Origin of the sequence: Alkalihalobacillus sp. NPDC127517 (genome assembly GCF_050276055.1) — a bacterium.
In the GTDB taxonomy this organism is placed as follows: domain Bacteria; phylum Bacillota; class Bacilli; order Bacillales; family Bacillaceae_D; genus Alkalicoccobacillus.
The window spans coordinates 1-57,671 of the sequence record NZ_JBNNQX010000017.1 but is presented as its reverse complement, the minus strand read 5'-3'; the positions used below and the strand labels follow the sequence as shown (position 1 = coordinate 57,671).

Sequence of the window (57,671 nt, the reverse complement as noted above, 5' to 3'; positions counted from 1 at the left end):
ACCAGGTTGTCTATGAAAACCCATCTCCAGGTAACAAAGAGGGTGGAATTACGACACTTGAAGAAAAGTCACTGGGCTGTGTTCAAAAAGGTGGATTCGCACCAGTTGTGGACGTTCTTCCTTATGGTGGACGCTTAAAGAAAAATGGTCTTAGTCTACTACAAGGACCAGGAAACGACCTTGTCTCTGTGACAGCATTAGCTGCATCAGGTGCACATATTGTTCTTTTTACAACAGGTAGAGGAACACCGTTTGGCGGGCCTGTTCCAACAGTGAAGATGTCAACAAACACACCACTCTTTGAAAGAAAGAAAAACTGGATTGACTTTAACGCAGGTGAATTGGTTCAAGGAAAGAAAATGGATGATCTATCTGAGGAGTTATTGGATTACGTTTTAGATCTAGCATCTGGTGATGTCAGAACCCACAATGAAAAGCACGGATTTAAAGAAATTGCCTTATTTAAAGATGGCGTCATTTTATAAAAGGGAAGGGTGAGAGGTTTGGAGTGGAAGAAACTATCAAGTGAACAGATCAATCAACCAGTAGGGCAAGGAAAAGAAACCATCGTACAAGTAGGGGAAGGGAATTTTCTCCGTGGCTTTGTTGATTGGATGATTCATCAGCTTAATGAAAAAGGGTTGTACGATGGGAAAGTGGTTGCCATTCAACCGACGCCCCATGGAAAGGTCGTACCAAAGCTAAATGCACAGGACGGACTCTATACCTCTGTATTAAGAGGGGTGGAAAACGGAGAAACCGTTAACCGTGCAGAGCTCATTCAATCGATCTCAAGAGGCATTGATCCCTATAACAACTGGTCAGAGGTACTTGAGCTAGCCAGATCACCTCACATTGAATTTATGTTCTCTAACACTACCGAGGCTGGCTTAACGTATCACAAAGAGGCATTCGATGAGAGTAGCTCTCCACTATCTTTTCCAGGAAAAGTGGTTGCCTTTTTATATGAACGCTATAAAGCGTTTGAGGGAGATACGAACAAAGGGATTACGCTTGTTCCATGTGAACTCGTTGAAGGTAACGGAGATCTATTAAAGGAGATCGTCTTAAAGCTTATTAAAGACTGGAATCTATCAGATGACTTTAGACAATGGGTAGAAGAAGCAAATCTCTTCTGTAATACACTTGTGGATCGGATTGTCACAGGGTTCCCTCGTGGGGAGGAAGAAGATTTTAGAGAACGCCTTGGATATGATGATATCCTTTTAACGGTCGGTGAGCCATATCATTTGTTCGTTATCGATGCACCAGAGCATGTGGCCAAAAAGCTACCATTCGATCAAGCAGGATTAAATGTAAAGTGGGGAGACACCACTCCTTACCGTGAGCTAAAGGTACGATTGTTAAATGGAGCACATACGATGATGTTTGCAGCCTGCTACTTATCAGGAGTAGATACCGTCTATCAATCGATGACAAATGAAAAACTAGCAGCCTTCGTGAAAGATGGACTATTTAACGAAATCCTTCCAACCGTTGATGCAGATGATGAAGAGAAAGAAGCATTCGCCACATCTGTCCTAGAACGTTTCAGCAATCCGTTTCTTGAGCACCAGCTAACGGATATCGGCATGAACCCTCTTTACAAGTTTAAAACAAGAGTTGTGCCAAGCTTACTCGCTTACGTAAACAAGTTTGTCGAACTGCCTGAGAAGCTTTCGTTCAGTCTAGCAGCGCTCCTTGCATACACGAAGCCTGTCGGCAAAGAAGGAGCCTTCCTGGCAGGAGACAGAGATGGCACAAGTTACGTCATTCGTGATAACGAAGAAACGTTAAACTTCCTAACAGACGTGTGGGCAGCCTATGACGCCAAAGAAGCGACACTTGAAGAAACCGTCTATAAACTATTAGCAAACGAAGCCATTTGGGGCGAAAACCTCACTCAAGTAGAAGGGCTCACAAAGAAAGTCGCCTCAGATCTTGAAAAAGGGATTCATTCCCTTGTGTAAAACGGAAAGAACCAGCTGAGGCTGGTTCTTTTTCGTTTCGTTTGAGGAAGGAGGTGAGTGCTAAGAAGCTTTACCAAGAAGAATGCCAAAAGAGCAAGAACTCTAACCCCGAGTCCAAGAACAATCGCCACCGCACCAAGCCCACAGCATGTCCAACCAAGAGCGACCCGTCAATACCAAGACCAACCTCCAAAGCATCAAGAAAGAAGCTTCTTGAACCAAGAAGCTTCCCATTTAATTAATTCAAATTCCCATCATGTGTCGTTAATACGCGGTACAGGTCTGGGCGACGATCGCGGAACAATCCCCATTCAACACGCTGCGCTTCAAGCTGTGCTAAATCAAAGTCTGCATACAGGATTTCTTCTTGATCACGACTTGCCTCTTTGATGACGGATCCAGTTGGGCCGGCAATGAAGGACGAACCGTAGAACGTAATGCTTGAATCCTCATCTGTCTCCACACCAATGCGGTTCGAAGCAATCACTGGAACTAGATTGGTCGCAGCATGGCCAAGCATACATGTTTGCCAATGCTGCTTGCTATCAACACTTGAATCCTCAGGCTCAGATCCAATCGCTGTTGGGTATAAAAGAATTTCTGCTCCTTGAAGAGCCATTGCGCGTGCGGCTTCTGGGAACCACTGATCCCAGCAAATCCCTACTCCAACTTTTCCAACACGTGTGTTCCATACTTTGAATCCAGTGTCACCAGGAGTGAAGTAATATTTTTCTTCGTATCCGGGTCCATCTGGAATATGACTTTTACGATAGGTCCCAAGTATCGTTCCATCTGCATCAATCATTGCGACCGAATTGTAGCGCGCAGTGTTTTTCTTTTCATAAAAGCTAATTGGTAACACAACACTTAATTCTTTAGCAAGCTTTTGAAAATGCTGAATTGCTGGGTTTTCTTCTAAAGTTGTTGCGTACGCGTAGTAAGCTGGCTTTTCCTTTTGACAAAAGTAAGGTGTTTCAAAGAGTTCTTGAAGTAAAATTAAGTTGGCTCCGTTTGCAGCGGCTTCTCTCACAAGCTTGTCCGCCCGTGCAATATTTGTTTGAACATCTGCATCACAGCTCATCTGTGTTGCAGCTACTTTCAATGTACTCATTTGGAACTCCCCCCTGAAGGAACTTGTTGGGTTGTGCAATGCACATTTCCACCCTCTGCAATGATAGCCATGCCATCAATTGTACGAATGGTACGATCAGGAAAGGCTTGTTGTAAAATAGCTTCTGCTTTTTTATCATACTCGCTTGCATTGCCACCAAAAACAGGCAGGATTAAGCCATCGTTCACTAAATAAAAATTAATATAACTTAACGTAAGACGCTCTCCGTTAAGTTCACGATAGGGAGGCTGCTCAATCTGAATGACTTCAAATGAACGACCAGCTGCGTCTTTCTCTTTCGAAAGGATGCTGAGATGTTCTTGACTACGCTCATAGTTTGGGTCATTTGGATCGTTACATACCTGTAATAAGACTTTACCTGGTGCTGCAAAACAAGCGACATTGTCCACATGCCCATTCGTTTCATCGCCCTCTAGTCCAAGAGGCAGCCAAACAATCTTACTGACACCAAGTAGCTGCTGCAATTGTTCTTCCACATCGGCCTTGCTTAATTCAGGGTTACGGTTAGGGTTAAGCAAACACTCCTCTGTTGTAAGCAATGTTCCTTCGCCGTCTACATGAATACTACCACCTTCAAGAATAAGCGGAGCATCTATAGCGGGAACCTTCATAAAAGAAAGAAGAGCAGGAGCAACTTCATCATCCAGGTCCCACGGTTCATATTTCTCGCCCCATGCATTAAAACCCCAGTTGATACCTATCAATTGATTGTCGCCATCGCGGACAAATGTGGGTCCGTTATCTCTAAGCCACGCATCATTATGTGGCAGAGAAATAAGTTCAACAGGAGCATGTGTGAAGCGAGAAGCAACAGACTCCTCATCTTCAGGATTCACCACAACAAGGACTAGCTCAAACTCACTAATGGCAGTAATTAATTGTTCATACCCGTCACAAACATCTGCATATTGATCAGGATAGACCATCGAATCTTTAACTGGCCAAGCGATCATCGTTCTAGCGTGATGTGCCCATTCGGCGGGCATGGTATAGCGTTTATCTATCATGTTATTCACTCAATTTCATTAGGTATTTTTTTCTCGTTCTATCATACTCTAATTCAATTAATAAAGAAATATTGGGATCCACTCATTCATGTCTATTTCAAAAACGTTCTGTTAATCATCTGACAAGGAACCTATAAGTCCATGGCAATAATGCTATACTTAAACCAGAATAAAGAAGGCAGGAGTGTTGTGTACATGATTGATCTTCGAAGTGATACGGTAACAAAGCTGACAGACCGGATGAGGCAGGAAATGTATAAAGCAGAGGTTGGGGATGATGTTTATCGCGATGACCCGACAGTGAAAAAGCTTGAAGAGTTAGCTGCTGACTTGCTTGGGAAGGAAGAAGCTTTATTTGTCACGAGTGGCACACAGGGAAATCAGATTGCGGTACTTGTACATTGTTCACTTGGTCAGGAAATCATTCTAGAGGAAGGGTCTCACATCTTCAGATACGAGGGAGGTGCCACTTCTGCTTTTGCTGGTATCCAGCCTTTTCCGATTAAAGGAGAAAGGGGCATAATGAGTGCGGTTGATGTAGAAGCAGCGATTCGGGGAACAGATATACATGAAGCAGAAACCGGATTAATCTGTTTGGAGAATACTCACAACCGAGCAGGCGGAACGGTTATGTCTCCTGAGAAGATGAAGGAAATCTTTGAGGTGGCTGCGCGTCATAACCTCCCTATCCATCTGGATGGAGCTAGACTGATGAATGCTGCTGTTGCCTTAAAACGGCCAATGACTGATTTTACGCAATATGTGACGACCGTTCAAATCTGTTTATCAAAAGGACTTGGGGCGCCGGTAGGGTCAATCATTGCAGGAAGCTCTGAATTTATTGCCAAAGCTAGAAAATGGAGAAAACGACTGGGTGGAGGATTGCGCCAAGCGGGCATCTTAGCGGCTCCTGGTATAGTTGGTCTTACAGAAATGGTTGACCGGTTAGAAGAGGACCATGAGCACGCTGCATGGTTAGCGAAACAAATCGATTCGATCCCAGGCTTGAATGTAGCCTCCAAAGTAGAGACAAACATCTTAATGATGGATGTATCGGAAACGGGTTTAACTTCTACGCAATTTGTAGAAAAGTTGAAGGAACAAGGCGTTCTCGCAAATCCATTTGCACCAACTATAGTAAGATTGGTTACGCACTATGATGTCTCGAAGGATGACATCCAGCAAACCACAGAAATACTTGAGAACATTGTCACAAGTAACGTAAGTTCATAAACAAAAAGCAGAAGCCTCTTCTATAGGGACTTCTGCTTTTCTCATCAATCTTATTTTTCTGCGCCTTCATCCACTTGCTTAGCGACAACATCTAAAGTTGCTGAATAAGCCAATCCTTGATACTCATTTCCAGCATTCTCATCAAGTTTCACACCAAAGTTTAGGTCAATGTACTGCGATTCGTCTAACTGCCAGAATTCATTTGTTGAACCTGTTAGTGCGCCGTCACCAATTAAGAATCCACCACTACTTACAGCGCCTTCACTAAATGCTCTGAATTCAGGAGCTTCTACCATGCCGCTTACAACCTCAGCACCTTCTGCAATCTCAGCAATTGCTGCTTGCGTTTCCACTTCATTTGTTACACCATCAAATAACTCCTGAAGCTTTATTTGACTAGCTTCAAGCACATCACGACTTGGCTGAGATGTGTATTTGATTGCTATGTAACCCACTTTAAATGAAGAGATATCAACGTTTTTATCTAGTTCATGAGAGAACTCAACTTCAAGATTGGTATCCATGCTTCCTGTGTTCTCAAGTGTTAGCCAGTCACCGAACACAAGATTTGATGGGGCAAACCCGCTATAGTTCACAATGTTTTCTTCAATATCCTGACCATTATTAATTTCAAGTGTACCTGTCTGTAGTTGTCCTGTTGCTTGGATTTCTGATGTGAACCAAGAGTAAGATCCAAACCCTGCACCTAGTACTAATGCACCTGCTACAGCTGTTCCAAGTAATGCTTTTTTTGTTTTTTTCATCTTAAATGGCCTCCTCGTTTTTGTTTGGTTTTGATAGTCGTTCATATACAGTGATTCCGACATAAGCTACAAGTGGAAGAACAATGATAAGTACAAATCCAATCGGCTCCGAAAGGAATCTAGCTAAGAAGCCAAGCTTTGGGATAGAAAAAAGAACTTTTCCTATAACTTGTCCTTCTTGCACCGGCTCAGCATCAATCACATTATTGTTATCTCCTTTTGTTGTGAAGGCGATCTGATTTTCATGGTTGTTTGTTTCAGTAATTCTATGTGTGACTCGATTCCCTTCAGGTGTTCCGAACGTAATAATGTCGTTCTGCTTTAAATCACTTGCCTGTGTTTGCTTAATGAAAATGACGTCACCCTCACTAAACTCAGGCTGCATACTATTTGAGAGGATCGTTAGTGCTGAAAAGCCAAAGATATTAGGAGTACTCTCATTTTGCTGTTGACTTTGAATGAAAACAAACAGTATTCCTAAGCAAAGGAGTCCAACAAAGGACTTAATAACGAACGAAAGGGTTCGTTTTAACATAAAAGGACCTCCTGTCAGTAAGAGCAACAGCTACAGAAGAATGGGGAGAGTGCTTGTGTACAAGCACTTCCCATCCTCACATTAATGCAAATTAGTTAGTAATACCTGCAGCAAATGGAATGCGGTAGCTTTCCTCAGCATCTGCTTGATTTGTTACGTTAATATAGCCTTCATACGTCCCTACTTCAGCCGTTTTAGGACTGACAAAGAAGAAGTTTTTAGAAACCGTTGTACCAGCAGGAACCACAACTTTCTGTGGTGCTTGTACCGTTACACCATTTAGTGCAGCATCTTTAGAACCACGGAATCCAACGTGGTGGTCAAAGTCTACGGTAAATGTTTTCTTTTCTGAGCTTGTATTCTTAAACGTAACGGATTGAATCTCACGGACATTTTTGCCATTTGTAGCAAGAGCACCGTAGTTTAGAGCCCCTGTTAAGTCTCTAATTTTTGTGACTTCATTGTTCTCGTTTAATGTTTCTGCTTCGCCCTTTACTTGAATGAGCAATTCAGACTCAATGGCAGCTACTGGATCAATTTGACCTGCACCGATTTCAAATACACTATAGTCAAGACTCATTGGGTTCGCCGTATTCATAAGTGTTGTTTTTAGATCAGCTGGTGTCAGATCAGGTTTTACTTCAAGAAGTAGAGCAGCTGTACCAGCAACGTGTGGAGCTGACATCGATGTACCTGATTTACGACCATACGCAAATTCGTATTCTCCAATATAGTCAGGTCCGTTCATATAAGTAGGAACAGGTGATAATGTACTAACCCCTGGCGCACTTACTTCTGGTTTAATAGCGAATGAACCATTCACTGGTCCACGCGAGCTGAAATCTGCCAAAACGCCACCGGCCGTTTGAGATTCAGAACGATCTCCAAATGTGAATGTGCTATCTTCTGTGATCGCATCACGAAGCGCAATCCCATCTTCATACGTTAATGAGAAACCAGCGACAAAGTTTACGCCTTCCCCAAAGTAGTTAGGGATGTGACCGGCACCTGGGAGGTTGTTATAAATGATAATCGCTTCAGCACCAGCGGCTTTGGCGTTTGCAATCTTATCAACAAAAGCAAGATCTCCGCGGGCAACAAGAGCAACCTTTCCTTCAGCGTCTACTTGATTAAAGTCATTAACAGAACCTAGATTCGCATAGACAATTTCATATTCCCCGGCTTCTAAAGCATCAAAGTCTGTCTCAAAGCCACTTGAAATATTTACAAGTCCTGCAGAGAAATCATCATTTAAATAGCCTGTAAAGTCAGTAAACACAAGCGGAACATCATTCGCTCCAACAGTGATTGCCAGTGGAGATGTACCAGGTGATCCTAGTGTGTACATCCCAGATCCGCTGTTTCCGGCAGAAACAACAGCTGTTACTCCGCTCAGTACAGCGTTATTCACTGCAACGCTTGTTGGGTAAAGGGGATCGTTGACACCTGCACCTAGAGAAAGGTTTATGACATCCATTCCATCTTCAACCGATTTTTCAATTCCTCCAAGAACATCCGCTGTATAACCTGAACCGTAAGGACCTAGAACGCGGTAAGAGTAAAGATCAGCGTCTGGTGCAATACCAGTTGTTGCATAATCAGACTCGTTTTCGCCTTGACCAGCAATGGTCCCAGCTACGTGAGTACCGTGAGATGTATAATATGAGTTTCCGTTAGAATTAAACTCTGGCATTCCAGAAGCTAACCAATCATCATAGGTTGTTTCTTGTGCATCATCGTCATTGTCTACGAAATCATAGCCACCTTTGTAAGCTGCAGCAAGATCCGGGTGAGTATAATCAACCCCGGTATCAATAACACCGACCTTTACGCCTTCGCCAGTAATTCCGTCAACATGTAATCTATCAACACCTAAGTATGGAACACTATCAGCCATGTAAGGCTCAATCGCTTCTTCTAATACAGTTTCATCAAGTACTGGGTCTATTAATTGAACTTCATCATTCTCCCAAACTACTTTTACCCCTTCTACCTCGCTAAGTGCTTCTAATTGATTTGCAGGTAATTCGATGGTAAAACCATTAAAAACCGTTTGGTACGTATGGGTAATTGAATAAGAAGGCTCAAGTGCTGATAAATCCTCCTCGAATGTATCCTGAGAAGCTTCTACTTGAGCTTTTGCACTCGCTAGTGATAGAGTCTCTCCTTGTTCCTCAGCTTCTGCTATGGCTAGTTGTTCAGGAAGCTCTTCAAGTTCAACGATCACTGAGACTTTTTCGTCACTATTCAGGTTAATCTCATCTGATAGTTTTAACGATGCCGCTTCCTCCTCAGCTGTAGCAAGTTGTGGAGTATAAAGTCCTCCAAATACAAGAGTTGTTGATAACGCGGATAAGACCATGACATTCCACGGCTTACTTTTCTTTAGATTTGTACTCAATCGCAAAGCTCCTCTCAAAACATAGTTTTTTGTTATGAAGAGAAGTATAGCGAAATAATAGAGTGGATGAGGGCATTTCATTGATTAACACAAATTGTGGTGGGTTCTAATAGGATGAATCGGGACAAAAGATAGATTCGGTTAGGCATTAACGCGCGAAAATGTAGAAGGGTTAGGATTTTTACTAATATGAACTTTCAGATATTTGTGAGAATATTAGAAAAATCACGTAGAATTTTGGTATAATTAAGAATAATAGAAGGGAAAAAAGAGAAATAATGAAAAAGTCCTTATCCGCTTTGTAACAAAAGTCATGTTTAACTAGGCGTCAAGACGGGTAAGTCCCGGTTTTTAAAAACTGGAATGAGAAGGGTAGGTTATGTTCAGTGCATGAAGGTCTCATCATTAAATATTATCGTGAAAAACAGAATTTCACGCAGCAACAGCTTTGTAAGGGGATTTGTTCTGTCGCACATATGAGCAGGATTGAACGGGGGACAGCTCATTATTCGACAGAAATCACGCAACTTTTAAGTGAACGACTTAGTGTTAATATCGGTCAAGAAGTGCTGAAGTTTGATGAATTAAAAGAAATGCTAAAACAATGGCATGATACGATGATTATGCAAGATAGAGAGAAAGCAGAATCATATAAGCAAACGCTCGAGCACAATGAGCTACTTGAACGCTCAGATCTGGCCTTTCATTATCAATTATTACAAGTACGCTATCTATTAACAAAGAGGGAATTAAAAGAGGCGCGACGACTACTTACACAAGTTGAGACAAAGAAGCATGTACTCGGGGAACGAGAGGCCCAACTCTTTTTACATATGAGCGGGGCGTACAACCTATTCATAGGCGATTATTCAAAAGCCTTAGGCTATTTTAAACAAATTGAACCTGATTTGTATCGTAACAATGAATTCTACTATCATCTTGCTATTACTTGCTATCGTTTTGGTCATTATGTAAAAGCGTATGAATACGCGAGAACCAGCTTGAACTTCTTTAAACAAGCCAATCACTTTCGCAAAATTATAGACGCAGAAACCTTAATCCTGTTAACGCAGGGTGGGCAAATTGTTCAAGAAGATATTGAAGAGATGAAGAAAAAATATATGAATCTGATGCGAAGCTGTGATTTATTCGGGGAGATTGAAAAGAAGGCCATTCTTATGGGGAATTTGGGTCAAGAGTATTTTCTTCGATCAAAGAACCGGGAAGCAAATACCTATTACAGTTCGGCCATTGATCTGTTTAAGCAATGTCCTAATCCAACCTATTTGACCGCACTTTTTGGTTACATACAAACAAGCTATTTAATTACGAATGGGAGGAATTATCAGCAATTAAATGAGTTAGTGAAAGAGGGCACACAGCTAGCTGCTGAGGTTGGTAACGATGGGGATACAATGAAATTTAAGCTTTTATCGTACTTGCTCAAAAATCAAATGGATCGATACTACTCTTATTTACATGAAAGGTTTATTCCTTACTTACGCAAAAGTGGAAATATCACACTTGCTACTTATTACGAAAAGCTGCTATTTAAGCATTATCTTGCTGTAAATGAAGGAGAGAAAGCATCAGAAGTTGCCTTTTCTTATATACAGGGAAGTTAAAGTCGTGTAGGGTGAAATCAACATTTCTCCCTACATTTTTTAGATTCGCAAGATGGTAACGCTTTAATAAAAATGGAAGCTCAAAAATGATTTACAACGTTGTTACCTGGTGCTATGATAACTGAATAAACAGACAAATAAAGCGGTATGAACTGTTCTTGTTCGCTCGGAACGGTTAATTTTCATCTCGATCCTTTATTGATTTAAACCGTTTTAGTAGAAAAGAGAAAAGCTTTAAGGATAGGTTGGGGAGTGTAGTCGTGAAGGAATATGTGATTGATCGTATGTATAAGGCGTCTGCTGGAGTAGCGAATGCTGTTCTTGTAACGCTTGCGATAGGGTTGTTATTTGAAACGTTTGGTAACTTTTTAGGATGGGGTGCTTTTCTGACGATAGGGGGAATTGCTAAAGTCTTACTTGCACCAGCTATAGGAGCAGGAGTTGCTTACCAACTTGGAGGAAACACGCTTGTTATCTACAGTGCATTAATCTGTAGTACGGTTGGCGGAGGGGCGATGCAGTTAACTGAATCGGGTATGGTTATGGTGACAGGTCAGCCAGTGAGTGCGTTGATCGCTGCACTCGTTGCAACTTACGTTGGAAAAAGAGTAACAGGTAAAACAAAGCTTGATCTAATGGCCATTCCTCTTGCTGCAACACTTGCAGGTGGTATTACGGGTGTGGCGGCTGCAGCGGTTGCTACACCTCTACTTACAGCGATGAGTGCTGAAATTACTAGTTCCGTGCAAGGGTCGCCCGTTCTCGCTTCAATGGTCATCGCTCTAGCTTGGAGCGTGTTACTTATGACTCCTGCTTCATCAGCAGCTCTGGCTATCGCACTACAGATGGATCCCGTATCCAGTGCAGCAGCACTGATCGGTTGTACCGCTCAATTTGCCGGGTTTACGGCGATGTCGCTTAGACAAAACGACTTAGGAGGATTTTTGGCGCAGTCTTTGGTCACACCAAAGGTTCAATTTCCTAACTTAGTAAAAAATCCGAGATTGGTGATTCCGACATTTGTATCATCGATCATTTGCGCGCCAATCGCAACCATTTTGTTTCAGTTTGAAGCATCATATGAACTCGCAGGCTTAGGAATGAATTCACTCATTGCGCCATTAAGCTTATTATCTACTCAAGGCTGGACTGGACTTTCCATCTTCTTATTGATGGGCGTTGTTGTACCAATTTGTATCTCGCTTACGCTATATACGTTTATTAAACGTTTAGGCTGGGTTAAACCAAATGCTTTGCATGTAGAGGTTCAATAATCAAAGACAACACATATGCGAAACGCATATGTGTTGTCTTTTGTTTGGGTAAAAGCTAATTTATAATCCCGTGATAGATAATCTCTACATCAACATTCGCTTTCATCTCAATGGTCGGATACACATCTTTCCATTTATAATTCTGCCAATCTGAATAATAAAAAGCGTTAACTTTGCGACCAATTGCTAAATAATCGCAATTGGCTTCCTTTATTTTCGTCAGGACAATGTTCGCTTCCTTAGTTAATTCCTCTGACAACTGTGTATTCAATCTTTTAATGACATGGCGCTTGTACAAATCATCTCCAGGGTATTCGTTTGCGTTCATTTTTAAAACGAGGTCAATTTGTACTTCGAAATCTCCAAGCTCATTCTTTGATACACGTAAATTCCGCTTCATGTTTTCTACGTCAACCGTTACATAATCATACAAAGGATCCACTTCATCTGTTTGAACCTTACGTGTCATTCGGTGGGCACCTTTTTTATTGTTTGACAATAAAAGTAGTAGGATCGACTCCTCAGAATTCAGCTCACCAGTCATTTGACGATCACTGAACAGAGCCGTTCCGACAATTTTAGCCCCTGCTTTTTGTTCAACTGTTTTTAATCGTGGCATGACAATATCCTGTCCATCATCATAAAGGGTTGTTAATGTGTTCTGAAGATTAACAGAAGGAATAGCGCCGGTGTCCTCTGCACTAATTAAGAGATCTCTTAAATAGTCGCTAATTAATGGCTTGTTCTCTGTTTCTGCGTGCAGAATCGACTCAGCTTCTCCTTCTATGACTGCTAACCGAGCGGTTAGAGCACTTAAGGGAGAGCGGTAATTACCATCTAACGCTGCATAGATATCCTTTTCTGCAAGTTCTCGACTAAACATGGTTACTTGGTTCTTTGATGCAAATAATTCACTGCCAACCTTTTTATCTAATTCTGTTCGACTGTCCCGTATCGATTTACCTTCCGCCGATACAATGGTCGTATTTGTGGGGACTTTTTCGTTTGAATTCCCACTTACGAGGGCAATGGTTAGCTTGACAGTATCGTTTTCCGAGTTATAGTCGATGGCCTGACTATTAATGAGCGCAACGTCTTTAAGTAATTGCTCATCCCAGCATCCTGATAAAAAAAAGAGAGAAAGAATGATAATGACTATAGAGCGCTGTTGAATCATGTGGTTTCTCTCCTTTTAAACAATACAGCAAACAGAAGTAACAGAATTGGGATAACAACAACAAAGGCCACACCTATATGATCAATGTAGGCGAGTAATCTTCGAAGGGTTAGAAGATTCTGCGGGATTAACGCAAAGGCTGTAATAATTACACATGACAGGATATCAAACCATAGGCGATTAGATCGTTGAAAGACCGTTGCCATTCCCGTTGATATAATATATAAATAAGCAACCATCGTACATAATACGATTACCGACCAGAATGCCAAGAAGATTAAATCAATTCGTTCAATTAATACAAGTGAGATCGTTTTAACCATGTATAACAGTGGCTCTGGTAAAATGAGAAACTGTCCGGGACTAAAGTATATAAAGGAAGCTATGATTGTAAACACATAAATGGCCGTTACCATGATATTCGCATAAGTGGCTACTAACAATTTTTCTTTGTCAGTCCCCTCGATATATGGATATAGAATACTGAGAATTAAAAATCCCTGCATGGCGAGAGAGCCCGTCAGTATACCTTGAGCAATATCAATAAAACTAGCACTGAAAATAGGGAGCAAATATAGAGGCTCGGAATCAGAAAAAGCATAGCAGGCAAGAAAGGGAACAAGTAAAACTAAAGGTCCAACAATCGTTAGAAATCTAGCTATAATTCGTAAATCACTATGCAGTAAATAAAAGCATCCAAATACAAACAGAGGTATTTTTACAATGTCAGGAGTTTGATTTAAAACCCAGACTGAGATGAGAAAGTTAAAAAAGATTAGAATGATGGTGGTTAATGATAAGAAGTAAACAATGTATAGAATGGATAGACTTTTTCCTAAGACCTTTCCGAGTAGAGCTTCAAGTAATTCAAAAAATGTCTTAGACGGATACCGCTTCCCCAGAAACCAAATCACAAATATGAGTAGCTGTGTAACCACTCCTGCTAAAAGCATAGAGATCCAACCGTCTGTTTTTGCCACTTTATAGATACTATATGGAAGGATTAATACACTGATGGCAATTTGAATTTGAATAAAAAACCAGAAAAACTGGACGAGGGTAATACTATTATTTTTTTTCACGTTTCCACCACCATGAATAGCCTTGTTGTTTTAGTTCCTTTGGTTTTACTGCTAGCGGTCTAGTATTAAGTAGCCATACAGGCATACGTATGAATGTATCTTTTAAATCCTTTAAGCGAAAAGGAGCGACAGGAGACAAATAGGGACTTCCAAAAGATGTTAATTTACAAAGGTGGATCATAAGCAGCATCGATGCTAGTGACACACCCAAAATACCAAACATAGCAGCCAGAAACATAAAAGGAAATCTAAGTACCCGTACCACGGAATTCATTTCCGGAGAAGGAATCACGAATGATGCAATGGCTGTGAGAGCGACCACTATGATAACCATATTCGATACAAGTCCAGCATTTACAATCGCTTCCCCAATAACTAAACCGCCAACAATCCCAATCGTCTGTCCAATAGGTGATGGAAGACGAACCCCTGCTTCTCGAATAAGCTCAATGGTAAATTCCATGATCAAAGCCTCAAACAACGGGGGATACGGTATATTTGCCAAAGAGTTTTTGATCGGCAAAATTAATGGATTTGGAAGGATTTCATAGTTAAAGGCAACCACAGATATATAAAGAGCAGGAAAAGTAACGGCAATGGCCAAACTAAGAAAACGAATTAATCGGTAGAACGAGCCCAAGATAAAATGAACATTGTAATCATCAGGTGATTGAAAGAAGGCAAAGATAGAAATGGGAGCAATTAACGCAGAAGGACTCCCATCCGTTAAAATAACGACCCGACCCTCAAGTAAATGAGAGATAATTCGATCTGTTCTTTCAGTGAATAATACTTGTGGAAACGGGGTGATTGCATCATCTTGAATGTACTCAGCAATAAAACCAGGTGACAGAACGAGATCTGACGAGATATCATTAATCCGTTGTGTAACAAGATCTACCGTTTCAGGATTAGCAAGATCATTCATATAGACAATCGCCGTGTCACGTTTTAATTTATTTCCTACCGTCGTTTTTTTTACTGTGAATTCTGGTGTTTGTGCTCTTCGGCGTATTAAATTTAAGTTGATAAACAGATTCTCGACTAACCCTTCGTGAGAACCTCGAACAATCTTTTCGTTACTTGGCTCTTCCACGCTCCGGTCAAAGTATAGCCCTGTCTCCACAAAGATTATTTCTATATCCCCTTCTAAGAGAATGGCAGCATACCCTTTTGTTAATAGACGTGCCTGCTCCGTAATTTCACTACTTACAACTTTTTTTGGAGCTGTAATCATATCCGCTAAAGAGTACCGATCGTCATATCTTTCTTCAGAGAGAGAAGTGAAAAAGGATTCTTCCAAAAGATTGTTATCAATTAATGATTCAAAATAAATAACTAATCCTTTTTTCTTATGGAAGACAAATTCTCGAGTAGCAAGGTCTCCAGGGTGATGAAAAACGCGTTTAAACGATTCAAGATCAGTGTCGAGGTTGCCAGTTGCTCTAAGCGGTACGGGGTCACGTTCCTGACTAGATGTTGGTTTAAGTTTTCTTGGATGTTTGCGCATCGGTTTGTCACTCCTCTCTGCATGATTTTCTTATAGTAAATTGCCCCAATAAGAGGAAATCATTCATGCTGAGTAGGAGGAGTAATAAAAAAAGCTGCTTCCTCTTGTGTGAGGAAACAGCTAGCTGTCTTACAAATTTTCTTTAATCTGTTCTTTCTTTTCTTCCACTTCTTCTGTGCTTTTTTCCTTTGAAAGGAACCACCCAGCAAGAACAATGATCACAAGTACGCTATAGAAGAATACTTTCCATCCTGTAGAATGAGGGAAGTGTGAGTCAATGATTGCAAGCTCTGGGTGAGCAAGTACAGTCACGACAAGCTTCACGCCTACCCAACCTACAATGATAAAGGCTGCACTCTCAAGACCAGGCCGTTTTTCTAGGAGAACAACAAACTTTGTTGCTGCAAATCTCATGATTAATAATCCAACAAGACCACCAATAAAGACAACTGCGAATTGACCAACATCTAAGCTTCCGACATTCCCAAGACCAGTTGGGGTAAGTGCCATAGCAAGAGCAACAGCAGCTAAGATCGAATCAACAGCAAAGGCAATATCAGCAAGCTCAACCTTAATAACGGTAGACCAGAAACCACCTTTTTTACGTTCCTTCTTCGCTTTCTGATCAGCTCCGCCATGTTTATTCACCACATGTTTACGGAATAGGTGGTTCAGTGCGATGAACAATAAGTAAAGGGCACCGATTGCTTGGATCTGCCAAACATCCACAAGGAATGAAATCAGGAATAAGGAAGCGAAGCGGAAAACAAACGCACCTGCTAATCCATAAAGTAAGGCTTTTTTTCGTTCTTCCTCTGGTAAATGTTTTACCATAATCGCAAGAACTAACGCATTATCGGCTGATAAAACACCTTCTAACGCAATTAAAACAAGTAATACCCAACTGTATTCCAATAGTAAAGCTACATCCATTTTTCTTTTCTCCTCTCTGATGTGCTTCTACCGAGCCATTACACAACAGAGGGGATTGAATAGAAAAAAGACCTCTGCCATGTAATTGGCAAAGGTCTTGCTAAGCATTATGTATCTATGCCAACAAAGCCGGCGGACGTTAGCCCACGAAATGACGACTTTGTTTCAAGTTTAAGGTAAACTTGACGCTACTCCCCTTTGGAAGAAACCGTATGAAGTTATATAAATCATATCCCGCAACAGAAGAACTGTCAACTGTTTCTTTATCATAATCAATTTAGTGGCATTTAGCCTAAAAGAAGCGATACACTAGAGAAGGTTATACATGGTACTGATAAAGGAGTAATGATCGATGTCTGAACAAAAAGAGATCCTGATTATGACAAGTGTTCAAGCAGAGAAAGACGCTTTAGAGCGAGGGCTGAATGGATCCAATTATTTTAAGGTAGCACTCACCGGAGTGGGCCCTGCAAGAGCGGCCGCACGTACAGCAACTGAACTTGCCGAACATTCTTATCGTTGTGTCATTAATGCGGGCATTGCTGGTGGTTTTAAAGAGAAAGCACCCGTTTCCTCTATTGTTGTCGCAAGCGAAATAGTGGCAGCTGATCTTGGTTCAGAATCAGATGAGGGCTTTTTACCAATAGACGAATTAGGCTTTGGACAAGCATCTATTCAAACGGCTCAGCCTTTTTCGTCTGATCTTGAAGGAAAGCTTAGGGAAAAAGAAGAAACGGTCACTTTGGCGCCCATTTTAACACTAGCGACCGTAACTGGTACAAGCGAAACAACAAACGCATTACAGCATCGCTTTCCACATGCAGCTGCAGAGGCAATGGAAGGTCACGGTGTGGCAACGGCAGCTGAGCTAGCCGGAATTCCAGTGCTAGAGATTCGTGCCATCTCAAATGAAATTGGCCCAAGAAACCGTGAAGCCTGGAAAATAAAAGAAGCACTACAAGCACTTGAACGTGTGGGACGTGCATTAACGGAGGTCTTTTCATGAATATAGCTTTTTCCCCTTGTCCAAATGATACATTTGTTTTCCATGCGTTAGCCCATGGGATCATTCCTGGCGCACCTGAATTAAATGTAACATTTGCTGATATTGATATTACAAATACATTGGCTGCAGATCGTACCGGTCCTGAGGTCATGAAGATTTCATTTGCAGCACTACCCTGGGTGTTGGACGATTATGAATTAATTCCATGCGGAGGGGCACTTGGAAGAGGCTGTGGTCCACTTGTGTTAACTAAGGGCGATCAAAACCCAACTTCTCTATCTGGAAAACGCGTAGCAGTTCCAAGTGAACGCTCAACTGCATACTTGTTGTTCCGATTATGGGCAGCGAATAAAGTTCCTGGTGGGGTGGGCGAGATTGTTGTCATGCCTTTTGATGAAATTATGCCAGCTGTACAAGCAGGAACCATTGATGCAGGACTTGTAATCCACGAAGCACGATTCACGTATCAAAACTATGGCTTAAGTGTAGTAGCCGACATGGGTGAATGGTGGGAAGAAGATACAGGACTACCGATTCCACTTGGAGCAATTATTGCAAGACGCGGACAAGACACGGAGCAGCTAACGAAATGGATTCGTGCGTCAGTAGAGTATGCGTTTGATAACCCGAAGGCATCAAAAGACTACGTGATGGCTCATGCGCAAGAAATGAGTGAGGATGTGGCGAATCAGCACATCAATCTATACGTAAATGAATTCTCGCAGGACCTAGGTGAAGATGGCTATCATGCCATCGAAGCTTTGTTAACACGAGCTGCTAATAAAGGACTCGTACCTAAGATTGATCGGGACTTATTATTTTCTCTAAAAGGAAAGTAAGAACGTTTTAGCGAATGATTGAAAGGGAAGGTCAAAGAGTATTGGACAAGCCTGTGAGAGGAGAGAGCCGGATTGAGTGAAACTGAATTGGAATTTCAACTGGTTAAGACAAACGGGATTACGCTACATGCGGTCACAGCTGGACCGAGAAATGGTCCACTCGTCGTGTTGTTACATGGATTTCCTGAGTTCTGGTATGGATGGAGAAATCAAATTAAACCATTGGCAGAAGCGGGTTACCGCGTGCTGGTACCAGATCAACGCGGCTTTAACAAAAGCCAAAAACCTGAAGGTATCGAACATTACACGCTCGACACATTAAGAGACGATGTGATCGGACTCATTAAGCTGTACAACCGTGAGAAGGCACATGTGATTGGACACGACTGGGGTGGAGCAGTTGCCTGGCATCTAGCGTCAACACGTCCAGAGTATGTTGAAACACTCATTCCAATCAATATTCCACACCCGGCCATTATGCCAAAAGCGATGCTTACCATTCCATTACAATGGTTACGTAGCTCGTACATGGCCTTTTTTCAACTACCTGAATGGCCGGAGAAGGTACTTTCTGCAGATCACTATGAAGGTATGGCTAAAGGAATCAAGTTTTCTGCAAGCAAGGGTGACGCGTTTACCAGAGATGATCTTGAAACGTACAAAGAAGCCTGGGCACAGCTTGGTGCAATGACAGCCATGTTGAACTGGTATCGCGCCATTCGGGCAGGATTGCCAGAGGGTTTTGCTCATCCTGAAAAAGTGACGGTTCCAACACGGATGATCTGGGGAGTAAATGATCCCTTTTTATCAAAAAAGCTTGCTAAAAAGAGCATTGAACATTGCGAGGATGGGACCCTTACGTTTGTCGGAGAAGCGACACACTGGGTGAGTCATGAGCAACCGGAAATCGTCAATCAACTAATCGCAAAGTACTTAAGCAACCAAGTGGTCGTCGGCTGATGACCACTTGGTTTTTTTGTGTTGGTTCTTGGTAAAAGGTTGCTGGTTCTTGCTAAAGGTTGAGTTGTTCTTGGTATAGAGGGGTGTTTCTTGGTATGAGGTGCAGCGTCCTTGATACGTCCTGCTTTTTTCTTGCTAACAGCTGCTCAATCTTACTAAGACGTCCAAGTTTCATGGTAAGACTTCATTTTCCCTTGCTATAAGGTCTTCTCTCTTGCTAAAACTCACAGCTTTCTTATTAAACGGCAGGAGGAACTAATGTGACAGTTTGCGTGTGATGAGATAATGCCTCCAGTGGTAGATCTTGATCCGCTTTTGCCCAAGTATCAATAGGTAACTCATACACAGAAAAGGTGAGAGTCAGTGAATCTTTAAACGGAAATGGATCTAATGTGATTTCGCTCTCATTCTTCCACTCAGCTTGGATTCCCTTTGGAGCAAATGAAAATGATTGAGCGAACCCATTTTTAAACCACGATACTTCCTCAGATTTTGGGATGCCTGGTGGGTTCATGCAAACATAAAGAGAGAGATCATCACAGAATTGAAGCAAGCTAAAGTCCTGTGAGCGTTCATTTATACTGGGACAAATTTCAAGAGCCTCCAAAATCGATTGTTGCCTTTTCTCCTCATGTGCTAAAAAGTCAGCTACACCCGGTTCTGACGTAATGGAACCTGAGAAAAAGGAACAATAATGTTTACTACAAAGGAAAGCCGAATATGGAGAATGAACTTCGACTTCATCTACGCCTCTTGTATAAGCCTCAAGCTTCCATTCAATTGGGAAGGAAATAAAGTCATATGGCATCTGTTGATCCGTTGCGACGCGGACCTTCTCATCAAGAGGGATCCAAGCACGATCATGCTCATAGATGCCTGTCAGTGCAGACTTTGACACAGGTTCGATCCAGTGTTTTGCGATTTCGCCTGAAATATAGGCGTGGTCATGCTGGCGGATACAGTCAAATCTCTTATCTTGCTTTCTAATAATCATCGGTTCTTTTACCTCCTACGCGATTGTTACTGTTTATTTTACCACCGATACAAAAAAACGAAGCAGGCGAACCTACTTCGTTTCAGAGATTAATCAAACTGGACGGGCACACCAAGGTCCTTTAACAGCTCAAAATAAGTCGGACATGTTTTAGAAACACAACCAGGATCATTAATCGTAATTCCTGGAACCTTTAGTCCGATTAAAGAGAGGGACATCGCTACCCGGTGATCATCGTATGAGTCGAGAACAGCGGCTTTAGGTGTTCCTGGATAAATGGTCAGTCCATCGGTAAATTCTTCAACCTTAATGCCAAGCTTCGTTAACTCCGCACAAATAGCTGAGATGCGGTCAGACTCATGATGACGGATGTGCTCAACATCTCTTAACGTAATCGGACCTGTTGCGAATGGAGCAAGAGCAGCAATTGTTAATGTCTGATCCGACATTTCCTTCATGCTAATGTCCAAATTACCTTGAAGCTGGTCTGTTCCTTGTACTTCAATAAAGTCTTCACCACGAGTTACTGTACAACCCATTTTTTCATATAAATCAACCATAAAAATATCAGGCTGGTTGGTATCCATCGTTAGGTTTGTTACTTTAATGCGGCTGTTCGTTAAAGCGGCTAAAGCGAAAAAATAACTGGCCGTGGACGCATCTGCCTCTAGGTCTAGTGTTTGACCAATGTATGCGGCTGGAGGAATCACCATCGTTGTTAGCTCATCATTTGCTTCAACCTTTGCACCAAACCGTTCCATCAGATCAATGGTGATTTTCACATATGCATGTTGAACAATGTGATCAGGAATCGTCACAGTTACTTCCTTCTCAGCATAAGGACTAGCAATCAGTAACCCACTAATAAATTGGCTTGACTGTGCACCTGAAATTGTAACTGGACCACCTTTAAGGCCTTGACCTTTTACTTTAAGTGGGTAGTAGCCCTCTGATTCGATGGATGCACCTAATGTCCGAAGACCTTCAAGCAGCAACTCAACAGGACGCTGACTCATGCGCTCACTTGCTTCAACATACCATTCTCCACTTTTTGCAGCAGCAAGTGTACCCGGAAGGAATCTAGCAGTTGTTCCAGCTGCACCGATATATAAGTCAGCTTCTTTTACTGGCCAATTACCTGCACATCCTTCAATTTCTATCGTGTCACCATCCACTTTTGTTTGAATGCCTAGCTTATTTAATGTATCAATACACCAATAGGAATCATCACTACGTAAAATGCCTGAAAGTGTGGAAGGACCCTCAGCCATAGCAGCAATGATAAGCGCTCGATTTGTGAAGCTTTTACTTCCTGGAATGCGAATATCCTTATTAATTGAGTTCTCAAGTGGACTAATCGTTACAGTTTGAACACCATTTAATGATGACCAATCTGAGCGAGCCCGAGAATCTGGAGTATGCACAGAATCACCTCGGTTACATTATTTTAATCCTACTATATCACGAAACGGTGGAGAATGATTAAGTCCTCTAGCATTTCACTCATTTCAAAGGAGTAAAGCTATACTTCAATCGTTGTAAAATCAAGGTTTGCTAATGCTTGAGCAATAGATGGGTAGATGTTATATCCACTAAATTTAATACCGAGCTGGACCGCCGTTTGTGCGATCTCTGGACGAATCCCTGATAAGGATGTACGTGTACCAATAAGCCTAAGTCCTTGAATCAGCTCTGACAGTTGACTGGCAACCATTGTATCGATATGGGAGACTCCTGATAAATCAATTAACAGACAATCAACTTCAAATTCTGCACAAAATTTAATGGTATTTGAGACAATCACTTTCGCTCGTTCTGTATTAATCTCGCCCACCAGGGGCAACAACGAAATCTGATGATTTAATTGAATAACTGGGGAGCTCAGCTCGTTAATTAAATGAGTTTGTGCAAGAATAAACTGTTTTGATTTTTCTTGGCTTTTCTTGCTATAAAGCACAACAACTCGTTGAAAGGTATCTGTAATTTTTTGAATATACGTTTGATAGTCACTTAGTGTACGATCGCCACCATGACGCTTGAGGTATGTATGTAAATAATCTAAATAAATTTGTTGATTGTTGAGAAACTCCTCTACTACTTCTGGTAATAGGGTGTTAAGATGCGCTTCATCCGAAGTCACTTCATCAAGCCATTGCTTAAATGTCTCATCCTCTAACACACTTTCATCATTAAAAAGCTCAATAAAAATCCGATGAAACTGCAGGTTCTGTTCTTTTAATACAGCAATCTCATTTGGATCCTCTGTCCCGTAAACTCCGCCTTTATGCTTGTCCAACCGAGCGTACCAATCATCCGTAATCGACTCTGCATTAGATTTAAAAAAATCATAAAGTGTCACGTGTATACCCTCCTTCTTATCTACTACCTGTTCTTTACCCACATTATTAGAGATTAATTCATCTTTTTTACAAAAATCAGTGAATAAGAGAGATACATTCTAATTAAAAAAACATCAGAGGATTCCTGGAAGAATCCTCTGATGCTACAGCGACTCATATGATTAGTTTGCGTTCTCTTTCATTTCCTTAGAGGTTAGCACTCGTTCATTCCCCATAAATGCAACCGTCACCGCAGCGATCGCGATTGGCACAAGGGCTAGTGTGAACACGAAGGTAACAGAATCAGACATAGCCTCAGTAAGCTGTGTTAACAACTCAGGTGGAATACTTCCTCTTGTTTCAGGCTGGAAGATTTGTTGAATGTCACCTGGCTCACTGACACTGCCTGAGCCTAAGTTCGATCCGCCAATTCTTGACGTAAAAATGCTTGTTTGAATCGTCCCATAGATCGTGACACCTACGGTCATTCCAAACGAGCGAAGGAAGGAGTTTGTTGAATTGGCAGACCCACGATAACGTGGAGAGATTCCATTGATTGATGCAGCAGGTAATAAGGAAAATGAAAAGCCGACGCCGAATCCAACAAGGGCGATATAAAAGCTTAAGGCTATTCTTGATGTTTCAACGGACATCCCTGATAAGAGAAACATGCCAACAAAGAAAAACGCAACAGACACAGCCATTAGCCGCCTGAACGTGACCTTTGTTTGAAGTGTTCCGCCAACCATACTTCCAGCTACCGATCCGAGCATCATTGGCATAAGGACAAAACCAGCACTTGTAGCTGATACTCCGTACACGGCTTGAACATAGATAGGAACAAACACAGCAAGGATAATGAAGGTAGCACCATATAAGAAAGCTAAGATTTGTGAAGTGGCAAATAGTCTGTTTTTGAACATCCAGAATGAGATAATCGGCTCAGATGCTTTTCGCTCGGCAAAAAAGAAAGCAGTGAACATCAAGGCAAAACCGATAAATAAGCCGATGATTGGTGCTGAATTCCAAGCGAACGTTTTGCCACCAAGTTCAAGAGCGAACATGAGACAGACGATGGCAACCACGAGTGTAGAAGCGCCAATCCAGTCAATCTTTTGTTTAATGGTGCTGCGCTCTTCGTGATAGTGCTTAAGAATGAGAAAGAACGCAACGGCACCAATCGGTATATTGATGTAGAAAACCCAATGCCAGCTTAAGGCATCTGTGATAAACGCACCTAATAGTGGGCCAAGAACACTTGATAACCCAAAAACGGCACCAAATAACCCAGTCATTTTCCCACGTTTTTCAGGTGGAAATAGATCAAAAATAATCGTAAAGGCAATGGGCATTAACGCTCCGCCACCAATTCCTTGAATGACTCGATAGGCAATCAACTGTTCCATACTTGCTGCCGTTCCACAGAGAACGGATCCAATGAGAAAAGCGAGTAACCCAAAAAGAAAAAAGCGTTTCCGACCATACATGTCAGATAATTTACCATAGATCGGCATACCTGCCATCACGGCAACCATATATCCTGCAGTAACCCAGACGAATTTCTCGTAGCTCCCAAGATCAGAGACAATTGTACCCATCGCTGTCGCAACAATGGTATTGTCGATGGCAGCCATAAAAATGCCAAGTAATAAGCCTGCTACTACAAATTTACTTTGCGAAGACTCGTTCATATTTTATCTCCTACTATACTGTTTTATTTCGTTATTTTACCATATAACTTACCCGCAATGTAGGACAGATAAGTCATGAGATCGATACCGAAGAACTAGGTCTTTAGATGAATGCATTTTTGTGAGAAGAGGGAGGTTCAATGATACTATCAAAAAAATCCCCTGCATTTTCCCAATGTTCATTGAAGGGAATGTTTGCTAGGGTTGTACCAAGCCAGAACACGCTGGCAAATCATCTAGGAGGGATTTCATGCAGTTTCAAGCAGGCAAATGGACGGTTGGTCTATCGTTAGTTGTTACACTCTCAGCAATACCGGCAATTGCAGGGGCGGAAGATGTAAAGGAAAGGTATCTGATTGGGTTTAAAGAAGAAGCCGATGCGAATACATTTTCAACCCAAGCAGAAACATCTGAAAACCAAGTAGAGGTAGATATTTTAAGAGAATACGAGAATTTACCCATTATTAATGCAGAATTAACAGATGAGGAAGCAGAAGCTCTCGAAGCAGAAGCCTCCATCGAATATGTAGAGAAAGATGTAAAGATGAGTACCATGCAAGACATCCCATATGGCATCCCGCAGGTGAACGCGCCAACCGTGCATGAATCAGGAAACGTTGGTTCTGGTGTATCAGTAGCTGTTATCGATACAGGGATCGCACAACACGAGGATTTAAATATTGTAGGTGGAGAAAGTTTTGTCAGTTCAGAGCCTTCATATGAAGACTTAAACGGACATGGAACACACGTGGCGGGAACGGTTGCTGCACTTGATAATTCAGTTGGCGTACTAGGTGTCGCTCCAGAGGCCGACCTTTATGCGGTGAAGGTTCTAGATCAATTTGGAGATGGATATACGAGTGATATTGCAGCTGGAATTGAGTGGGCAGCCAACCAAGACATTGATATTGCTAATCTAAGCTTAGGTGGTCCAATCGGATCTCCGGTATTACAACAAGCCGTGGATTATGCTGAAGAGCAAGGCACACTACTCATCGCAGCAGCAGGAAACTCAGGTACAAGAGGAATTGGATTCCCGGCAGCGTATGAGAATGTCGTATCTGTTGCAGCAGTAGATGCTGAAAACAACAAAGCCAACTTCTCAAGCTTTGGACCAGAAAACAACATCGCCGCACCTGGTGTTGATACTTTGAGCACCTATCCAGGTGGACAATATGCAGAGCTTAGCGGAACGTCAATGGCCTCGCCACACGTAGCCGGAGTCGCAGCACTTGTACAAGCAGCAAACCCATCAGCAACCGCTACAGAGATTCGCGAAACATTGCAAACAACCGCCACACCACTAGGGAATCAAGAGTACTTTGGTAGTGGATTGGTGAATGCAGAGGCGGCTGTGGGTAGGTAAGGGAAAATAAAAAAACTCTCCGTGAAGGAGAGTTTTTTTAGCTTGGAGGAAGCATTACATTTGGGCTACCCATAATAACGAAGTCGAAGGCAGTAGATACTAATTGTGATTCGTTAACGGTTGTAGCGACTAATCCAGCAACAACAATAGATAAGCTAAATTTAAAAAACTTTTTCAATGAAATCTCCTCCTTAATTTAATAAAGACTATAAAGTTTATAATAACGATGTGCCATTGCTAAATCATTCTTAGAATCATACCATTTGGCTAGATCAAGTGTATAGTATCTAAATTGTATTTCATCATTTGATTTCTCAATAAAAGGTATAAGTTCCTTCTCATAAAATGAGTAAATTCTATCTTCATCTTTTTCGAATTTAAGTATTTGTTCTTTAATCAGTAATCGAGTCTTTTTACTGATATTATCTTTGTTGTTAAAACTTCTTAAACGATCAATGAAATATTCTAAGTCAGAACTTATATTAGCTTTTAAAAGAACTTTTACTAACTCAATAGTGGCAGTTATTTGACCTTCACTTTCTGCTTCAAAATATTCAACACATGTTTTGAAATTTTTAACAGCTTTAGAGTATTCTTTGGTTTCACTAAGTAAAAGTGAGTAGTTAAACAAAGATTTAAAATATAAATCTTCTAGACTAAGTAACTTGGTGTTTCTAAGTATAGCTCTGTAATTATTCTTTGCTTCTTCAAATAAATTAATACTTTCATAATTAATTGCTTGTAGCATCTGTGTGTGTATAACTCTAATAAAGTTATCTTTTTCTTTATAGAAATAAAGAGCTTCTTGTGCATATGGTATTGAATTCTCACTTTGACCTAGAGCGCTATAGCACAATGCAATTTGATAAGAGATTTCTTTCATACTAATGGAAGAATTAGTAGAAAGATTCTTCGTCTTTAGACCCAAGTAATAATCTAAAGCTTCTCGATACTTTCCTTTATGGTAAAGCGTACTACCTGAAATGTATCTAAACAAAAGCTCTTCAATTGGAGATAAGTTTGTTCTATTCTTTTCTACGATTTGGAGATGATATTGGGCTGAATCATTATCTAATTTAGAAAAAAAGTATCTACCCATATAAATGTGGTACAAATGAACCAGATTTGTTTTACTATAGTACTCTTCATCAAGCTCAAGTTCAACTTTCAACTTATCTGCCTTATCCAATTCAAAATAAAACAATGAATCAATAAATTCTTCTAGTCGTTCTTCTAGTACCCCGTACCTCTCCACCTCATCATTTATATCAAGACCTAGGCGCTCCATTAGCATCGCTGCGGTTTCTTTGTTGACACTGTAGGCGTTGTTCTCGATCTTGGATAGGTGAGGGATTGAGCAGATACCGTCTGCTAGTTCTGCCTGGGTAATTCCACTTTTTAACCGGTAGTATTTGATTATTGGTCCAAATTCCATGATTCACCAACCCATGTCTATAGTTTTCATTATAAAACAAATTCCGTTCAAATGGAGAGGATAATGATGTTTTTCTATTGGGAAAAACAAGGGTAGCGCCTAGGTCTTATCTCTTATGTAAGGCGATTGTAGCAAGCTATTCCGATATGTTCAAGAAATATATTGGAATAATTAGGTGAAAACGGTCTATTGAATTGTCTTACTGGAAATTTAAGAAAAGCTAGTGCTGATGTGGTTATTTGATAGGTCTAACCTCCTTATAAGTTAGGCATGAAGTTAACCAGTGAATGCAAATAAGAAGGTTGGGAAATATGATGAAGCGTTAGAATGTAAGCTTTTTCGCTTGGCGTCTGCTTAATGGTTTTTGCTTTGTTATAATAAGGAAACCATTCGTTAAAAAGGGGGTTCTATTATGTCTGAAGTGTCGCAATTGGCTCAGTTGATAAAGCATGCGTCTAACATTACTATCTTAACCGGAGCTGGTGTCTCCACTGCAAGTGGTATTCCTGATTTTCGATCTGCACGTGGCGTCTGGACTGAGGACCAATCGAGAGAATATTATATGTCCACCAATTACTTTTCAAAAGATCCTATCGACTTCTGGAGAAGGTATAAAGATATATTTCACATAAAATTGATGCAAAACTACAAGCCTAATCTAGTTCATACGTTTATAAAGGATCTTGAAAGAGACAAACGTGTATACATTGTCACTCAAAATGTGGACGGGTTACATCAAGCTGCAGGAAGCTCTTCTGTCATTGAATATCATGGATCGTTACGCACAGCCACTTGTCCAGTTTGTGGAATAAAGAAGTCGACTACTCACATTCTTAAAGAAGAAACCCCGCGTTGTCATAACACAAGCTGTCAGGCAATTGTTCGACCTGATATTGTTCTCTTTGGAGATCCCATTACTAAGCATAATGAGGCAGAGCAGGTGATTGATTCTAGTGAGTTGGTCCTGACAATGGGTACATCTCTTCAAGTAAGTCCATTTAACATGCTTCCTGAGTATGCAGTGTATGAACGTGGATTACCAGCTGCTCTGTTAAATGGAGAGCCAACGATAATGGATTCTTTGTTTTCTTTACAACTGCGGGGAGATTTAAGTGAAACGATCACTACATTAAAAAAAGAGCTTTCCTCATGAAGAAAGCTCTCTACTCTTGCGGAGGATAATACCCATTCTGTAGATCGTTAATGGAATAACCAAAATCCATTTGAAGATGAGGATAATCTTTAAATCGCGACCAGTCGCCGCCCCAAGTGAAGCCGAGTGCCTTAGCTAGTTCTACAACTTCCATCCAATCCGCTTCTCCATTATTGTTGCCGTCGTAATTCATATCCCAAATGACGTCACCATCATGTGTACGAAGGGCAAAGTCAACAGCGAGTCCATAATTGTGATAGGATTCTCCACCCCTCGCGTTTGTAACAACCTGACCATTTGCGTCTCTCCCACGGTCATAGAGGGAATTTTGTTCTTCTATTGAGCGAAAGTCGTCAGTAATGACCACTTGGATATTTAGTTCTTCTGCTTGTTCAACCAACTGATTCACTTTTTCAGCGACCATCGGATGAAGGTCTGTTGCAGGTTCAGATGCTTCATTCTTTTGTTTAGCAAAGGCTTCGTGTGGGCCTTCTAACTGTTTCTCTTGATAGAGGATCACTAAAAAAAGAGAGATAAGAATGAGAATGAAGCTCCACGAAAGAAGTACTCCTATTTTTCCTTTCATTCTATGAAACTCCTTTACAACGATAAATGTCGAAACTCCACTCATTGTATCGTATATCTAGGAAGATTCCTATTGAACGTTCTATGAAAATCATGGCATAAGAAAAAGCGCCCGATGACAGAACGCTTTATTTCTTATTTTTCTTGTAAATTCAACACGAAATCTGGGTTACGTCGGATCTTTACAATGAAGTAAATCAATCCAAGTAATAGCCAAGCAGATCCGATGATTAACGCATTCGTACTAATACTTCCTAAAAGCCAAATACAGAATGCAGCACCAGCGCCTGGTACAACTAAGTAGCGTAGGGTCTGTGTAAAGCTTCGGTTCTGCCCGCGAATGTAATAATGTGCAATAACAGAAGCATTTACACTAGTAAAACCAATTAAAGCACCAAAACTAATGAAAGAGTAAATGATCTCAAGCTCACCAAAAATAGCAGTCGTTGAAATAGCACCAACAAATAGAACATTAAATAATGGTGTCTTTAGCTTAGGATGCACATACCCAAAGAATCGTCTCGGCAAAGAATCATCTCGTCCCATGGCATAAAGCAGCCTCGATGCACTTGCATGAGAGGAAAGGGAAGAAGAGATAACGGCAACCATTGTTCCAGCTAAAAATAATGAGTGCATGAAGCTTCCGCCGATATATCCAGCGATCTCAAGAGAGACGGCTTCTGCATTCGCGTAGTTTTGAAAGTTAGGATAAACCTGATGTAGGAAATAAGACGTTACAGTAAAAAGAACGCCCCCGATAAGAACCACTAAAAAGATGGCACGAGGAATATTCTTCTTTGGATTAATCGTTTCCTCTGACATTGTCGAAATTGCATCAAATCCAAGAAAGGAAAAGCAAAGGATCGATGCTCCGGTAAAAATAAGAGACATATCAAGTGAAGAACTGTAAAAAGGGACGGGCGAGAGTAACACACCTGTACCAAGACCTGATGTTAGTCCTTTAATAATAAACCCAACAAAAACGAGGGCGACAATCACTTGAAATGTTACAAAAATAGCTGTGATGTTGGCTGTTAGTTTAATTCCAAACACATTAATTAATGTAATACTTAGAGCTAAGATCAACACCCAGATAAACGGTGGAACAGCTGGAAAGGCTGCGTCTAAATAAGCCGCTCCAATCGCAAAGTTTACCATTGGTAAAAAGAGATAATCGAGTAATAAGGTCCATCCAGCAATAAAGCCGGCATGAGGGTGAATACTTTTCTGCGCATACGTATACGCTGAGCCCGCTTTCGGATACGCCTGTACCATTTTTCCGTAGCTATAAGCAGTAAGTAAAAGTGCTACAATCGTAAAAATGTAGGCAGCAGCCACGTGTCCTTGCGTTAATTGAGCAACGATTCCATAGGAATCAAATACAACAAGCGGATCCATATAGGCTAGTCCGATTACAATAAGCGGAACCAGCGTAAGCGTACGCTTTAATTTCTGTTCTTTCTCCAAGTTAACCACATCCTTTATTTGAACTGAAATCAGTTTAGTCGATTAAACGACCCCTTTCAACAATTAATTTTACATAAAGCGCAATGTAAGCGATATCAGATAAAATTAGGTGAAAGAAGGCAGTTTTTGGCGAATTTATATTGATTTTTTTGTCTACTGATAATAGTATGAATCCATATTCTAGTGAAATAGACACATGTCTTTTTGAGGGGGATTGCTAGAGATGGAAGTGACGTTATATGAATGGTTAATCGTTTCCAGTGTAGTACTCATTGTCTTTTACATATTATCAAGAAAATATCATTGGTCTAAGCAGGTGCTTATCGCCCTTTTCTTAGCGATTAATGCGATCTATCTAGGCTGGCGTGCCGTTTATACGTTGCCAACAATGAACACGATTAGTATTATTGCTGGTATTTTACTTTTACTAACTGAAATCGCAGGGTTTCTTCAGTCGATTGTGTTTAGTGTGATCTCTTGGAAACCATTTAAGCGGAAGCATATACCGTTATCTGAATTTGAGAGTCTACCAACCGTAGATATCTTTATTGCTACATACAATGAATCTGAGGATCTATTAAAACGCACGATTGCTGCATGTACACTCATCCGTTATCCGAAGAATCTAGTCTCAATCTATGTGTGTGATGACGGAAGAAGAGCAAGCGTCCGAGAGCTTTGCGACGAATTTGGAATTGGCTATATTGACCGAAAAGATAACAGTCATGCCAAAGCGGGGAACTTAAACCACGCACTGACTAAAACAAACGGTGAAATTGTGGTGACGATGGATGCAGACATGGTACCTCAAGCCAATTTTTTAGAACGAACAATGGGTCAGTTTACGGATCCGGAGATGGTGTTTGTCCAAGCTCCACAAGTGTTCTATAATGATGATCCTTTTCAATATAATTTGTTTTTTGAGGATCAAATTACAAATGAACAAGACTTCTTTATGCGTCAATTAGAAGAAGGAAAAGATCGGTTTAATGCCACTATGTACGTTGGGAGTAATGCGTTATTCCGTAGAACAGCACTTGATGAAGTAGGTGGTTTTGCCACGGGTGTCATCACAGAGGATATGGCAACAGGCATGCTACTGCAATCAGATAACCAGAAAACAGCCTTTATTAATGAAACATTGGCTGTTGGTCTTTCACCTGAGACCTATGCTGATCTCTTAAAACAGCGCGATCGCTGGTGCCGCGGCAATATTCAGGTTGTCCGTAAATTTAATCCGTTAAAAATGAAGGGATTAAACTTTATGCAGAAGCTTCTTTATATGGATGGCATTCACTACTGGTTCTTTGGTATCTATAAGATGGTGTTCTTACTTGCACCGCTGTTATTCCTTGTTTTTAACATATACAGCTTAGACGTCGCCTTCAATCAGCTATTATGGTTCTGGGTCCCAGCTTTTATTTCATCACAGCTGATGTTTAAGACCGTTGCGAATAAAAAGCGGACAGTGCTTTGGAGTCATGTATATGAAGTAGCGATGGCACCATATATGGCCATCTCCGTTTTATCAGAAGTTTTTCTTAAGAAGAAATTCAAATTTAATGTTACAAGAAAAGGCGTACAAACCAATCAACGACGCTTTCTGTGGGTTACCAGCATTCCGTACTTGCTTCTAGCAGCACTCACTCTTGTCGCTTTGGTAAAAGTGGTTCTTTACTACGTGTATCCAGAGCGGTACTCGGTTAACCCAGATGTGCTCTATATTAATGTGTTCTGGGTACTTTATAATGCAGCGGCTATTATTCTAGCAGTCTTCCTATCCTTTGAGCGTCCGCGGCACCGAAACTCAGAGCGCTTTTCCGTTGATCTTCAAGGTGTTCTTCATGGAAGTGAAGCAGCAGTCTCGTTTAACATTATCAATATTAGTGAGAGTGGCGCCCGTATTGAGTTAGACGCACTTTCTCTTGAAGATCATTTATCAAAGGAAGTGAACTTCAAAGTCGATTTTGCCGGAGTCGAAGGGCTAACTGTAAAGAAGGAGTGGATCAACGAAAAAAATGGGAAACTTTTAATGGGTCTTTCATTTATTGATCCAAACCTTGATCAATACGCTGAGACAATTCGTGTGTTGTTTAGTGAGCCGGTAAATGCGGGGATTGAAAAGTATTACGACAAAGCCTTTTTAACAACAGCGATGTACCGGTTCCTTCGCCGAACAAAAAGAGAAGATCCAAGCTATCATCGACAATCTATTCGTCATGATGTCGCACTTCCTGGTCAGCTAAATATTGATGGTCAAACAGTGGAAATGACTGTGCTGGATTACAGCGAAGCAGGTTGTAGCGTGAAGCTTAACCGGAGTCTTCGTGTAGATCAGTTGGTTAAGGTATCAACAAAGGAACGAGAACTATCAGGACGAACGGCACAAATATGCTGGGTTCGTAAAAAAGGTAGAAATCGATATATTGGGCTGAAATTTGTCGCTTGATTTTGTAAGAGGTTGGGACATAACTAGAAAATAGTAAAAAAATGACGAATGATTCTACAATCGAATCATTCGTCATTCGTGTGTTATTGCTTTTTAGTGAGACAAGCGGAAGGAGAATCCGAGACTCCTGCGGTAAAATACGTGGTGAAGACACTGTAGCGGTGCCTTTTCCGCGGAAGGGGCTGAGGCCGTATCCGCGGAAAGCGAGGGATTCTCCTGTAGCGGATTTTGTGCTGTGTTCGTGTTTTGCTCGCTACATTAATGGGAGGTACCACCCTCTTATTTTAATAGAGATATGATACGATAGCTTAAAAGAAGGGAGCGAATCACGATGAAACGATTGAAACCAGAAGAGTTAAAGAAACAGTTGGATTCAGGTACATCAAATCTTGTCATTGTTGATGTTCGCTATGCTCTGTCAGACACGGATAAAGGAAAACAACTGTACGGGGAATCACACATCCCAGGCGCAATTTACCTGCACATGAGTCATGATCTATCAGGCGAGGCAAAAGAACACGGAGGACGTCATCCGATTCCAGAAACAGGAGAGATCTCTAAAAAATTGGGCGAAGTTGGAATTGATCAAGATACGCTTGTGGTTGCCTATGATGATAAAAAAGGATCGTTTGCAAGCAGATTATGCTGGCAGCTTTATTATCTTGGACACGACAAACACTACATGCTAGAAGGTGGATTTGAGGCCTGGGTTGAAGCGGGGTACCCTACAACGACAGACATACCAACCTACTCTGAAAAGACATTTGTTCCTTCCGTGCGCGAGGAGGCAAGAGTCACGAGAGAAGACGTTATGCAAAGAATCGGTTCGTTCGATTCCATTCTCATCGATGCAAGAGCCCCCGAACGTTATGCGGGTGGAGCAGATTCGCTTGATGCAAAAAGTGGACATATCCCTGGTGCGCTTAATTATTTCTGGGAAGACCTCCTGGATGAATCGGGGAACTGGAAGAGTGGAGCTGCGCTAGTTGAGCATTTCAAAGCACTTCCAAAGGATAAGGAAATCATCGTCTACTGTGGTTCAGGCGTAACCGCGTGTCCGAATGTGTTTGCGTTAAGGGAAGCAGGGTTTGATCACGTGAGACTTTATTCTGGTAGCTGGAGTGACTGGACGAGTTATGAAGATAGTCCGTTTGAAACGGGAAGATAAAAAAGAGTGTTTTTGTGCAAAAAGCTAATGACTTGATCGCAGTCATTAGCTTTTGTTATAGGTGAATGTAGCTAGAGTTCTTATCGAATCGCTTTGTAACAAGCAGCTATGGCTGAAAGGATCACTTTCGGTGCTCGTTTTGGAAGAAAACGATAGGCTTTAAACGCGAATTTTAGATCATCCCACTGCTTGCATTGTTTACTTTGCTTGAAACGGGCAACATCAATGACTTTAACTGAACCATCCTCTGTCAGCATCAAATTGTGTAGATGGATATCAGACGGATTTAACCCCTTTAAACGCGCCGCTTCAATCGCTTGATCAACTGCTTCTACGTTTTCGGTTCTCACCCGAACTCCATGTAATAAGCATTGGAAAAAGGTTTGTCCTTTAATATAATCAATCACAAGATATCCATTGCCAACCTCATATAAAGCTGGGTAATGCGTAGTATCAGCTAACAGTTTATATATTTCTGCTTCCTGGTACGCTAGTTTTTCATAAGGTGGATAAAACACCTTTAACACTCGATTAACAGTTGGAAGCTTAAAAACATAAGCGCTTCTCCCACTACCAACAAGGGTTAAGCTGCGATCATAATTTGAGACAACGGTCTGCCTCCCCCTCTTACTAAATGTAACACTGCCAGCGAGGCGCGAAACAGAGGTTGGACGTACTTGCGCCTTCTCACTCATTAACACTACCCCTTTTTCGTTTGTTTACGTTTTGTTAGTTCTTGCTTTAGCTTAGGTAAGACGTGCTTTTGAGCTTCTTTTAACCCCTTTTTCACCATCGGATGCCCCAAGAGCTTTATAAGTTTAGACATATATGATTCTCCTCTCGTCTTTTCTTAACCAAATAAAAGAGACCCAAGCCACTGTGACTTGGGTCTACCAACAAAAAAAGAGACCTTTGCCACGAAAGTGTGACAAAGGTCTCGCAAACAACAATGATCTGTTGCCAACAGTACCGAGGGACAATCTCCCTGTAATGACGATAGCTGCTGAACTGCTACTCCCCTTTGGAGTATTTAATTAAGTGTTCTCAGTATAGTCGGTATACAAGTGAGGGTCAATCGTTTCCATTGTTTCACATGAAATCTTTACAATTCTTTTGGGAGCATAGTTATGGAGATTCTTGAAAGATAAAGAAAAAGACTTGAAAAAGGTTGAAGAAGAGAACGATTTAGTCGATGATGAAAAATAAGTAGGTAAATATAAAGGAACTAAACGATTAAGAACGAATTGCTTTATCTAGTTCACACAACTGGTACAGCTTTTTTGAACAATTAAATAGATGGCTTAGGGAGGATTTGGGATGAAGTACAGCTATGTGTCGCACCTAGAATGTCCAAAATGTTATGAAGTGTATCCAAAAGGGGAGGTCCATCATCTGTGTTCATGTGGTTCGCCGCTTCTTGTTCGTTATGATTTGAAGGCGTTATCAGAAGCGATGAACCCAAAAGATTTTATGGAACGGGAACTTACTTTATGGAGATATCATGAGCTGTTACCTGTTGAAGATTCGGGCTCGGTTGTCAGCCTGGGCGAAGGCATGACTCCACTTGTTCCTATGACAAAGCTTGGCAGGGAGATGGGACTCTTTCACTTATATATGAAGGATGAGGGTATGGTGCCGACGGGTTCATTTAAAGCCCGTGGTGCCGCAGTTGGTGTGTCAAAAGCAAAGGAGCTTGGCGTCAAACAAATTGCGATGCCGACGAATGGAAATGCGGGTGCGGCGTGGTCCCTTTATGCCGCCAGAGCGGATATTAAAGCGACTATTGTCATGCCTGTAGATGCACCGGAGATTACACGCAAGGAGTGTATCATAGCAGGCGCCGACCTTCATTTAATTGATGGACTGATTAGTGATGCAGGGCAGGTTGTGGCTAAAGCTGTAGCGGAGCACGGAATCTATGATGCCTCTACCCTTAAGGAGCCGTATCGCATTGAAGGAAAGAAAACAATGGGACTTGAGCTCGTTGAACAAATGAACTGGTCGATGCCTAATGTCATTCTTTACCCAACAGGCGGTGGAGTGGGGTTAATTGGGATCTATAAGGCATTACTTGAACTAAGAGAAATGGGTTGGATTGAAGGCAATCTTCCACGACTGGTGGCTGTACAATCTACAGGCTGTGCACCAATCGTTAAGGCATGGCAGGATAAGAGCAGATCCTCCGAATACTTTGAGAATGCCTATACCCAGGCATTTGGAATCAATGTACCAAAAGCCATTGGAGACTTTCTTGTGCTTGATGCCATTTATGAAACAAATGGCTGTGCAGTCGCCATAGATGATGCCACAATGCTTAAAGAGCTTGAAACCATAGGTCGGACAGAAGGAGCCTTCGTTTGCCCAGAAGGCGCTGCAGCCTTTGCGGCAGCTAGAGAACTGAAGCAAAAAGGGTGGATTGGCGAAGAAGAAACAGTGGTTATTCTTAACACCGGACAAGGCATTAAGTACCCAGAGACCGTGCAAGTTGACGTTGAGGTTCTAAGTAAAGGTGAAAGTTTGTCGCGGGTGTAGGAGGGTGGACACGAATTTTTTTAAAAGACGATGACCCAACAAAATTGGATGTCATCGTCTTTTTTTACTATGAGGACAAGCGGATCTAAGCTGTTCCTCCGCTTTCATTCTAAAATATATAAGGGCATGAAACGTTTTATTACAGTACGAATGAAACAATAGCACTGATTACAACAATGGCACCAACGATCATAAGAATTGTACGAATCATGTTTATCATCCTCTCCTTGTTCTTACCTCTATCATTCCTTAATTCACAGATTCGAAACATATTCAGATGCCCTTATCGTAAAAATAGTCTAATCTGCTCATATTATGGGTAAAGAAGATAGAGAACAGATTCGATGGTTTAGAAAGCAGGGGACACAATGGGAATAACAGTTGTTTGGTTTAGAAGAGATTTACGTTTGCACGATCATACCGCGCTATCAAAGGCCCTTTCATCGCTTTCGAAAGAGGACTCGTTGGTTGCGTTATTTTATATTCAGCCTACATTAAATGATACCTTTACAGCTAGACACGATTATTACTATGAGACATTAATGAAGCATGTCGAAAAGTGTGAGAAGGAAGGATTTCCGGTGCACTTTGTTACAGGAAGTCTTGAAGAGGCGTTCCATCAGATGCAGAATCAACTGCCAGATGTAGATCAGCTATTTTTTAATGCGGATGAAACGGGTGGAGGCGCTAAACGAGATCAGGAAGTGATGGATTATTTTGAGTCGACCTCAATTAGTGTCTTTCCGTGTATTGATCACACGATACATGGGGCAACTGAAGTGAAGAAGCAGGATGGCTCTCTTTATAAGGTCTTTTCCTCCTATTATAAGCAGTGGCAGCAGTTGGATAAGCCGCAGGTCCAACGAATTGACCTTAAGAAAGTGAAAGAGCATGCGATCGACAAACGTGACTCTTTTAAGCGTGGTGCAAACGCATATCAAAAGCTCATGGAATCAAAGACGGGTAAGTGGAAGTATGCAGGGGAGGATCATGGACTCGAACGATTAGAGGAGTTTACGCATAGTAAGATGTATGACTATAAGAAAAAGCGGGACTTCCCAGCTATAGCTGGAACAAGCATGCTTTCACCTTACTTACGCACAGGAGCTGTCTCAGCTCGAACGGTGTATTACACAATATTAGATGAGCTCGGAGATCAAGCAAACGGTCAAGGACCCGAGACATATATTCAAGAGCTTGCCTGGCGTGACTTTTACAATATGGTGTTTTATCAATTCCCTGAAAGTAAGGATCAGGAGCTGATTGAAAAGTACCGGGGCATGGATTGGAACCGGGATGATGAGCTTTTTGTAGCATGGAAAAAAGGAAACACTGGCTTTCCGATCATCGATGCAGCCATGAGACAGTTGAATCAGATTGGATGGATGCATAACCGGCTCCGCATGGCTGTCGCATCCTTTCTGACAAAGGATTTGTTGATGGATTGGCGTGAAGGTGAGCGTTATTTTGAGGAAAAGTTGATTGACTACGAACCAGCCTCAAATATTGGAGGGTGGCAGTGGGCTTCTTCCACAGGTACAGATGCAGCGCCGTACTTCCGCATTTTTAATCCGACAAGACAATCCGAGCGCTTTGATCCAGATGGAGACTTCATTCGGAAGTATGTCCCTGAATTAAAAGACTTACCGAAAAAATACATTCATTCACCTGAAAAGATGCCAGAGGATGTTCAGGAGGAAGTAGGCTGTGAGATTGGGAAGGACTACCCACGCCCAATCGTTGATCACAGTACGATGCGTCAGCGTGCACTTGAGCTTTATAAAGAGAAGGGCTAATCTCTATAGTCAGGCTCTTTGTCTGCTTGTTATAATAAGGAAAAAGTGCTTTAGCTAGTAGGATTGCGAGGAATGCTATGACACAGACAACTTCTCACGTTTTTCGCCAGCCATTTCGTTCTCTTGAAGAGTTTGCCGAGATGATTAGCTATTACTTACATTGTCCAGTAACAATTGAAGATGCGAATCATCAGCTGCTTGCTTATAGTACACATGGAGATGGGGCAGACAAAGCGCGCATCTCCACGATTATTTCAAGAAGAGTACCAGAAAAACTCATCAATCGTTTCTGGAAAGACGGCATCATCCCAGCTTTAAATCAGACAAGAGAGCCCGTTCGAGTCCCTGAGATTAAGGAATTTGATCTTGGAAGCCGAGTGGCGGTCTCGATTTGGAAGCATCAAGAGGTGCTCGGGTACATCTGGGTATCTGATCATTTGCAGAAGCTATCTGATACAGATCTTTTACTCTTGAAGGAAGCGGCCGCAACGGCGAAGCAAGAGCTTCTTAAACTCAGTAGACAACGCAAGCAGACACATAAAAGCCGAACCGAATTGCTCTGGCAGTTAATAGTAGGAGATGAATCAGAGCATCTTCAATCAGAACTGCATCTTGCACAAATGCAGCCCGATGAACAGGTATTTGTAAGCTTATTTGTATTCGAAGAACAAGACGAAGAAGCGAGGCGTCACATTGACTATATGCTCCAGGCTTCGTATCAGGATACGATTCCTTTGTTTCTTTGGGATGAACATCAGCTTGTATGTTTGGTAAGGGCAACAGGTGTGCAGTCTAGGCACTATTTTTTAAAGAAGCTAACAGGTCAGCTTCAGGAGCGTTTTGTGATTAAACAGAAGGAAAGCTGCTCAGGGTCTTATGTAGCCGGCTTTGATCACATTTCAGAAAGCTACAAGGAAGCAAAACAAGTCCTTTCTTTAAAGAAAAAGTATCCAGAAGAGCTTGATACGGCTCACACCTTTTCAGATTTAGGTGTGTTTAAATACATTGATCAGATTCCAAAAGGGACAAAAGTGCATCCAGGCATTAAACGAATTGTGGAATATGACAAGAAGCAAGGCACCCAACTCTATGAAACATTGGTTCTCTTTTTAAAGAAGGATGGCAATACGAATGAAGTAGCTAAGCAGCTTCATGTACATGTAAACACACTAACCTATCGAATCAAACGTCTTGAGAGCATTGGACGCTTTCTGTTAAAAGACCCAGCACAGCGAATGGGTCTGTATCTAGATCTCCTCCTCTCAAGAAAGTAGAATTATCCCATTTTGTGAAAATCAACAAAGTGAGACAGTTCTTTTCTTCAAATCCCACGATGTCAGATTGTCCGGCTCTTTACTATACTAAAAAAAGGGAATAGTAGAGAGTGAAGGAGGAGTCAATATGATTATTGCGGTACCGAAGGAAGTAAAGAATAACGAAAACCGAGTAGCAATCACACCTGCTGGGGTATCTACACTCGTCAATGGCGGACACGAATTATTTATCGAAGCAGGTGCAGGTGAGGGGAGCGGCTTCACTGATCACGAGTATAAGACGGCCGGTGCAACCATCTTAGCAACTCCTGAAGAAACGTGGCAGGTAGCCGAGATGATACTCAAGGTGAAGGAGCCGCTTGAATTGGAGTATGGCTACTTCCGCCAGGGACTGATTTTATTTACGTACCTTCATCTTGCAGCGGAGCCGAAGCTTGCTAAGGCACTGGCTGAAAGCGGAGTGACTGCGATTGCTTATGAAACGGTAGAGGAGAACAGGACACTTCCATTACTCACACCAATGAGCGAGGTAGCGGGTCGAATGGCCACCCAGGTCGGAGCGCAGTTCTTAGAAAAACCTAAAGGAGGTAAAGGCATTCTTTTAGGTGGTGTGGCAGGAGTGAAGCGTGGGAAGGTAGCGATCATTGGAGCTGGTGTTGTTGGGACAAATGCGGCTAAGATTGCGGTAGGTCTTGGAGCGGATGTAACGATGCTTGATCTGAGTGCAGAGCGCCTTCGTCAAATCGACGACCAATTTGGGAGAGATGTTCAAACGATTATGTCTAATCCAATGAATATTGCTGATGCGGTCAGGGAGGCAGATCTTGTCATTGGTGCTGTTCTCATTCCGGGGGCTAAGGCACCGAAGCTTGTGACGGAAGAAATGATTAAGTCGATGAAGCCAGGTAGCGTGGTTGTGGATGTCGCCGTTGACCAGGGTGGGATTATTGAAACGGCTGATAAGGTTACAACGCATGATGATCCAACCTATACAAAGCATGACGTCATTCACTACGCAGTAGCAAACATGCCTGGTGCCGTTCCACGTACCTCAACGATTGCACTAACAAACGTAACCATTCCATACGCGAAGCAGATTGCAGACAAGGGAGTCAAGCAAGCGATGATAGCCAATCCTTCACTTGCCCTTGGCTTAAATGTTGCAAATGGACAGATCACATACGAAGCCGTGGCTCGTGACTTAGGTTACACCTATGCAACGGTGGAGGAAGCATTAAGCGAATAATGAGGGAAACCATCACTGGAAGGTGGTGGTTTTTTAAATGGAGGGGGAGAGTGTAGTGGTAAGTATCAATGTGCAGTGGGGAGAAGCAAAGGTGAACCTAACGTGGAAACCAAGCGAGGCGCTTCCGCAAAAGGATCTCGTGACAAGTGTGCACGGGTTTTGCTTTCAAGGCGATGACATGCTGCTAGTTCACTTGGTAGATAGAGGGTGGGATTTTCCTGGAGGACATGTAGATGAAGGTGAAACCCCTGAACAATGTTTTCGCAGAGAAGTGTTTGAGGAGGCTGCTGTCAGGGGAGAGGCTAAATGTCTTGGATCGATCATCGTTGATCACACGGAGAACGTGTTGTGGAATGATACAAGTCCCTACCCTAAGATTGGCTATCAAGTCTTTTATAAGATGACAATTACAGAGCTGCAATCATTTCATCCAAATGAAGAGTCGACTGAACGTCGGTTTATCAACCCGCACGAGATCTCTTTCTATTACAAAAATTGGCATCCGGTCTATCAAGCCATTTTAGATCGAGCGCTAGACAGAAAAACGGACTGATTCTTTAAGATGAATCAGTCCGTTTTTTAGTATGTGTAGATACTGTGATGTATTGCAGAGGAACGCGATGTATTTGTGCTGTAATCGGATATATTTCAACTCAACTCCGATGTATTCGACACATTTCTCTACTTAAACCTAACCAACCTCACGCACAACATTCAGATTTCTTCCCGCACCAAGGCCAACGCCTGTCATGGCGATGAGTACAACCATAAACATGAGCAACGGTGCGGTCCAGTTATGGAACCAGTCAAACACAAGCCCAATGACAATTGGACCTGATGCGGCAAGTAGGTAGCCAAGTGATTGAGCCATGCCGGATAGCTTTGATGCTTGTTTGGCATTTGCGCTTCGTAATCCGATAAATGTAAGGGCTAAACTGATGCTTGATCCAGAGGCAAGTCCCATGAATAAGATGGATACGACAAGGAACGGCGTCGAACCTCCGTAGATCAGCCCAATGAGACCGATAAAATAAAGAATACTGATGACAATTACTAATCCACGTTGATCCTTCAATTTTCCCGCGATAATGGGTGCAAGAAAGTTCCCTGGGACTCCGGCAAACTGCATGATTGATAGCATCCAGCCCGCTGACACGATACTCATGCCGTGGCTTCGCATAATTTCAGGTAGCCACGCCACAGAAGAATAAAAGAGAAAGGACTGTAACCCCATAAAAAGTGTGACCTGCCATGCAATGGAGGATTTCCACATAGAACTGGAAACAGGTTGAACATCAACAGGTTTTGGTTCGCTGTTTTTACCACGAAGCTGTGGGACCCACACGGCGAGACCAAGTAATACGAGCGTCCCCCATAACAGTAGTGTTGTATTCCAGCCAAGGCCTAATCCGTCTGCCATGGGAACAGTGATTCCTGATGCAAGTGCAGCAAAGATCGACATAAGTGTGGAATAGATACTAGTGATCAAACCAACTTTCAAAGGAAAATGTAGCTTAGCAAGTCCGGGCAAAAGGACATTACAGATTGCAATCCCGACACCAACTAAGGCTGTACCGATAAAAAGAAAGGATAAGAGACCCGTTGCGCGTAAAAGAATGCCCAATAGTAATAAGCCTAGCCCAGCAACAATTGCTCCTTCAAAGCCAAGCTTCTGACCAAGCTTTGGGGTGAGCGGTGAAAGGGCAGCAAATGAAAGTAGAGGCAGGGTTGTAATTAATCCCGCTGCACCATTTGATAGACCAAAGTCTGCACGGATTTCACCGATTACTGGTCCTACCGATGTGATGGCAGGCCGTAAATTAAAGGCAATGACTGCAATGCCTATGATAAGTAGAATGGTGTGTTTTTTCGATAAACCTTGTTGTTGCGTCATGATGAGGTAGCTCCTTTTTATATTCAGGCCAAAAAATGGGCTTCTATACAGAGTGTCTGTATAGAAGCCATTTGCATTCGTTTACTTTAAAAATTTTAGACAAACAGGCTTGGACACTTCAAGTGTCGAATCAAGCTGTGTAATTGTACCCTTTTCCGGGTCGCGTTCAAACAGTACAACATTTCCTGTTTCTTCATTTGAAACAACAATAAAGGCTTCGGTTGGATCAAGGACAAAGTCTCTTGGCCAGTTTCCAGCAGAAGGAACACGCTGGATAAGTGAAAGCTCTCCAGAATACGGGTTTACTTCGTAGACTACGATGCTGTCATGACCTCTGTTTGCAGCGTACACGAAGCGGCCATCAGATGAAATGTGGATCGCACTTCCTTGGCTGTTTTCTAAGAAATCATCTGGTAATGTAGAAACAACTTGGACTTCTTTAAATGCGTTAATTCCATCTTCATATGAAAGAGTAATGATTTCATTACTTAATTCAGTAAAGACATACACATACTTTTCTTTTGGATGGAAGGCTAAGTGTCTTGGACCAGAACCAGGGTTACATGTGTAACTTCCAGATTCGGTTAGCTTGCCATCTTCATATGAATACGTCACAATCTTGTCTGTTCCAAGATCAACAGCAATGACATGTTGATTATCAGGAGTGAACCCAGCAAAGTGAGCATGAGGTTTCTCTTGACGCTCATGTGGACCCGTACCTTCGTGTTGTGCATAGGATGAAGCAGGAGCCACACTGCCATCAGCTTGTAATGGGAAGGCTGTAATTCTTCCGCTATGATAGTTTGCCGTTACCGCAAGAGAGTCATTTACACTCACGTGGCAAGGAGAGCCATCATCGGTTAATTCTGTTGTTAGATGAGTTAACTTTCCAGTATCTTTGTCAATTTTGTATGATGCTACTCCGCCTTCAGAACCTTCTTTCACAACGGCATAAAGATGGGTTTGATCAGCATCAAGGTTTACGTATGTTGGATTCCCTAACTCTGCAGCTACTTCAAGCTCTTGAAGGCGCTTTGCTTCGGTATCCAATGTAAATGTATAAATTCCTTTACTATCTGCTTTTGTGTAGGTACCAATGTACCCTCTAAATGTACTCATGTTTAAACAATCTCCTTTCAAATGGAAACACTAAGCTGGTTGTTGTGTGGTACGTGCTAATTTCTTTAGTCGTCTTCTTGTTTGTAGCTTCGAATACGTGAACAAGCCTAAAGCAATCCAAATACAAATAAATGCAATAAGCTGGATGCTTGAGAATGGTTCTTTATAAAGGAAGACTCCAATAATAAGCATAAACGTCGGAGCGATATACTGCAAGAATCCGATCACCGTGAAGCTGAGCTTTTGAGCAGCAACTGCAAATAAAAGAAGTGGAACAGCTGTGATCACGCCTGTACCGGCTAAGACAAACATCGTCGGAACCGATTCAGAAAAATACGCGGCTTCTGGTAACAAAAATAAGAAGAGTAAGGCAAAAGGTGTCATTAAAAGAGTCTCAACCGTTAGTCCAGTCCAAGGCCTAATAGACACGGAGCGTTTAATGAAGCCATATGAACAAAATGAGATCGCAAGTAAGATCGATGCCCATGGCACATGACCGTAATACAGGGTTAACACAATCACTCCAACAAAGGCGAGTGCTACAGCAGCTTTCTCAAGTTTGGCCAGCTGCTCTTTTAGAATAACTGTTGCCAGCACGACATTCATGAGAGGGTTAATATAATAACCAAGACTTGCATCAATAATCCGGTCGCTATTCACAGCGAAAATAAAAATAAACCAATTGGCTGTAATTAGAATCGATGCAGCTGATATAGCAAATAGACTCTTTTTGTGAGCCCAGATCTTTTTCATTTCTTGAAGAACTTCCGTTAGTTTACCCATTAAAGCGAGGGCAATGATCATAAAAAGAAACGCCCAGATAATCCGGTAGGCGAGGATCTCTGCAGAAGAGACATCTCCAGCCATTTTCCAATACAAGGGCATAATTCCCCAAAGAACATACGCACCTGCTCCAAGTAAAACAGCTACGGCGGACTCATTTTGCTTATTCATACGTTCACCTGATTTACATCTAAATTTCATATGCTATGATGTCTAATCATACATCACTTATTTAGGGAATGGAAAGATTTAAATTTATAACCTCTACCCATTTGAATGAAAATTCGCTAGACTACAAAAAAGGAAGTGATGAGATGAAAAAGTCATATGATGTTGTCATTGTTGGTGGGGGTTCTATGGGAATCGCAGCGGCCTATTATATAGCTAGATCCGGTCACAATGTAGCCGTCTTAGATCGTGATACAATTCCAAATGAAACAGGGAGTCACCACGGACAAACAAGAATGATGCGCTTTGGGTACAGTGAAGGTGAAAGCTATGTACCTCTAGTTAAACATGCGTACGCGCTTTGGAGAGAGCTTGAGCAAAAATCGAATCGTTCTCTTTATGTGCAAACAGGTGCTTTGCTCATGGGGGAAGACGGATCAGACTTTTTAAATGAAGTATTACATAGTTCAACAACTCACTCGCTTCCTCATGAAGTGTTAACAGCGAGTGACATTCAAGAAAGGTGGCCAGACATAAACCTGCCTGACACTTCTAAAGGAGTGTTGGATACGTTAGCTGGTTTTTTATTAAGCGAGGAATGTGTACAAGCTTATAAGGAGCTTGCTCTGGAACTCGGGGTAGATATTTTTGCAAGTGAGTCCGTCATGCATGTGAATCCAGTAGCAGAGGGTGTAGAAGTTGTTTCAGAGCAGCGTAGATTTCATGCGGGTAAAGTCATTGTGTCTGCAGGTGCTTGGACTCATAAGCTCTTGCCAGAAGTAAAAATGCCCATCCAGCCGATCCGAAAAACAATTGCCTGGTTCGAACCTAAGGCAGAGAATACATTCGACTCTTGTTCTTTTCCATGCATCGTCTTTAACACGTCATTCGGATTATATTATGCCTTCCCAGACTACAAGGGAGCAGGCTTTAAAATTGGCAGACATGACGGGGGACAGCTTGTAGAACCCGAGCAATTAAACCGAACATTTGGCGCGTATGAAGAAGACGAGCCGGAGCTGAGACAGCTACTTGATGTACATGTTCCAAAAGCTGCGGGCGAGCTGAAGCGTGGTGCTGTATGTATCTATGATCAATCGCCTGATGAAGACTTTATAATCGATTGGCATCCATTGGATGAGCGCATCATTCTTGCAGGAGGCTTCTCCGGACATGGATTCAAATTTGCAAGTGTCATTGGAAAGCTCTTAAGTGAAATGGCATTAGACCAACCACTAATCCATTCAATCGATTCCTTTAAGCTGAGCCGTTTTACGTAATGAATATAGAAGAGCTAGGGACGTAACTTAAAATCATTAAGAATGGCGAATAATTCAATTGTAGAATCATTCGCCATTCGTATTTCTATTACTACGACGAGCGGAAGGAGAATCCGAGACTCCTACGGAACAGAACGCGGTGAAGACACTGTAGCGGTGCCCTTTCCGCGCAAGGGGCTGAGGCCGTTCCGCGCGGGTGCGAGGGATTCTCCTGTAGCGGATTATTTGCTAAGTTCGCTAGCCTCGTTCGAATTATTTTATTTCCCAAATCCTTCAAGTAGCAAACGTATAAAAAGTTGAATTAAGAAGATAAGAGACACCGAAGTTCTATTATGTTTTTAAAACGATATCTTTTTATTGAAATCCAAATAAAGGAACAGGTATACTTAAATAAGAAAACGCTTTCATTAAGCATGATACACCCTAGTTTTTGTCATATAACCTCACGAAATGCTTTTCAATTTGTCTGATTTCTTTGATAATTAGGTAACTTATTGGAATTTCATCAACGAGGAGGATGCTATGAAACTCTATCTGTCAGTGGATATGGAAGGAATTACGGGTTTCGCAGATGATACATTTGTTGATTCATCTAGAACTCACTACAGGCGCGGGCAGTCGTTGATGACGGCTGAAGCGAATCATGTCATTGAAGAAGCCTTTAAGCAAGGTGGGCAAGAGATCATTGTGAATGACAGTCATTCAAAAATGAATAACCTTTTAATCGAAGAGTTACATACGGAAGCAAAGCTAATCACAGGAGATGTGAAACCATTTTCGATGGTTCAAGGATTAAACGATACGTTTAGCGGAGCTTTTTTTCTAGGGTACCATGCGAGAGCCTCTCAAAGAGGAGTCATGAGCCATACGATGATTTTTGGTGTTCGTACAATGTACATTAATGATCATGAAATAGGAGAAATGGGCTTTAATGCATATGTCGCAGGGTATTATGGCGTACCTGTATTAATGGTTAGTGGAGATAACGAGACAGCGAAAGAGGCTGAAGCTCTGATTCCGAATGTCACCACAGCCATTGTAAAAGAACAACAATCAAGATCCTCTGCCCTGTGCCTAACTCCTCAAAAAGCAGGAGAGCTGCTCAGGGAAAAAACAAAGATTGCACTACATAATCAGCACAACGTCAAACCACTTATCCCACCAGATCACCCAGTTCTACGAATTGAATTTGCTAACTATGGTCAAGCAGAATGGGCCGCATTAATGCCAGGCGCAGCTATTGAAGAAGGGACAACAACAGTTCGTTTTGAGGCGAAGGATGTTTTGGAAGCCTATAGAGCAATGCTTGTCATGACAGAGCTTGCCATGAGAACAGCATTCTGCTGAGAAGGTAGGTGAATCATGCTCAAATATATTGGAAAACGAGTGCTCGGAATGGTTGTCACCATGTGGGTCATCATCACCTTAACGTTTATATTGATGCATGCGGTTCCCGGTTCTCCGCTTAACACAGAACAAACAACGAATGCAGCGGTGCAAGCCAATATGGAGGAGCACTTTGGGCTGAATGATCCGTTATATGTGCGCTATGTTGATTATCTTGTCTCACTCGCACAATTTGACTTCGGACCTTCGATTAAACAATCTCCAACCACTGTGAATGAGTTGATCTCACGTGGGTTTCCTGTTTCGCTTGAGCTTGGAATTGTTGCACTGGTTGTCGCTATCGTCTCAGGAATTACACTTGGAATCCTTGCTGCGCTCAGACGGAACGGTGTCATCGACTACGGTATGATGACTTTTGCAGTTATTGGAATTTCTGTCCCGAACTTTATTCTGGCCACGCTGTTAATCTACCAAGTAGCCGGTCAATGGCGATTGTTACCTGTAGGGACATGGGCGAGCTGGAAGCATATGATTCTACCAGCCTTAGCACTTGGCACAACACCAATGGCCATTATCGCAAGACTCACTCGCTCAAGTATGGTTGAAGTTTTAACACAGGATTATATTCGAACCGCGAAGGCAAAGGGGATTTCTCCTTTCAAAATTGTCGTTAAACATGCGCTTCGAAACGCATTACTACCAGTGGTTACAATCCTTGGAACATTAGTAGCCTCCATATTAACGGGCAGCTTCGTCATTGAAAAGATCTTTGCGATTCCCGGAATGGGCCGTTACTTTGTTGAAAGCATTAATAGCCGAGATTATCCGGTCATTATGGGAACAACCATTTTTTATAGTGGGATCTTGATGATCATGCTTTTAATCGTAGATATTATGTACGGCATTCTTGATCCGCGGATTAAGCTCCATAAGAAGGAGGAGTGAGTCTATGCCTCAAACGAACTCACCTGTTTCAAATGAACTTTTTAAAAGAAGGAAACCGGATCATAAAAAGGCAGAGCGAGTCGTCCGTCCCTCCTTAAGCTATTGGCAGGCTGCCTGGTTAAGTTTACGAAAGAATAAACTGGCAATGGCAGGACTCATCATGATGATTCTCCTTGTTGTTATGGCCATCATTGGACCCATCATCAGTCCGCATAGTGTAACGGACCAATTACGAACCAATGCAAATCAGCCTCCTTCGATGGATCATTGGTTTGGTACAGATAGTTTAGGACGAGATATGTTTGCGCGCACTTGGTACGGCGCACGTATTAGTTTGTTTGTTGGGTTTATGGCTGCATTGATCGATTGTGTGATTGGCATTATTTATGGTGGGATATCCGGTTACAAAGGGGGACGCACGGATAATGCCATGATGCGTGTCGTTGAAGTATTATATGGTCTCCCGTATCTATTAGTAGTCATTCTTCTCATGGTTGTGATGGGACCAGGTTTATTTACCATTATTGTAGCGTTAACTGTTACAGGATGGGTAGGAATGGCGCGAATTGTTCGAGGACAGGTCCTACAATTGAAAACGAATGAATATGTGTTAGCGTCCAGAACTCTGGGGGGAAAAGCAAGTCACATTATCAGAAGAGCGCTTCTACCAAATGCAGTGGGTGCCATTATTGTTCAAATGACATTAACCGTACCATCAGCTATTTTTGCAGAAGCTTTTCTCAGCTTTCTTGGACTAGGCGTTCAAGCTCCTTATGCGAGCTGGGGAGTGATGGCTGAAGATGCACTTGGAACCTTAACATCTGGAGCTTGGTGGAGGTTGTTTTTTCCGGCATTCTTCATATCGATTACGATGTTTGCATTTAATGTGTTAGGAGACGGATTGCAGGATGCGCTCGATCCTAAGCTAAGGAGGTAAATGCAGTGAGCGAGCCATTATTAGACGTTAATAATTTGCATGTTTCATTTCATACCTATGGTGGACGCGTTCATGCCGTTCGTGGGGTAAATCTTACGCTAGAAAAAGGAGAAACACTCGCCATTGTTGGAGAAAGTGGGTGCGGAAAAAGTGTGACTGCGCAAAGCATTATGCGCCTCATCGCTGAGCCGCCAGGAAAGATTACTGAGGGCACCATTCGCTTTAAGGGAGAGAACCTACTCGCGTATTCAAATAAAAAAATGAGATCCATTCGTGGGCGTGAGTTGGCAATGATTTTTCAAGATCCCATGACGTCTTTGAATCCGACACTAACGATTGGTGATCAGCTAACGGAAGGGTTGATTAATCACCAAGGACACACAAAAGCGCAAGCCAAAGAAAGAGCACTAGAGATGCTAGAACTAGTCGGAATCTCCAATGCCAAGGAGCGTTTAGCCCAATACCCACACCAGTTTAGTGGCGGAATGAGACAGCGAATCATGATTGCTATGGCTCTTATGTGTGATCCGGAGATTTTGATTGCTGATGAACCAACCACAGCCTTAGATGTAACGATCCAAGCCCAGATTCTTGATCTCTTTAAAGAGATTCAACGGAAAATGGGTGTCGCCATCATTATGATTACGCATGACCTAGGTGTCGTGGCGCAGTTAGCTGATCGAATTCATGTGATGTACGCAGGCAAGATCGTAGAGGAAGGCAATCGCAGGGAACTCTTTTATAAAGCTCAGCATCCATATACTCGTGGATTACTTCATTCCGTTCCAAGAATGGATGCGGATCGAAGTGTCCCTCTTGTCCCGATTCCAGGTACGCCGCCAGATTTATTCTCACCACCCACAGGATGTGCATTTGCTGATCGATGTGACTACGCCATGGATGTATGTACGCAAGTGGAACCAAAGCGAGTCAATGTTGAACAAGGACACCATGTGGCTTGTTGGTTGCAGGATGAAAGAGCACAACAGGCGTTAGGGAAGGAATTTCCGCTCCACAAGAAATCTGTCTAATCTTTTAATCTGATAAAGGAGGTCATGGTATGAAAAAATGGTTAGTGATGATGCTCGTTGCGCTTGGATTGATGGTTGTTTTAGCTGCTTGTACCACAACGGGAGGGACGGGTTCAGATGGCGGGGATAGTGGAGATGATGAAAATGAAACAACGGACAATGAAGGTGGGGGAGATAAGACCTTACGTTTGAACAACGAGAATGAACCGACTTCTCTTGATTCAACCAAAGCCTTTGATAATGTTTCATATAATATCTTAAACAACTTAATGGAAGGGTTAACGAGACTCGGAGATACACATGAACCAGAGGAGGCGACAGCTGAGAGCTGGGATGTATCGGATGACGGTCTAACATACACGTTCACGATTCGTGAGGAGGCCAATTGGTCAAACGGTGAACCTGTAACGGCTGGAGACTTTGAATATGCTTGGAAACGCCTTGCGAATCCTGAAACAGCCGCTGATGCTGCGTTTTTAACGGATTTAATTGAAGGAGCAAGCGAGTATAACAGCGGAGACGGTTCAGCTGATGATATGGCAGTTAATGCTCTAGATGATAAAACGCTTGAAGTGACATTAAATAGTCCACAGGCATATTTTCTAAGTATCATTTCCAATCCAGCCTTTTTCCCGGTTCATCAAGAAACAGTAAAGGCTGACGATAACTGGGCTGCTGAAGCAGATACGTTTGTAGGGAATGGACCCTTTGCACTAACAAGCTGGAGTCACAATTCAAATCTAGTTATGGACAAAAATGCTGAGTACTGGGACGTGGACAATGTTCAGTTAGATGGGGTTGTATGGGAAATGGTCAGTGACCGGAATACCGAGTATCAATTGTTTCAAACAGGTGAGCTTCATACATCATCGATTCCAACGGAACTGGCCGAGCAGCTTATAGCTGATGGAGAGGTGGAATTTGAAGATCAATCAGGTACGTATTTCTATCGCTTTAACACAGAAATGGAACCTTTCCAAAATCAGAACATCCGCAAAGCCTTCTCGATGGCTGTGGATCAGCAAGAGATTGTTGATTACGTAACAAAACGTCAAGAAAACGCCGCACATGGATTTGTGGCATATGGATTTCCAGAGCCATCAGGACAGGATTTCCGTGATGTGGGTGGCGATCTGATCAGCTTTGATCCTGAAGAGGCAAAGATGTTACTTGAACAAGGAATGGAAGAAGAGGGTTACTCGGAGCTGCCTGAGATTACGTTATCGTATAACACAAGTGATGAGCATAAGCTGATTGCAGAGGTACTACAGGATATGTACAAGGAGCATCTTGATGTAGAGGTGACTCTAGCAAATACAGAGTGGAATGTGTTTTTAGAAGCACAACAAAACTTAGAAATGCAGTTCTCGCGCTCATCGTTTATAGCAGACTTTGCAGACCCAATCAATTACTTGGAAAGCTTTATAACAGGAAGTTCCATGAACCGGACGGCCTGGAGTAATGATGAATACGATCAGCTCATTGCCGATGCGAAATCTGAGGCAGATGAGGAAACTCGATTTGACTTAATGCATCAGGCAGAAGACATTCTTCTTGAAGAAGCTCCGATCTTCCCAATTTACTTCTATAACCAGCCTTTGCTACAGGCAGACGAAGTGACTGGGATCGTTCGTCACCCTGTCGGATACATTGAACTGAAGTGGGCAGATTTGCAATAGTCTTAGAGGAGGGTCTGGGAAACTGGACCCTTTTTCTGCAGAAAAGGGGAGGCAAAACGTGAAGCCACAATCATTAAAGCCAGGGGATACGATTGGACTGATTGCTCCTTCAAGTCCTCCGAATCTTAGTCAGCTAGAAAAAGGGATCAAGCTCTATGAAGGATATGGATTAAACGTAAAAGTAGGGCGCTCCATCCACTTAACAGATGGTTATCTAGCTGGAACAGATAGGGACCGGGCGGACGATTTGATGGAAATGTTTCAAGATCCTGAGATTAAAGGTGTGTTTTGTGTTTATGGGGGGTATGGATCAGCAAGAATCGTTGAACTCATTGACTTTGATGTGATTCAAGCGAACCCGAAAGTATTTTGGGGGTATAGTGATGTCACGTTTTTGCATCAAGTGATCTATCAAAAAACAGGTCTAGTGACGTTTCATGGGCCGATGATGAGTAGTGATCTAGGGGGAGAGGTTCATCCTTTTACTGAGACCTATTTAAAGCAGGTGTTTAAGCCCACAAGGATTACCTGTGATACAACAAACTCGGATCTGGGCGTCATGAACACGAATGAAAGAAGGAAAGTGAGCGGACTCATTGTTGGAGGCAATCTCTCATTGATCATAAGTTCTCTTGGAACATCGTATGAAATAGATACAAAAGATAAGCTCTTATTTCTTGAAGATGTAGGAGAGGAACCGTATAAACTCGATCGCATGTTCAATCAGTTAAGGCTAGCAAACAAGCTACAGGATGCAGCTGGAATCATCGTTGGAGACTTTCATGAATGCAAGCCGTTTAAACGAAAAAATTCACAAGGTGTAGATGAGGTTATTACCCACCATCTATCACTGGCCGGCACACCAGCTATTTTTGGAATGCAGACTGGTCACTGTACACCTACTCTTTCATTTCCTCTTGGGGTGATGGCAACAGTTGATGTAACAGAACGTAGAATCTCAATTGAACCTGGTGTAAAAGGAGAGTGATTCAAATGAAACGATGCGCAATCAGGACCGCAGTCGCAACCATCTGGACAGATCCCCAATCGAGCCGAGAGATTGATGAACCAGCCCTGCAGTACCCTGTACACATTCAAGATTGGCTTAATCAGCTTACACATGAACAACGACTTGACCTTTGCACCTCAAATCGAACTCAAACGCAAGCATTGTTTGGTCAGGAGGTTTTAAAAGTGAGGGAGGAAAATGGTTGGGCAGAGGTACATGTGGTGGACCAGCCAACGGCCAAATCAGAGCTTGGTTATCCAGGATGGGTCCCCTCAAATCAGCTTGAAGCCGTCCCGAACTTGATTGAGACATATCCTTATGCGTTTGTTCAAGCAAAAACGACTACTCTCTATCACATGAACCATGAGGTCGGAATGGAGATTAGCTTTCAAACACGTCTTCCAATTATTGAATCTGATGCGGCTTGGGTCGTTGTTCAAACGCCAATCGGAAAAGGAAAGCTGCGTAAGGAAGACATTCGAGTTGTGTATCCGAATGATCGCTTATGGCCGGAATCAGGTGAACAGCTTGTAGCGATCGCAAGAACATTCAGAGGGCTTCCCTATCTATGGGCGGGGATGAGTGGGTTTGGGTTTGATTGCTCTGGGTTTGTTTATCAGCTTCACCGAGCCTTTGATCTAACCATTCCAAGAGATGCTTCTGAACAAGCAAAGCAAGGCATCAAGATCGATCCAGATGATTTGCAGCCTGGTGATCTGCTTTATTTTGCCTATGAAGAAGGAAAGGGTCGCGTACATCATGTGGCGATGTATTCGGGAGAGGGGCGAATGATCCATGCGCCAAACACAGGAAAACAAATAGAAGAGATTAAAATTAGTGGGATCTATACAAAAGAACACTATATTTCAAGACGATTTTGGTCCCCTTTGACTGAAGGAGGTACGAGATATGTCTGATAAGCACTCTGACGATATTTTAACTGTATCTCATCTAAAAAAACATTTTTCAGTTGGTAAAAATCAAACGTTAAAGGCAGTAAATGATGTCTCCTTCTCCTTAAAAAGAGGGGAAACTTTTGGACTGGTCGGAGAATCTGGGTGCGGTAAATCAACACTTGGAAGGACCTTAATTCGCTTGTACCAAAAAACAGCAGGGGAGGTGACATTTAACGGAGTTGATGTGTTTAGGGCAACTGAAGCAGAAAAAAATAAACTCACTCGGCAGATACAAATGATTTTCCAGGATCCGTACGCTTCACTAAATCCGCGAGCGACTGTTATGGAAAGTATTGCAGAAGGGATGGATATTCAAGGGTTACATAAAGGTAAAAAAAGAAAACAGCGCGTTCATGAACTTCTTGAGACGGTTGGGTTAGATGCGGAGCATGCCCAGAGATATCCGCATGAATTTAGTGGAGGGCAACGTCAACGAATCGGAATTGCACGCGCATTAGCCCTTGAACCAGAACTTATCATTGCGGACGAACCGATCTCGGCTTTGGATGTATCCATTCAAGCGCAGGTAGTCAACCTGCTGAAGAAGCTACAGAAAGAAAGAGGGCTTACTTACTTATTCATCGCGCACGATCTGTCGATGGTAAAGCACATCAGTGATCGAATTGCCGTGATGTATTTAGGAGAGATTGTAGAGCTCACGAGTAGTGATTCTCTATATGCAAATCCGCTTCATCCATATACGCAAGCACTTCTTTCTGCTATACCGATCCCAGATCCAGATCTTGAAGATAAGCGCGAGCGGATCATCTTGCGAGGGGAGCTGCCAAGTCCTATTGATCCACCAAGCGGCTGCGTGTTTCGAACGCGCTGTGTTCACGCCATGGATGTCTGTGCAACCACGAAACCATTGCTAAAAGAGTGGAGAACTGGACACTTAACAGCTTGTCACTTACTGGACGAAACAAAAGCGCAAAAAGAAGCTGCTGCGAGTAAGTCACATTAACCGGTAGCGATCACTTGGTCGACTGCTTGAATGAATGCTTGTACATATGAATCACTATGAGGAACGAGATCTTTTTTTGTAATCGATACAGTTGTGACACTTTTTTGGTCATCTTCTATTAAGAAACCAGTTGCATGAGCTTCTTCGTTGAAAGAAGAAAAAATTCTTTTAAAGTTCGACCAACGCATACGGAACATACCAGCTATTTCTTCGATCTGTACGTTATATTGCTGTACAGAATGAGGAATCGCATAACAAAGGTAAACATGACAGAATTCGTTATCGAAAATGAATGGAGTTGTAATGGAATCGGCAATCGTACCGAGTGGCAACAAGTTTTCAAAATCGACTTTAATCCCAAGCTCTTCATCTAGCTCACGCAAACCATCTTCTTTTACCTCGTGGCTTTGCAGGTGACCTGCAGCTGAAATATCGTACATTGAAGGGAAATCCTTTTTGTCAGCACTTCTTAATTGAATGTCTACATAATACATTTGATCTTGTTTGCCAATCATCCAGCAATGAAAGGTTTCATGCCAATCTCCGTTCATATGAATGTCTGCTCTGGATTTAACACCTATTGGCTCACCTTGCTCGTCAAAGATACGTACCTGTTCGGTTTGCATGGCTCCACATCCTTTTTTCATAAAACTAGCACAAATCTGTTTATTTTGCTTGTTTCAAACATCCATATACTGTATGATTAAACAAATAACTTGAGGAGGGATGCTTTATGATAATCGCATATGTAAACACGCAGAATTTCATAAAGCAGCCCATCTAACGGATCGATTTCTTTTTTATTGAGTGTGTATACACATTGGTGGGCTGCGACATTGTCCGCAGGCACATGTACGAGAAGACCGCGGAGAACCGTGGTCTTTTTTTGATGCTCAATTATAAGGAGATGACCAAAAATTGATTGAAACGAAATATGGTTGGAACGCAAAAAGACAAGAAGAGTGGGATCAGATTCAAACAGATGAGATGATTCCTGGCCGTGTAGTTCTAGAGCATAAACGTTTGTACCGAGTGATTACGGCTTCGGGAGAGCTTCTAAGTGAAGTGTCTGGTAAATTTGCATTTGACGCATTTGATCGACAGGACTTTCCTGCGGTTGGTGATTGGGTCGCTGTCTCAGTGAGAGAGGGCGAAGGCAAAGCCATCATTCATAAGGTGTTAGAGAGGTCTAGCCGATTTAGTCGGAAAGCAGCTGGTTACACGTTTGAAGAACAACTGGTTGCCGTAAACGTTGATACCGTTATGCTAGTTATGGCTCTAACAAACGATTTTAATCCTAGAAGAATGGAACGCTATGTGTTACTGGCTTATGAGAGTGGAGCAAATCCGGTGATTGTCCTAAGCAAACGAGATTTGTGTCAAGACCTTGAATCGACCTTTGATCAGCTTGAGGGGGCTTGCCCTGGTGTACCCATTCATGCAGTGAGTGCTTTAACCGGAGAAGGAATGGAGCAATTATCAGAGTACCTCAAAGAGGGTAAAACCATTGCTCTACTTGGCTCATCTGGAGCGGGCAAGTCGAGTCTGACGAATGCCTTTATGGATCACCAGGTACAGAAGGTAAACGAAACAAGGTTGTCTGATGATCGAGGAAAGCATACCACAACGCATCGTGAACTTTTTCTATTACCAAATGGTGCAGCTATTATTGATACACCTGGCATGCGTGAAATACAACTGCTTGGTGCTGAAACTGGATTGGAACAAAGCTATGAAGATATCTATGCCCTTGCAGACTCGTGTAAGTTTAACGATTGTAAGCATCATCACGAGCCCGGATGTCGGGTGCAAGAAGCAATTTTGAATGGAGATCTCAGCGAGCAGCGATACAAAGGGTACGTTAAGTTATTAAAAGAACAGGCTTATGCTAAAAGGCAAACAGATCAGCGAGAAATGATGAAAGAAAAGAAACGATGGAAACAAATCACTAAGAGCAGAAGAAACTAGCTTGTTTTAAAAGTAAATACGTTTGAAGTCAGGAAAAAGAGGAATCCTTCCAATGAGAGAGGAAGGGAGCAAGTTTATGGGGAAACGAATCGCTTTATATGCATTTGCACTCTTATTTGTGATTGCAGGAATAGGTCACTTTACCATGGATGATGGCTTTGCACGTATGTTTCCAGAGTGGGTCCCGTTAAAATATCCGATTGTCTATGTAACTGGAGTCATTGAATGGATATTGGCCGTGTTTCTACTTGTACCAAAAACACGACGGCTAACAGGAATCATAACGGCTATTTATTTAGTCTTAATCTTTCCGGCAAATATTTATATGGCGATAGAGGAAATTCCTGCGCCGTGGGATGATTATACGAATCCAGTCATTCTTTGGATTCGGCTGCTGTTTCAGCCTTTACTGATCTGGTGGGTGCTAGCGGTTTCCAAAGATTAGAGCATAAAAAGTAAAACCTAACAATAACACGAACATAGCAAGGTATCCGCTACAGTAGAATCCCTCGCACCTGCGGGAACGGCCTCAGCCCCTTTCGCGGAAAAAGCACCGCTACAGTGTCTTCACCGCGTTCTGTTCCGTAGGAGCATTCCTGTGGGTTTTCTTTTGACCTATTTACACAAAAAAAGTCCTCCGTTAAGATG

The 57,671-nt window shown here is 42.2% G+C and carries 51 protein-coding genes (1 of these 51 running past the window's edge); 28 read left to right on the top strand and 23 right to left on the bottom strand.

Features of this window, described 5'->3' with window-relative positions; translation table 11 throughout:
* Both ACQKKO_RS18835 and ACQKKO_RS18830 read left to right on the top strand, forming a co-directional pair.
* Positions 1-485, top strand: partial view of a UxaA family hydrolase gene (locus ACQKKO_RS18835; RefSeq protein ID WP_498649918.1) — the end only. 1,009 nt of this gene lie to the left of the window's left edge; only the last 485 of its 1,494 coding nucleotides appear in the window; the start codon falls outside the window, past its left edge; its stop codon occupies positions 483-485.
* Between the two features lie 18 nt (positions 486-503).
* Complete coding sequence (locus tag ACQKKO_RS18830; protein ID WP_498649916.1) at positions 504-1,970, top strand: tagaturonate reductase; 1,467 nt, start codon at positions 504-506, stop codon at positions 1,968-1,970.
* A 238-nt stretch (positions 1,971-2,208) separates the two neighbouring features.
* Here ACQKKO_RS18830 and aguB read toward each other — a convergent pair whose 3' ends face one another.
* Positions 2,209-3,081 carry an N-carbamoylputrescine amidase gene (aguB, locus tag ACQKKO_RS18825; protein WP_498649914.1) on the bottom strand — a complete coding sequence of 291 codons (873 nt, stop codon included), beginning with the start codon at positions 3,079-3,081 and terminating at the stop codon, positions 2,209-2,211.
* Complete coding sequence (locus ACQKKO_RS18820; RefSeq protein WP_498649912.1) at positions 3,078-4,109, bottom strand: agmatine deiminase family protein; 1,032 nt, start codon at positions 4,107-4,109, stop codon at positions 3,078-3,080. The genes aguB and ACQKKO_RS18820 overlap by 4 nt, the downstream gene beginning before the upstream one ends.
* A gap of 195 nt (positions 4,110-4,304) precedes the next feature.
* Here ACQKKO_RS18820 and ltaE point away from each other — a divergent pair, with 195 nt between their 5' ends.
* A complete protein-coding gene (ltaE, locus tag ACQKKO_RS18815) occupies positions 4,305-5,342 on the top strand; it encodes a low-specificity L-threonine aldolase (RefSeq protein WP_498649910.1) in 1,038 nt (345 codons plus the stop codon).
* 50 nt (positions 5,343-5,392) lie between these two features.
* Here the strand turns inward: ltaE and ACQKKO_RS18810 are convergent, their stop codons facing one another.
* The 3 genes from ACQKKO_RS18810 to ACQKKO_RS18800 form a co-directional block, all read right to left on the bottom strand.
* Positions 5,393-6,106 carry a TasA family protein gene (locus ACQKKO_RS18810; protein ID WP_498649908.1) on the bottom strand — a complete coding sequence of 238 codons (714 nt, stop codon included), beginning with the start codon at positions 6,104-6,106 and terminating at the stop codon, positions 5,393-5,395.
* A 1-nt stretch (position 6,107) separates the two neighbouring features.
* Positions 6,108-6,641, bottom strand: coding sequence for a signal peptidase I (locus ACQKKO_RS18805; protein ID WP_498649907.1), 534 nt, complete (start codon positions 6,639-6,641; stop codon positions 6,108-6,110).
* A 91-nt stretch (positions 6,642-6,732) separates the two neighbouring features.
* Positions 6,733-9,042 (bottom strand): S8 family serine peptidase, encoded by a 2,310-nt coding sequence (locus ACQKKO_RS18800; protein ID WP_498649905.1) that lies wholly within the window; start codon positions 9,040-9,042, stop codon positions 6,733-6,735.
* Between the two features lie 386 nt (positions 9,043-9,428).
* Here ACQKKO_RS18800 and ACQKKO_RS18795 point away from each other — a divergent pair, with 386 nt between their 5' ends.
* Positions 9,429-10,667: a helix-turn-helix domain-containing protein gene (locus ACQKKO_RS18795; protein ID WP_498649903.1), complete on the top strand. Its 1,239-nt coding sequence runs from the start codon at positions 9,429-9,431 to the stop codon at positions 10,665-10,667.
* Positions 10,668-10,951: 284 nt separating this feature from the next.
* Positions 10,952-11,941, top strand: a complete 990-nt coding sequence (locus ACQKKO_RS18790) for a PTS sugar transporter subunit IIC (protein WP_440161452.1) — start codon at positions 10,952-10,954, stop codon at positions 11,939-11,941.
* Between the two features lie 55 nt (positions 11,942-11,996).
* On the opposite strand, the gene ACQKKO_RS18785 is transcribed toward ACQKKO_RS18790, so the two are convergent.
* The 4 genes from ACQKKO_RS18785 to ACQKKO_RS18770 form a co-directional block, all read right to left on the bottom strand.
* Positions 11,997-13,118, bottom strand: a complete 1,122-nt coding sequence (locus tag ACQKKO_RS18785; RefSeq protein WP_498649901.1) for a Ger(x)C family spore germination protein — start codon at positions 13,116-13,118, stop codon at positions 11,997-11,999.
* Positions 13,115-14,200, bottom strand: coding sequence for a GerAB/ArcD/ProY family transporter (locus ACQKKO_RS18780; RefSeq protein ID WP_498649899.1), 1,086 nt, complete (start codon positions 14,198-14,200; stop codon positions 13,115-13,117). The genes ACQKKO_RS18785 and ACQKKO_RS18780 overlap by 4 nt, the downstream gene beginning before the upstream one ends.
* Positions 14,187-15,710: a spore germination protein gene (locus ACQKKO_RS18775; RefSeq protein ID WP_498649897.1), complete on the bottom strand. Its 1,524-nt coding sequence runs from the start codon at positions 15,708-15,710 to the stop codon at positions 14,187-14,189. The genes ACQKKO_RS18780 and ACQKKO_RS18775 overlap by 14 nt, the downstream gene beginning before the upstream one ends.
* A 129-nt stretch (positions 15,711-15,839) precedes the next feature.
* On the bottom strand, positions 15,840-16,643 hold the full coding sequence (locus tag ACQKKO_RS18770) for a TerC family protein (protein ID WP_498649895.1): 804 nt from the start codon (positions 16,641-16,643) through the stop codon (positions 15,840-15,842).
* 352 nt (positions 16,644-16,995) lie between these two features.
* Here ACQKKO_RS18770 and ACQKKO_RS18765 point away from each other — a divergent pair, with 352 nt between their 5' ends.
* From ACQKKO_RS18765 to ACQKKO_RS18755, 3 genes are all read left to right on the top strand, one after another.
* The gene (locus ACQKKO_RS18765) at positions 16,996-17,649 is read left to right on the top strand and encodes a futalosine hydrolase (protein WP_498649893.1); all 654 of its coding nucleotides are present in this window, start codon (positions 16,996-16,998) and stop codon (positions 17,647-17,649) included.
* Positions 17,646-18,488, top strand: coding sequence for a 1,4-dihydroxy-6-naphtoate synthase (locus tag ACQKKO_RS18760; protein WP_498649891.1), 843 nt, complete (start codon positions 17,646-17,648; stop codon positions 18,486-18,488). Before ACQKKO_RS18765 ends, ACQKKO_RS18760 begins: the two co-directional genes overlap by 4 nt.
* Positions 18,489-18,560: 72 nt before the next feature.
* Complete coding sequence (locus ACQKKO_RS18755) at positions 18,561-19,448, top strand: alpha/beta fold hydrolase (RefSeq protein WP_498649889.1); 888 nt, start codon at positions 18,561-18,563, stop codon at positions 19,446-19,448.
* A 238-nt stretch (positions 19,449-19,686) separates the two neighbouring features.
* On the opposite strand, the gene ACQKKO_RS18750 is transcribed toward ACQKKO_RS18755, so the two are convergent.
* The 4 genes from ACQKKO_RS18750 to ACQKKO_RS18735 all read right to left on the bottom strand — a co-directional run bounded on the left by ACQKKO_RS18750 (position 19,687) and on the right by ACQKKO_RS18735 (position 24,472).
* Positions 19,687-20,442: a DUF3891 family protein gene (locus ACQKKO_RS18750; RefSeq protein WP_498649887.1), complete on the bottom strand. Its 756-nt coding sequence runs from the start codon at positions 20,440-20,442 to the stop codon at positions 19,687-19,689.
* Between the two features lie 89 nt (positions 20,443-20,531).
* Positions 20,532-21,866 (bottom strand): 3-phosphoshikimate 1-carboxyvinyltransferase, encoded by a 1,335-nt coding sequence (aroA, locus tag ACQKKO_RS18745; protein ID WP_498649885.1) that lies wholly within the window; start codon positions 21,864-21,866, stop codon positions 20,532-20,534.
* Between the two features lie 98 nt (positions 21,867-21,964).
* A complete protein-coding gene (locus ACQKKO_RS18740; RefSeq protein ID WP_498649883.1) occupies positions 21,965-22,801 on the bottom strand; it encodes an STAS domain-containing protein in 837 nt (278 codons plus the stop codon).
* 162 nt (positions 22,802-22,963) lie between these two features.
* Positions 22,964-24,472 carry an MDR family MFS transporter gene (locus ACQKKO_RS18735; protein ID WP_498649881.1) on the bottom strand — a complete coding sequence of 503 codons (1,509 nt, stop codon included), beginning with the start codon at positions 24,470-24,472 and terminating at the stop codon, positions 22,964-22,966.
* A gap of 250 nt (positions 24,473-24,722) precedes the next feature.
* Between ACQKKO_RS18735 and ACQKKO_RS18730 the strand changes: the two genes are divergently transcribed.
* Positions 24,723-25,838, top strand: coding sequence for a S8 family peptidase (locus tag ACQKKO_RS18730; protein ID WP_498649879.1), 1,116 nt, complete (start codon positions 24,723-24,725; stop codon positions 25,836-25,838).
* 37 nt (positions 25,839-25,875) lie between these two features.
* Here ACQKKO_RS18730 and ACQKKO_RS18725 read toward each other — a convergent pair whose 3' ends face one another.
* A complete protein-coding gene (locus tag ACQKKO_RS18725; RefSeq protein ID WP_498649877.1) occupies positions 25,876-26,016 on the bottom strand; it encodes a hypothetical protein in 141 nt (46 codons plus the stop codon).
* Between the two features lie 18 nt (positions 26,017-26,034).
* Positions 26,035-27,273, bottom strand: a complete 1,239-nt coding sequence (locus ACQKKO_RS18720) for a helix-turn-helix domain-containing protein (protein WP_498649876.1) — start codon at positions 27,271-27,273, stop codon at positions 26,035-26,037.
* Positions 27,274-27,685: 412 nt separating this feature from the next.
* Between ACQKKO_RS18720 and ACQKKO_RS18715 the strand changes: the two genes are divergently transcribed.
* Entirely contained in the window at positions 27,686-28,426 is a 741-nt protein-coding gene (locus ACQKKO_RS18715) for an NAD-dependent protein deacylase (protein ID WP_498649874.1), read from the top strand.
* A gap of 10 nt (positions 28,427-28,436) precedes the next feature.
* Here the strand turns inward: ACQKKO_RS18715 and ACQKKO_RS18710 are convergent, their stop codons facing one another.
* Both ACQKKO_RS18710 and ACQKKO_RS18705 read right to left on the bottom strand, forming a co-directional pair.
* Positions 28,437-29,012, bottom strand: coding sequence for a M15 family metallopeptidase (locus tag ACQKKO_RS18710; protein WP_498649872.1), 576 nt, complete (start codon positions 29,010-29,012; stop codon positions 28,437-28,439).
* 134 nt (positions 29,013-29,146) lie between these two features.
* Positions 29,147-30,478 (bottom strand): APC family permease, encoded by a 1,332-nt coding sequence (locus tag ACQKKO_RS18705; RefSeq protein ID WP_498649870.1) that lies wholly within the window; start codon positions 30,476-30,478, stop codon positions 29,147-29,149.
* Positions 30,479-30,701: 223 nt separating this feature from the next.
* Between ACQKKO_RS18705 and ACQKKO_RS18700 the strand changes: the two genes are divergently transcribed.
* Positions 30,702-32,927 (top strand): glycosyltransferase family 2 protein, encoded by a 2,226-nt coding sequence (locus ACQKKO_RS18700; protein ID WP_498649868.1) that lies wholly within the window; start codon positions 30,702-30,704, stop codon positions 32,925-32,927.
* Between the two features lie 331 nt (positions 32,928-33,258).
* A complete protein-coding gene (locus ACQKKO_RS18695; RefSeq protein ID WP_498649867.1) occupies positions 33,259-34,095 on the top strand; it encodes a sulfurtransferase in 837 nt (278 codons plus the stop codon).
* A gap of 80 nt (positions 34,096-34,175) precedes the next feature.
* Here the strand turns inward: ACQKKO_RS18695 and ACQKKO_RS18690 are convergent, their stop codons facing one another.
* Together ACQKKO_RS18690 and ACQKKO_RS18685 are read right to left on the bottom strand one after the other, a co-directional pair.
* Entirely contained in the window at positions 34,176-34,790 is a 615-nt protein-coding gene (locus ACQKKO_RS18690; protein WP_498649865.1) for a protein kinase family protein, read from the bottom strand.
* A 5-nt stretch (positions 34,791-34,795) separates the two neighbouring features.
* The gene (locus ACQKKO_RS18685) at positions 34,796-34,921 is read right to left on the bottom strand and encodes a hypothetical protein (RefSeq protein WP_498649863.1); all 126 of its coding nucleotides are present in this window, start codon (positions 34,919-34,921) and stop codon (positions 34,796-34,798) included.
* Between the two features lie 491 nt (positions 34,922-35,412).
* Between ACQKKO_RS18685 and ACQKKO_RS18680 the strand changes: the two genes are divergently transcribed.
* From ACQKKO_RS18680 to ACQKKO_RS18660, 5 genes are all read left to right on the top strand, one after another.
* Positions 35,413-36,627 (top strand): threonine synthase, encoded by a 1,215-nt coding sequence (locus ACQKKO_RS18680; protein ID WP_498649861.1) that lies wholly within the window; start codon positions 35,413-35,415, stop codon positions 36,625-36,627.
* A 368-nt stretch (positions 36,628-36,995) separates the two neighbouring features.
* Positions 36,996-38,423, top strand: coding sequence for a cryptochrome/photolyase family protein (locus tag ACQKKO_RS18675; RefSeq protein WP_498649859.1), 1,428 nt, complete (start codon positions 36,996-36,998; stop codon positions 38,421-38,423).
* Between the two features lie 77 nt (positions 38,424-38,500).
* The gene (locus tag ACQKKO_RS18670) at positions 38,501-39,697 is read left to right on the top strand and encodes a PucR family transcriptional regulator (RefSeq protein WP_498649857.1); all 1,197 of its coding nucleotides are present in this window, start codon (positions 38,501-38,503) and stop codon (positions 39,695-39,697) included.
* A 127-nt stretch (positions 39,698-39,824) separates the two neighbouring features.
* On the top strand, positions 39,825-40,943 hold the full coding sequence (ald, locus tag ACQKKO_RS18665) for an alanine dehydrogenase (protein WP_498649855.1): 1,119 nt from the start codon (positions 39,825-39,827) through the stop codon (positions 40,941-40,943).
* Between the two features lie 55 nt (positions 40,944-40,998).
* Positions 40,999-41,496 carry an NUDIX hydrolase gene (locus ACQKKO_RS18660; protein WP_498649853.1) on the top strand — a complete coding sequence of 166 codons (498 nt, stop codon included), beginning with the start codon at positions 40,999-41,001 and terminating at the stop codon, positions 41,494-41,496.
* Between the two features lie 138 nt (positions 41,497-41,634).
* On the opposite strand, the gene ACQKKO_RS18655 is transcribed toward ACQKKO_RS18660, so the two are convergent.
* The 3 genes from ACQKKO_RS18655 to rarD all read right to left on the bottom strand — a co-directional run bounded on the left by ACQKKO_RS18655 (position 41,635) and on the right by rarD (position 44,910).
* Positions 41,635-42,837: a CynX/NimT family MFS transporter gene (locus ACQKKO_RS18655; protein WP_498649851.1), complete on the bottom strand. Its 1,203-nt coding sequence runs from the start codon at positions 42,835-42,837 to the stop codon at positions 41,635-41,637.
* Positions 42,838-42,918: 81 nt separating this feature from the next.
* On the bottom strand, positions 42,919-43,956 hold the full coding sequence (locus tag ACQKKO_RS18650; protein ID WP_498649849.1) for a lactonase family protein: 1,038 nt from the start codon (positions 43,954-43,956) through the stop codon (positions 42,919-42,921).
* A 30-nt stretch (positions 43,957-43,986) separates the two neighbouring features.
* Positions 43,987-44,910 (bottom strand): EamA family transporter RarD, encoded by a 924-nt coding sequence (rarD, locus tag ACQKKO_RS18645; protein WP_498649847.1) that lies wholly within the window; start codon positions 44,908-44,910, stop codon positions 43,987-43,989.
* Positions 44,911-45,053: 143 nt separating this feature from the next.
* On the opposite strand from rarD, the gene solA reads away from it, so the two are divergent.
* The 9 genes from solA (at position 45,054) to ACQKKO_RS18600 (ending at position 55,055) form a co-directional block, all read left to right on the top strand.
* Positions 45,054-46,187, top strand: a complete 1,134-nt coding sequence (solA, locus tag ACQKKO_RS18640) for an N-methyl-L-tryptophan oxidase (protein WP_498649845.1) — start codon at positions 45,054-45,056, stop codon at positions 46,185-46,187.
* Positions 46,188-46,709: 522 nt separating this feature from the next.
* Complete coding sequence (gene dppA, locus ACQKKO_RS18635; RefSeq protein ID WP_498649843.1) at positions 46,710-47,534, top strand: D-aminopeptidase DppA; 825 nt, start codon at positions 46,710-46,712, stop codon at positions 47,532-47,534.
* A gap of 15 nt (positions 47,535-47,549) precedes the next feature.
* Positions 47,550-48,479 (top strand): ABC transporter permease, encoded by a 930-nt coding sequence (locus tag ACQKKO_RS18630; RefSeq protein ID WP_498649841.1) that lies wholly within the window; start codon positions 47,550-47,552, stop codon positions 48,477-48,479.
* Between the two features lie 4 nt (positions 48,480-48,483).
* Positions 48,484-49,416, top strand: coding sequence for an ABC transporter permease (locus ACQKKO_RS18625; protein WP_498649840.1), 933 nt, complete (start codon positions 48,484-48,486; stop codon positions 49,414-49,416).
* Positions 49,417-49,421: 5 nt separating this feature from the next.
* Complete coding sequence (locus ACQKKO_RS18620) at positions 49,422-50,447, top strand: ABC transporter ATP-binding protein (protein ID WP_498649838.1); 1,026 nt, start codon at positions 49,422-49,424, stop codon at positions 50,445-50,447.
* Positions 50,448-50,476: 29 nt separating this feature from the next.
* Positions 50,477-52,126, top strand: a complete 1,650-nt coding sequence (locus tag ACQKKO_RS18615; protein WP_498649836.1) for a peptide ABC transporter substrate-binding protein — start codon at positions 50,477-50,479, stop codon at positions 52,124-52,126.
* Between the two features lie 58 nt (positions 52,127-52,184).
* Positions 52,185-53,114 carry a S66 peptidase family protein gene (locus ACQKKO_RS18610; RefSeq protein WP_498649834.1) on the top strand — a complete coding sequence of 310 codons (930 nt, stop codon included), beginning with the start codon at positions 52,185-52,187 and terminating at the stop codon, positions 53,112-53,114.
* A 5-nt stretch (positions 53,115-53,119) separates the two neighbouring features.
* Entirely contained in the window at positions 53,120-54,052 is a 933-nt protein-coding gene (locus tag ACQKKO_RS18605; protein WP_498649832.1) for a C40 family peptidase, read from the top strand.
* On the top strand, positions 54,045-55,055 hold the full coding sequence (locus ACQKKO_RS18600; protein ID WP_498649830.1) for an ABC transporter ATP-binding protein: 1,011 nt from the start codon (positions 54,045-54,047) through the stop codon (positions 55,053-55,055). Before ACQKKO_RS18605 ends, ACQKKO_RS18600 begins: the two co-directional genes overlap by 8 nt.
* On the opposite strand, the gene ACQKKO_RS18595 is transcribed toward ACQKKO_RS18600, so the two are convergent.
* Positions 55,052-55,681 carry an NUDIX hydrolase gene (locus tag ACQKKO_RS18595; RefSeq protein ID WP_498649828.1) on the bottom strand — a complete coding sequence of 210 codons (630 nt, stop codon included), beginning with the start codon at positions 55,679-55,681 and terminating at the stop codon, positions 55,052-55,054. The two genes, ACQKKO_RS18600 and ACQKKO_RS18595, sit on opposite strands and share 4 nt — an antisense overlap.
* A gap of 292 nt (positions 55,682-55,973) precedes the next feature.
* Between ACQKKO_RS18595 and rsgA the strand changes: the two genes are divergently transcribed.
* Positions 55,974-57,023 carry a ribosome small subunit-dependent GTPase A gene (rsgA, locus tag ACQKKO_RS18590; protein ID WP_498649826.1) on the top strand — a complete coding sequence of 350 codons (1,050 nt, stop codon included), beginning with the start codon at positions 55,974-55,976 and terminating at the stop codon, positions 57,021-57,023.
* Between the two features lie 76 nt (positions 57,024-57,099).
* On the top strand, positions 57,100-57,468 hold the full coding sequence (locus tag ACQKKO_RS18585; protein WP_498649824.1) for a DoxX family protein: 369 nt from the start codon (positions 57,100-57,102) through the stop codon (positions 57,466-57,468).
* The last annotated feature ends 203 nt before the right edge of the window (positions 57,469-57,671 follow it).

Excerpts from the sequence above, each read along its gene's own strand:
- aguB (WP_498649914.1), bottom strand. The coding sequence starts at position 3,081 with ATGAGTACATTGAAAGTAGCTGCAACACAGATGAGCTGTGATGCAGAT.
- ACQKKO_RS18820 (WP_498649912.1), bottom strand. The coding sequence starts at position 4,109 with ATGATAGATAAACGCTATACCATGCCCGCCGAATGGGCACATCACGCT.
- ltaE (WP_498649910.1), top strand. The coding sequence starts at position 4,305 with ATGATTGATCTTCGAAGTGATACGGTAACAAAGCTGACAGACCGGATG.
- ACQKKO_RS18810 (WP_498649908.1), bottom strand. The coding sequence starts at position 6,106 with ATGAAAAAAACAAAAAAAGCATTACTTGGAACAGCTGTAGCAGGTGCA.
- ACQKKO_RS18805 (WP_498649907.1), bottom strand. The coding sequence starts at position 6,641 with ATGTTAAAACGAACCCTTTCGTTCGTTATTAAGTCCTTTGTTGGACTC.
- ACQKKO_RS18790 (WP_440161452.1), top strand. The coding sequence starts at position 10,952 with ATGTATAAGGCGTCTGCTGGAGTAGCGAATGCTGTTCTTGTAACGCTT.
- ACQKKO_RS18785 (WP_498649901.1), bottom strand. The coding sequence starts at position 13,118 with ATGATTCAACAGCGCTCTATAGTCATTATCATTCTTTCTCTCTTTTTT.
- ACQKKO_RS18775 (WP_498649897.1), bottom strand. The coding sequence starts at position 15,710 with ATGCGCAAACATCCAAGAAAACTTAAACCAACATCTAGTCAGGAACGT.
- ACQKKO_RS18770 (WP_498649895.1), bottom strand. The coding sequence starts at position 16,643 with ATGGATGTAGCTTTACTATTGGAATACAGTTGGGTATTACTTGTTTTA.
- ACQKKO_RS18765 (WP_498649893.1), top strand. The coding sequence starts at position 16,996 with ATGTCTGAACAAAAAGAGATCCTGATTATGACAAGTGTTCAAGCAGAG.
- ACQKKO_RS18760 (WP_498649891.1), top strand. The coding sequence starts at position 17,646 with ATGAATATAGCTTTTTCCCCTTGTCCAAATGATACATTTGTTTTCCAT.
- ACQKKO_RS18750 (WP_498649887.1), bottom strand. The coding sequence starts at position 20,442 with ATGATTATTAGAAAGCAAGATAAGAGATTTGACTGTATCCGCCAGCAT.
- ACQKKO_RS18735 (WP_498649881.1), bottom strand. The coding sequence starts at position 24,472 with ATGAACGAGTCTTCGCAAAGTAAATTTGTAGTAGCAGGCTTATTACTT.
- ACQKKO_RS18730 (WP_498649879.1), top strand. The coding sequence starts at position 24,723 with ATGCAGTTTCAAGCAGGCAAATGGACGGTTGGTCTATCGTTAGTTGTT.
- ACQKKO_RS18720 (WP_498649876.1), bottom strand. The coding sequence starts at position 27,273 with ATGGAATTTGGACCAATAATCAAATACTACCGGTTAAAAAGTGGAATT.
- ACQKKO_RS18715 (WP_498649874.1), top strand. The coding sequence starts at position 27,686 with ATGTCTGAAGTGTCGCAATTGGCTCAGTTGATAAAGCATGCGTCTAAC.
- ACQKKO_RS18710 (WP_498649872.1), bottom strand. The coding sequence starts at position 29,012 with ATGAAAGGAAAAATAGGAGTACTTCTTTCGTGGAGCTTCATTCTCATT.
- ACQKKO_RS18700 (WP_498649868.1), top strand. The coding sequence starts at position 30,702 with ATGGAAGTGACGTTATATGAATGGTTAATCGTTTCCAGTGTAGTACTC.
- ACQKKO_RS18695 (WP_498649867.1), top strand. The coding sequence starts at position 33,259 with ATGAAACGATTGAAACCAGAAGAGTTAAAGAAACAGTTGGATTCAGGT.
- ACQKKO_RS18690 (WP_498649865.1), bottom strand. The coding sequence starts at position 34,790 with ATGAGTGAGAAGGCGCAAGTACGTCCAACCTCTGTTTCGCGCCTCGCT.
- ACQKKO_RS18685 (WP_498649863.1), bottom strand. The coding sequence starts at position 34,921 with ATGTCTAAACTTATAAAGCTCTTGGGGCATCCGATGGTGAAAAAGGGG.
- ACQKKO_RS18680 (WP_498649861.1), top strand. The coding sequence starts at position 35,413 with ATGAAGTACAGCTATGTGTCGCACCTAGAATGTCCAAAATGTTATGAA.
- ACQKKO_RS18675 (WP_498649859.1), top strand. The coding sequence starts at position 36,996 with ATGGGAATAACAGTTGTTTGGTTTAGAAGAGATTTACGTTTGCACGAT.
- ACQKKO_RS18670 (WP_498649857.1), top strand. The coding sequence starts at position 38,501 with ATGACACAGACAACTTCTCACGTTTTTCGCCAGCCATTTCGTTCTCTT.
- ald (WP_498649855.1), top strand. The coding sequence starts at position 39,825 with ATGATTATTGCGGTACCGAAGGAAGTAAAGAATAACGAAAACCGAGTA.
- ACQKKO_RS18655 (WP_498649851.1), bottom strand. The coding sequence starts at position 42,837 with ATGACGCAACAACAAGGTTTATCGAAAAAACACACCATTCTACTTATC.
- ACQKKO_RS18650 (WP_498649849.1), bottom strand. The coding sequence starts at position 43,956 with ATGAGTACATTTAGAGGGTACATTGGTACCTACACAAAAGCAGATAGT.
- rarD (WP_498649847.1), bottom strand. The coding sequence starts at position 44,910 with ATGAATAAGCAAAATGAGTCCGCCGTAGCTGTTTTACTTGGAGCAGGT.
- solA (WP_498649845.1), top strand. The coding sequence starts at position 45,054 with ATGAAAAAGTCATATGATGTTGTCATTGTTGGTGGGGGTTCTATGGGA.
- dppA (WP_498649843.1), top strand. The coding sequence starts at position 46,710 with ATGAAACTCTATCTGTCAGTGGATATGGAAGGAATTACGGGTTTCGCA.
- ACQKKO_RS18630 (WP_498649841.1), top strand. The coding sequence starts at position 47,550 with ATGCTCAAATATATTGGAAAACGAGTGCTCGGAATGGTTGTCACCATG.
- ACQKKO_RS18625 (WP_498649840.1), top strand. The coding sequence starts at position 48,484 with ATGCCTCAAACGAACTCACCTGTTTCAAATGAACTTTTTAAAAGAAGG.
- ACQKKO_RS18615 (WP_498649836.1), top strand. The coding sequence starts at position 50,477 with ATGAAAAAATGGTTAGTGATGATGCTCGTTGCGCTTGGATTGATGGTT.
- ACQKKO_RS18605 (WP_498649832.1), top strand. The coding sequence starts at position 53,120 with ATGAAACGATGCGCAATCAGGACCGCAGTCGCAACCATCTGGACAGAT.
- ACQKKO_RS18600 (WP_498649830.1), top strand. The coding sequence starts at position 54,045 with ATGTCTGATAAGCACTCTGACGATATTTTAACTGTATCTCATCTAAAA.
- ACQKKO_RS18595 (WP_498649828.1), bottom strand. The coding sequence starts at position 55,681 with ATGCAAACCGAACAGGTACGTATCTTTGACGAGCAAGGTGAGCCAATA.
- ACQKKO_RS18585 (WP_498649824.1), top strand. The coding sequence starts at position 57,100 with ATGGGGAAACGAATCGCTTTATATGCATTTGCACTCTTATTTGTGATT.